Raw genomic sequence first — 57,671 nt, forward strand, 5'->3', positions numbered from 1 at the left:
TTTCAAGGTCGGCCAGGTCAAGAAGTTCAAGATCATCAATTCGCGTGGCATCCCGCTGTCCGCCAAGATCTGGTTCCCGCCGGGCGCGGAGAATTCCGACGCGAAGTTCCCGGTCGCGGTCGGCCTGCCGGGCGCGGCGGAGAAGCAACTGGACATCGGGATGTACGCGGAATCGGCGGTGCGCAACGGGTTCATCGCGATCACGGTCGCCCAGGCCGGCCAGCCGGGCAGCGCGGGCAGCCTGCTCGACATGTACGTGCCGCTGCTCAGCGTCCCGGACTGCTTCGCGCCGACCTCCTGCCGCGACGCACAGGACGCCGTGCGCTGGGTGTTCGGCGAACCGGTCAACCTGGTGGTCGACCTGGCCGACGAGCTGGCCAATCTCGCGGTCGCCCCGCCCCGGCTGATCCGCTACGACCCCGCGTACGCGCCCGCGGGCAAGAACATGGTCAACCCCTGGCTCGACCGGATGGACCTCGAGCACGTGTCGCTGTTCGGTCAGTCGATCGGCGCCGTCGGCGTGTCCAGCTACCTCGACTGGCAGGTCAAGGGGCATGGCATCGATGGGAAACCGCTGCCGCGGGTCGCCTCGGCCTCGGTGATGTCCGGCTTCCAGGCGCTGAACACCGACGTCCCCTTGCAGATGCAGACCGCCGACATCGATATCCCCGGTCTGAGCGGTTACGGCATCACCAACTTTCCGCAGCCGTTCTTCAATGCCACCGACGGCCCCTTCGGCACGATGGACCGCTACCGGAACATCCTCGCGTCCGGCACCACCGCACCCGTGCAGTGGATCAGCTACGAGAGCGGTAGCCACGGCGACTCCATCAACTGGGTCGGGGTGCCGCGCTCGCTCGGCGGACCGGCGCTCTCGGTGGACTACTCGATGGCCTGGTTCAACTGCTACGGCCGAGCCGATCGCGACGACGCCGCGTGCGACAGCCTGAGCAAGCCGCGGGTCGGCCTGTCCCGGGCCTTCGCCAGCGAGTACGCGCCGGCCGGTGCGGCGGGTCCCAACCTCTGCCTGCGGATTCCGGATCGCGCCTCGATCGGCCAGGTGATCCGGCCGGAGTGGTTCATCGACGCGCTCAACGGACGTCCGCGCTACGACTGCCGACCGCAAGCATGAGCCGAACCGAATGCCGTGGCGCACAGGCCACTACACCGACCAGAAAGGCTGGAATGTCACGCATGCAGCGATCGGCTGCCGTCTGCGCCGCGTTCACGCTGCTGCTCGCGGCGGCCGGCTCGATGCCGGGCGCGCTCGCGCAGCCGTCCTCCGGATCCGGTTCCGGATCGGCCGGACCCGACCCGGTTTTCGAGGAATCGGTGCAGTATCCGGTCGGCGGCCTCGGTGCGGGGGTCGGCTCGCAGACCATCGCCGTCGGTGACTTCTTCGGCGACGGAAGGCAATCCGTCGCCGCCACCGGTATCGGCGGCGGGGTCGGCATCCTGCGCGGCGACGGGCAGGGCCATTTGACCCGGACCCAATGGATCGGCACGGAGGTCGGCGCGAACGCCGTGCAGGCCGCCGATCTGCGCGGAATCGGCGTGCTCGATCTGGTGGTGACAAACTATCTGAGCATCACCGTCCTGTTCAACGACGGAAACGGACGGTTCACCGTAGACCGCACGTACGCAACGGATTTCAATCCGGATGTCACCTACCGCACCGGCGGCATCCCGTTCGGCCTCGCGATCGCCGACTTCGATCACAGCGGACGTCCATCCATCGCGATCAACTCCTTCATCCCGGTGCCCGGCGGCGTCGGCCTGATGGACAACGACGGCGCCGGGCATTTCGCGCCGCCACGATGGTTCGGCGCGGGTCTCGGCAAGGCCAGCGCGCTGGCCGGGGACGTGGACAACGACGGCTGGCCGGATCTGGTCTCGCACGACCTGGCCACCTCGGGGGTCTGGGTGCTGGTCAACGACCGGCACGGCGGATTCCTGCCGCCGCGCTGGAATCTCGCGACCCTGCCCAGCGAGGACGTCAAGCTCGCCGATATGGACGGCGACGGCAATCTCGACCTCATCACCGCCAACATCGCGGCGTTCGGCTTCTCCGTGCACTACGGCGACGGGCGGGGCAACTTCTCCGCCCCGGTGCCGACCGTCGGCGGCATCGCGCCGTGCGCCATCGCGATCGGCGATTTCACCGGCAGCGGGCGAATGGATGTGGTTGCCCTGCAATATCTTCCGTCCACCGCCATGCTGTTCCGCAACAACGGCGACCGCAGCTTCGGCTATGTCGAACAGCACACCATCGGCCTCGGACCGCAGGCCGCCGCAACCGCGCAACTGCGCCAAGGGCACCGCCCCGACGTCCTGACCATGAGCACCGTCTCCCAGGACGTCGCGGTGCTGCTCAACCGAATCCCGGAGGACGATGCCCGATGAGGACCCCGCTGATCATTCCGGTGCTGGCGGCCGGAATCGCCGTGGCCGGCGCACCGAGCGCCGACGCCGTCGAGCCGACCCTGTCCTGGGGCACCAGCTTCGGCGGCACCAGCCTCAACCACTTCACCACCGTGCCCAACGGGGCGCTGTTCGACGGCGATATCGCCACGCTGAACCCGATGATCCAGCCGGGCGTGCTCGGCGTACTCGCCGACGCCACCCCGTTCGACCAGGTGTGCGCCACCGCCCAGCTCGTCTTCCTGCCGAAATCCGGTGCACCCGAGACGATTCCGGTCGGCACCAGCTGTGGCGCGCCGATCCCCTACCTGCTGATCGCCACCCGGCCCGCCGGTGACTACGCCGAGGTGTGCGGCGTGGTCACCGTGGCCGAACAGCGCACCGAGACCTGCTTTCGCTTCCCGAACGACTGAGAAACGGCCGATATGAACACGATTCGACTGCTCACCGGACTGATCGGCGCGGCCTCCGCGGCGATGGTCTGCACGGCGCCCGTCACCCACGCGGAAACCGCTCTGCCACCGTTATTACCGCCGTTCAACTTCAACGCCAACATCCTCGGCTTCGATTTCAAGCACACCAACCAGTTCCCCGCGGGGGTCAGTTTCGACGGCGCGGTATGGGCGGTCGATCCGGAGTGGCCCGCGCTCACCATCGGCTGGCTGGCCGATATCGCCCCGTTCTTAGCCAACAACTGCGCGCAGGGCTCACTGGTCTTCGAGACGAAATCCGGTGTGCAGGAGACTCATCCGCTGATCGACCAGTGCGCGGGCGGCTACATCTTCGGCATCCTCACCGACCGGCCGGCCAAGGAGTACCGGATGGTGTGCATGTCCTCGTCCACCGTCGGCGACCGCGGCCAGCGCGCGTGCTTCCGCTTCATCAATTGATCAGGAGAGCAGGGTCCGTGGCACCGAACACACGAGTACTGGGCGCGCTGACAACGGCTTTCGCGCTGTCGATCGGCAGCGTGACGGTCTGCGCCGCCGCACCGGCCGAACTCGGCCGAACCGAACAGGTGGTGGACGACTGGGGCGGTATCGAGGTCCGCCAGGTCACCCTGGACAGCCCGATGCTGCTCAGCGCCGGACCGCAACCACCGCAATGCCAGAAGATCAGTTATCTGCGCTACAAGCTCACCGACGGTCCGGCGGATCCCGAGCAGGCCGACGCCGTGCTCGTGATGCAGCCCGGCGCCACAGGCAGCGCGTCCTCGCTCGATCGCGTCGCGCGAAATACGTTGAACGATCTGAAGAGTCAGGGCAAGCGGGCGGAATGGTGGTCGATCGCCCGGCGCGGCGTCTGCCAGCAGGACGACACGGGTATCGAGGCCGCGGTCGCCGCGCGCGACTATCACGTCGCGGTCGACTACTACTACAACAACAAGGAGATCGACGGCCGGCGGTTCGCCGGATTCCGTGGCCTGTGGGGCGACAAGCAAGGCGCGGATTTCGGCATGGCGCAGACCGTGACCGACATGAACGAGCTGCTCGTGCGTGAGCTGCCCGACCGGGAGTTCCGCAAGTCGAAGACCCTGTGCGGCGGGCACTCTCAGGGCGGGCTCATCACCGGCATCTTCGGCGCCTGGGACTTCACCGGCAGGCCGGAGGACGCCGGATTCAATCAGTGCGCGGGCTTCGTGGCCCTGGACACCGTGGTCACCGCGGATGTGGTCGGGTTGAGGGTGGATCCGCTGATGAACGCGCTGTCCACGGTGCTCACCGGATTGCCTTACGATATCGAGACTTTCGGCCTGAAGCTCGGACTGATCCCCAACGACAACGCACTCGTCCCGGTGTTCAACCCGAAGTCGTTCAACGCGGTCACGATAGCGGGCCTCGCGGCCAGGTTCGCGCCGGACGAGGAGACCGACCTCACCCGGATCCTGCCGCAGGACTGGCAGCTGGCCAGCACCTTCCGGACGACGTCGGCGCCGAATCTGCTCGACGCCGTCACCGGAGCGAACGGGCTCGACAGCTTCCGCTACACCAACGAGGCCTACCTCGGCGCGATCATCGACGACAACGCGATGACCATCGGGCTCGATCAGACCAGCCTCGGCACCCTCGACGGTCCGGTCGCGGAGAAGTCGTTCCCGGTGCCCGGCGAATGGGGCGATCAGCTCACCCAGGTGCCGTTCGTCGGCCCGCTGGCCGGAAATCTCCTGGCCGCCACCATCGGTCACGGCAAGCGCATCGCGCCCACCGATCACAACTGGCTCTACCGGTGGCAGAACTACCGCGACACCCCGACGACCGCGTGGACCAACCCGTCGCGCGAAGTGGTCGATATCAAGGATTTCGCCCGCACCTTGACCGGGCCACTCGGCTTCACCGAGATCTACTTCCCGACAAAGGTCCTGTACGACACCTTCTTCGCCCTCGGCGGCACCCGGTCCGGCGATCTGGCCCCGATCCGGTACGAGGCCCAGGTGCGGGACAAGCCGATGATCACCATCAACGGCGACAAGAGCGTGGTCAACAACATGCTCGAACTGCAAGAGGTCGCGTCGCGGATATTCACCGACGCACCGCATTTCGAGCGCGTCATGCTGCCGGGATACACGCACATCGACACCCTGGCCGGCGCGGAGGTGCAGAACGACGGCCGCCCGGATCCCGCCGGGCTGGCGATCGCCGGATTCGTCGAACGCACCGTCGAATCCGGCCGGTGACCCGGGGCTATCGAAACCCGTTGGCCAGCAATGCCTTCAGTTGATCATGTGGAAGGGCAGGTGAGTGGTGACCGTCCCGGCCGGTCATCGAGGCGTTCACGATGAGGGCGTTCAGCACTGCCTCCTCGACGGCCTCGACCACCGCGGTGTACATCGGATCCATCCGGTTCCACGGCAGGCGGGTGGCGGAGACGAGGTCGGCGGCGGTGGGCTCGCCGCGCGGAAAACCGGTGTCGGAGGGGCGGTCCGCGGCGGTGGAGAAGGCGAGGAACAGGTCGCCGGAGAAGAGGCTGCCGGTGGTGCCGGTGCGGGCCAGGCCGAACGGCACCCGGCGGGCCATCGCCGTGCACTGCAACGGATCGAGCGGGGCATCGGTCGCGACGACGACGATGACCGAGCCGGAACCGCCTGGCGCGGCGGGCATTCGGTCGGGCGCGGAGCCCCAGTCGGTGGATTCCATCGGATTGGCGACCGCCAGCTCTTCGCCCACGCGATGTCCGCGGATCGTGAGTTCGCGCCGGGAGCCGAAGTTCGCTTGCAGGAACACCCCGACGGTGTAGGTCTGCGCGCCGAACTCGACCAGTCGGGACGCGGTGCCGCTGCCGCCTTTGAAGGCGTAGCAGTTCATTCCGGTGCCGCCGCCGACCGAGCCCTCGTCGAGCGGACCGGGCCGGGCCGAATCCAGTGCGGTGACAACGAGTTCCGGCGTGACGTGCGCACCGTTGATGTCGTTGAGGTAACCGTCCCAGGTTTCGGCGCAGACCGGCAGCAGCCACTCCCGGGCGAGCGCCGGATGGGTGTTGTTGATCCACTGGATGGCCCCGGTGTGGCAGGCGCCGATGGCATGGGTGTTGGAGATCGTGACCGGCATCGACAGCTGACCGACCTCGTCTATCCATGCGGTGCCGGTCATTTCACCGTTTCCGTTGAGCGAGTAGCGCCCCGCGGCGCACGGCCGGCCGACCCCCGACCGCCCGCGCGGCAGGATCGCCGTCACGCCGGTCCGCACCGGACCTTCGCCCCGCCGTAAGGGGCCATCCCCCTGGATCAGGGTCTGATACCCGACCTCGAGACCGGCCACATCGGTGACGGCGTTCCACCGACCCGGTGTGCCGCTGGGCGCGAGGCCGAGGGCACGCGCCCGCGGTCGTCCATCAGGAGAAAACGATCGATGCTCATGCCCACCCGTCACCCGGCCACCACCCCTCATCGAATCGCTACGCGATGCTTCATTCATCGTTCATCCTTCGGGTGTGGTGATGTCGGGGCAGTGCGTCGCCGTCCGCGCATAGGAGCAGATCAGTTCGGCGGCACGGGCTTTCGTGATCGACCGGTTGCGGCTGACGATGTGCAGACCGTAGGCGTCCTCCAGCGCAACCAGATTCGCGGCCACATCCAGGACCGGCGCATCGATGGTGAAGTGCCCCTGCGCGACTCCCACCTCCAGCGCGCTCATGTACACCGCGACCTGCTGCTCGAACAGCGCGGTGATCCGGTCGCCGTGCTCGGCGGCGACGCTGCGATAGGCGGCCAGCCGGTACAGCGCGACGACCAGTTCGTCGGCGTCCGAGGCGGGCAGACCCGCCCAGATCAGCGCGCCGATCTTCGCCCGGGCGTCGGTGATGGTCGCGACCATGGCCAGCCGCCCGCCGAAGAACCGGTCGCTGGCGTCGCGGTGGACCTCGCGCAACAGGTTGTCGAGATCGTCGAAGTAGTAGTGCACCGTCGCCGGGGACACTCCCGCGACCTCGGCGACCTCGCGGATCTTGAGCTTGCCCACGCCACGGTCGGACACCGCGGTCAGTGCCGCGTCGAGAATCACCCGCCGCGCCCGCTCCTGATCCTTGTGCCGGGCCATCCGCCCCTCCTGTTGCCTCATGTTGATGACGAATTAATTATTCGTAACCTCGAAAACCGGATCTTCTCAGCCCTTATAGGTCATTCTTTGACTGTACATCAAAGAAAGGACCGGCCATGGCGACCCAGACCACCGGCCAGACTGCCGACGACGACCATCAACACCCCCGCTACCGCCAGCAGCTCTCACGCGCGCTGGGCATGGGGGAAAACATCCTGATCACGCTGTCGTCGGTGACGCCGGCCTCGAGCGTGTTCATCATCATTCCGTCGATCCTGTTAGCGGCGGGCGGTGCGTCGGTCCTGACCCTGGCCATCGCCGCGGTGGCGTCGGTGTTCATCGGCCTCTGCTACGCCGAACTCTCGGCGGCCTATCCGATCACCGGCGGCGAATACACCTGGGCCGCACGGCTACTCGGCCGGCCGATCGGGTTCGCCCTGTTCGCCCTGACGCTGGTGAACGGGGTGCTGATCATCTCGGTCATCGCCCTCGGCACCGGCGACTACCTCGGCGTCGCGATACCCCAGCTCGGCGGCAAATGGGTGGGCATCGGCGTGATCGTGGTGACGACCGGCATCGCGATCCTCAACATCAAGGCCAACGCCTGGGTCACCGGCGTCTTCCTGTTCATCGAGGTCGCGGCGATCGCGGTGCTGGCGTTCCTCGGCTTCACCAATGTCGAACGCGGGCCGTCGGAATGGGTGCACGCGATCACGATGACCGACGCCGGCCCGACCCCGGTGGGCGCGGGCGCGCTGGCCGCGCTCATCCCGGTGGCGCTGTTCGGCTACAACGGCTACGGCGCCGCGGTCTACTACGCCGAGGAGACGAAGAACGCGACGCGCACCATCGGCCGGGTGATCATGGTCTGCCTGGCCGCCACCGTCGCCATCGAAATCATCCCGCTGGCCGCGGTGGTCCTCGGCGCCCCGTCGATGACCGACCTGCTGACCAGCCCCGCACCGATGAACTACTTCCTCACCGAACGCGGCGGATCCGCGGTGAACACCCTGGTGAGCGTCGGCATCGCGATCGCCATCGTCAACGCGGTGATCGCCATCATCCTGCAGATATCCCGCCTGCTGTTCGCCTCGGCGCGCGACCGGAGCTGGCCCGACCCGATCGATCGGGCGCTGGCCAGTGTGCACCCGCGCTGGCACACACCGGCGGTCGCCACCGTCGTGGTCGGGGCGCTGGCCGCCGTCGCGGCGACCGTCTTGCCGCTGACCTGGCTGATCACCGCGACCGGCGCGGGACTGGTCATGGTGTATCTGTTCGTGGCGCTGGCCGCATTCCGCGTGCGCAGCCGCCCGGCCGGCGGCGGCTATCGAATGCCGCTGTGGCCGCTGCCGCCGATCATCGTCGTCGCGACCATGGGCTATGCGGCCTACAGCGTCGTCGACGCGTCCTGGCAGCAGATGGTGGTCGCGGTCGCCGCGATGCTGCTCGGCTGCGCCTACTACCTCCTCTACCTGCGTCCGCGCCCGGAACGCTGGAAGCTGCCCGATCCCATTCAGGAGTCGTGAGCCGAAGCCGAGACCGGTTGCGCGCGTTGCGCGCACCGGTACTCGTGCGGGCTGATGCCGTAGGCGGCGCGGAAGGTCCGGCTGAAATGCGCGGGGTCGGGAAAACCCCAGCGCGCGGCGATGGCGGCGATCGAACGGTCGCGGCGCAGCGGGTCGCGCAGGTCGCGACGGCAGCGTTCCAGCCGCCGCTCCCGGATCCAACCGGCGACGGTGGTCGACTGCTCGTGAAAGAGCTTGTGCAGGTATCGAGTCGAGATGTAGTGCGCGGTGGCGATCCGCTGCGGTGAGAGATCGCCCTCGCCGAGGTGTCCTTCGATGTACGACATGACCTGCGCGGTCAGTGGGCGGCGCACCGCGGTCCGGGTCGAGGCGAGCAGGTCCAGGCGGCCGGCCAGCACGGTGACGAGCAGGTCGACGATGTTGTCGGCCAGACGCGTCTCGGCCGGTCCGGTCACCTCGTCGAGATGGCCGGCCAGTTCGCGCAGCAGCATCGACAGCAGTGCGCCCGCGCCGTGGTCGCCGGGCACCCGGCGCGCGGTGACGGCGGCGATCCGGTCCTCGGGCAGGCACAGCAGCCGGCGCGGCAGCATCAGCACCAACTGCCGGTAGGGTCCGTCGAAGGCCATGGAGTAGGGGCGGCTCGTGTCGTAGATCGTGAAATCGCCCTCGGCCAAACGGGTTTCGCGGTCGTCCTGGGTGAGCAGACAGTGTCCGTGCAACTGCACGCCCAGCTTGTAGCACTCGGGATCGGAGCGCGCGATCAGCGCCGGGGTCCGGTGCACCAGATGCGGGGTGGCCCCGACTTCGGTCACCTGAAGTGCGCCCAGCGCGACGCTGCGTAACCGGCCGTCGAAGGGTTCGGGTCCGACACGTTCCACCTGGAGCGGCACGAAGGTGTGCGAGACGGCGTCGCGGAAGCTGTCGAATCGGTCCACGCGCGAGAACCGCGGCGGAATCGCCACCGGCATGTGCCCTCCTCGATGATGCGGCACTGTCAGGTAACGATCATATACGATTTCGTAGCTGAGATTCTATGCGACAGTGGAACATCTTCGCCCGCACCGCGTTCGGTCCGGGTCAGGCGGCTCCGGTGTTCATGGCGTGCAGCACTGTGTGCGGATCGATCCGTTCCCCCTCCAACGTCGCGCACAAACGCCCGCGATACAGCACCAGCACCCGGTCGCAGAGTGCCGCAAGCTCGTCGAGGTCCGTCGAGCACAGCAGCACCACCGTGGTCGCCGCCGCGGCGCGCAACAGGGCGTGGATCTCGGCCTTGCCGCCGACGTCGACGCCGCGGGTGGGGTCGTCGAGCAGCAGCACGGTCGGCTCGGCCGCCAGCCATTTGGCGAGGACCACCTTCTGCTGGTTTCCGCCCGACAGCAGGCCGCAAGCCAGATCGACATCAGAGGTTCGAATGTGGAACCGAGACACCAGTTCTCGTGCACGGATCCGCAGTCTGCCCGGTGTCAGCAGCGCACCGTCGCGCGCCAGTGCCACCGACCGGATCTGGGCCGTGTTCTCCCACAACGGCTTGTCCAGCATCAGCCCGATCCGCCGCCGATCACCGGATACCAGCGCGACGCCGGCGGCGATCGCCGCACGCAGGCCCGAGGGACCGGATCGGCCGTCCGGCAGGGTGATTCGACCGGCGCTCGGCGCGCACAGCCCGGCCACGACCTCGAGGATGGCGCTGTGCCCGGACCCGACCAGACCGGCGATGCCGACGATTTCGCCTGGTGCGGCGCTGAATTCGATCCCGTGCAACCGGCCGGGCACGTCGACGCCCGCTACCCGCAACGCACCGGAGACCGGCTCAGCCGCCCGCGTCACCGTGACTTCCGCGGCGACGGTGTCCCGCTCGCCGAGCATGGCCGTCACCACCTGGTCCAGATCCAGCTCGGGCCGCGGCATCGCCGAGAGCACCGTCCGCCCGTCGCGCAGCACGGTGATCTCGTCGCACAGCGCCATGGTCTCCTCCAGGATGTGCGACACGAACACCACCGCGACGCGCCGTTCCCGCAGTACCCGAACGATATTCAGCAATCGCCGGGTGCCGGCCTCGTCCAGCGCGGAGGTCGGCTCGTCCAGGATCAGCACACGCGGCTCGGTGATCAGCGCCTTGGCGATCTCCACCAGCTGACGCTGCGCCAGCGACAAGGTGCCGAGCTCGCGCCGCACGTCCACCTCCAGCCCGAGCTGCGCCAGCACCGGCTCGGCCCGGGCGACCATGGCCGCCCGATTCCGGAACGGCCCGCGGGTGGGCTCGCGCATCGGATACAGATTCGCCAGCACATCCAGGTCCGGGAACAGATTCAGTTCCTGCGACACCACCGCCACCCCGTTCCGGGCGGCCTCGGCGGTCGAGCCGAACGACACCGGGCGACCGCCGAGCCGGAGGCTGCCGCGATCGGGCGCTACGGCGCCGGACACCACCTTGATCAGGGTGGACTTTCCGGCGCCGTTCTCCCCCAGCAGCGCGTGCACCGACCCTTCGCGGACGGTCAGCTTGGCATCGTGCAGGGCGGTCACGCCGCCGTAGGCTTTGCCGACGCCGCTGACCTCGAGCATTGGCGCGCCGGTCATTTCGCCTCGGCCAACGGCCGCAGGTAGCTCCCGGGATCGGCGAGCTGACGGGCGGCCGCGTCGGCGAACCACTGCCGCCTGCTCTGGTCGTTCTGCTGACGGGCGATGATGTTGTCGATGTTGGCGGCATTGATGATCAGCCCGCCCGGATTCCACCAGCCCTGGGTCAGCGGCTTGCCGGTGCGCGCGTGCTCGGCGAGCAGCCGAATCGCGATGTAGCCCTTGAGCCAATGCTCCGGTGAGGCGAGCGCGGCGACATAGCCGTCCTTCACCCCGAGCAACGCCTGCGCGTCGGGATCGCAGGACCCGACCAGCATCCGGCGGCCGGTGTTCTTCTGGATCAACGACAGCGACACCGCGTCGGACGCGCCCGCACCGAGGTAGGCGATCGCGTCCGGATGCGCCTTCACCGTGTTGTTCCACTTGTTGTAGTTGTCCGTGGGTTCGGAGCCGGTGTCGAACGGCCCGAGCACGGTCAGCGTCGGACGCTGTTCTTGCAGAACGGCTTTCATGCCGTCCAGCCGCTGGCTCAGCAGATCGAGGCCCGGGATGTCGTTGCCGAGGACCACCTCGCCGGTGGTGCCGACCGGGATCTGCTTGATGATCTCGGTGGCGAGGCTGCGACCGAGTTCGGTGTTGTCGTTGCCGACGTACAGCTCCACCTTCGCGCCGGGCGGCGGCACGGTGTCGACGGTGGCCAGCGGAACGCCCGCGGCGGCGGCTTGCTGGAGCGGGCGCACGAACAGATCCGGGGTGAGCGTTTCCATCGCGACGCCGTCCCGCGCGGTGCGCACCGCGGCCTGGAACTGCGACACCTCCTGCGGGCCGTTGATCGACGGCGGCGCGGTCTCGGTCAGATCCACGTCCCCGGCGTCGGCGGCCCCCGCCGCGGCGCCTAAAGCCATCTCCTGGAACGGATTCTGTGAGGTGGTGGCGTACACGAACGCCATGTGCAGCGTGCCGGTCTTCGGCCCGCCGCCGGTGCCGGTGCCGCTGCTGCCGCACGCGACCAAGACCAGCGCGCAACTCGCGACCGCACCTTGCAGCCATTTACTCGATCGATTCATCACGATCCCTTTTCCTTCGAAAGATGTTCGCTAGAGCCCGAATTCGGACCGTTTGGCGCGTCGGCGGCTGCGCAGCAGGCTGTCGATGGCCACCGCGATCAACACGACGACCCCGCTGGCGAACGCGCTCCAGTTGACCGGGATGTCGAAATACACCAGCCCGCTGGACACCACGCTGAGCAGCACCGCGCCCGCGACCGCGCCGACCACCGTCGCGCTGCCCCCGCGCAGCGGCGTGCCGCCGATCACCGCGGCCGCGATGGCCTGCAACTCATACCCGGTGCCGACATTGGGGTCACCGGAGGTGAAGAACGCCAGGCCGAGCACGCCGGCCAGCCCGCACAGCGCACCGACTCCCATCAGCACCAGCAGCCGCGTGCGGCCCGTCGAGATGCCGGAGAACGTGGCCGCCTCCGGGTTGGATCCGATGGACCGGACCCGATAGCCGAACGGGGTCAGCCGCAGGATCACCGTGAGCGCCGCGGTGACCACGAGCAAAACCCACACGCTGACCGGCAGGCCGAGCCGATCACCGCCGACCACCGTGAAAAACGAGTTCTGCAAAGGCAATCCGTTCACCTGCTGCCCGTTGCTCCACGCCGCCGCCAGCCCGCGGTAGACCTGCATCGTCGCCAAGGTCGCCACGATCGCCGGAATCGCGATGACCTGCACGACGAGCGCGTTGACCAGGCCGAGCAACGCGCCGAACACGATCGCGGCCCCGGCGGCCAGCCACGGATTCACCCCCGACCGCATCAGCACCGCCGCGGTGATCAGCGACAACGCGAACCCGGCCCCCACCGACAGATCGATCTCGCGCATCGCCAGCAGGAACGCCATCCCCGCGGCGAGCAGCCCGACGTACACCGAACTCTGCAAGACATCGCGAATCTGCCCGGCGCTCAAGAAGTCCGGATGCAGCACCCCGATCAGGATCACCAGGGCGATGGTCGCCAGCAGCACACTGTTGGACTCGGTGTGCAGCATCCGCCGCAGCAAGGGGGTGATACCGGCCGGGGCGGTAGCGGGCCGGGCTGCCGGTTCACGCTGTTCGGTGTCATTGGCGGTCACGATCGCGTTCCTGTCGTCGAATGTGCGAACCAGCTTCCGGCACCGCGCCCGAGATCCCTTGTCCCTGCGTGCACAGTCCTTGTCCGCCAGAACACCCGCCGCGGGCAGCCCTCGAATTCGCCGGTTCGCGCCGGATACCGTCGGCGCCACAACAGCGATGCGGAGATCCGGATGGATATGACGAAACGATTGGCGGGACAGGTCGCCCTGATCACCGGCGGCGGCACCGGCATCGGCGCGGCCGCCGCGCGGCGGCTGGTGGCCGAGGGCGCGGCGGTGGTGCTGTGCGGCCGGCGGCGCGAACCACTCGAGGCGGTGGCCGCCGAGCTGGGCGACGCCGCCCTGGTCGCGGCGGGCGATGCCGCGAACACCGCGGACGTCGAGCGCATGGTGAACGCCGCCGTCGAGCGCTACGACCGGCTGGACCTGGTGGTCGCCAACGCGGGCGGGCACGGCCTCGGCACGGCGGGCGATACCACCGACGACGACTGGCAACTCGCCATGCAGACCAATGTGACCACCGCGTTCGTCACCGTGCGCACCGCGTTGCCGCAGCTGCGCGCGCAGGGCGGCTCGGTCGTGGTGGTGTCGTCGCTGGCCGGACTGTTCGCCGGGCCTGCGGTGGCCGGCTACGTCACCGCCAAGCACGCGCTGATCGGGCTGACCAAGTCACTGGCCCGCGACTACGGCCGCGACGGCGTACGGGTGAACGCGCTGTGCCCGGGTTGGGTGCGCACGGACATGGCCGACGAGCAGATGGATGTGCTTGCCGCCCAACGCGGTATCGATCGCGAAGCCGCCTACCGATTGGTCACCCGGGACACCCCTCTGGGCCGCCCGGTGGAACCGGCGGAGATCGCGACCATCATCGCCTTCCTGTTGTCCGCCGATTCCGCGGCGATGACCGGGTCGGTGGTGACCGCCGATGCCGGCGCGTCCGCGGTCGACCTGCCCACAATCGCGTTCGCACCCAACGATTGAGGAGACGACGATGGCCGAAGACAGTACCGCAGTACAGGATTGGAACTCGCCCGCCGACTGGAAGGAGATGGACGACTTCGCCGCCGGAATCGACGGCAACCGGATACCGCCCACCGATCGGCTGAAAGACCAGCGCTGGCAACTGCGCCGGTCCGACGACGTGGTGACCGAACTCCGGTTCGACTCCGCCGATCAGGTGCAGTGGACGCGCGGCTCGGAATCCGGCACCGACTGGTATCAGGCGATCGAGGTCTCCCCCGACGTGTTCTTCCTCGATCAGACCTTCGACGACCGGCCGCACGTCACCGATGTGACGGTGCTGCACCTGCCGACCGCGCGCACCGTGACGATCGAATCGACCATCGCCGAGCAACCGACGCCGGGTGTCCCGCAGGTATCGCAGCGATTCTTCGCCGGCGTGGTCGATCCCGGCGACGGCCGCACCCCGAGCGGCGAAATCCCCGGCCCCACTCGCGATCTGGTGGGTTGGCGGGCCCTGTACCGGTACAGCCCGGACCATCTCTACGAGCATGTCTACCTGAGCTCCGAGCGCTACTGCTGGCAATGCCTGGTCGGCGAACAGCGCGGTCACGGCGACGTGGACCTGACCACCACCTGGAAACTCGCGGACGACTTCTACGTCTTCACCTTCCGCGAGTTCCTCATCCCGGTCGCCGCGACCTGGCTCTACGATCTCGCCGCAATGCGTTCCACCGGAAAGTTTTTCGGCATCGGCCGCGGCGGCGCGGTGCGCAACGCACCCGGCGGCGCGCACATCACCAGCCTGGGCCGAGTGCAGTATCCCCAAGACGGACAACCGATTTGAAGGAGACGAACGTCATGAACCGCGACCTCGAGGTGATCACGGCCCACTACGCGGCCTCCGACCGGGGCGATCTGCCCGGGATGCTGGCCCCGCTGGCCGCCGATGTGGCCTGGACCGAGATGGCCGGGTTCCCTTACGCGGGCACCTATATCGGCCCGGACGCGGTGCGCGACAATGTGTTCGCCCGCATCGCCGCCGAATGGGACGGCTACACGGCCGCGGTCGACGAGATCGCGGGCGGCGGGGAGGGCATCGTCATCGGAATCGGCAACTACTCGGGTACTTTCCGCGCGACCGGGCAGTGGATGACCGCTCGGTTCGTGCATGTGTGGCGGCTGTCCGGCGGAACCGTCACGCGCTTCGAACAATTCACCGACACCGCCTTGGTCCAGGCGGCCATGCGGACCTAGTGTCCGACGGGACTGGTGTCGGCCGACGGGGTGGCGTCGTTTGTGGTTTCGCGCGAACTGATCCCGTTCGCGCGACCGACCACGCGGCCCACCGTGTTGCGTACTGCGAGGCCCGATCGGGTGCTGGGCACCAAGAGTCTGGAGAGCACGCCGACGCGTCGCTGCCGCGGTCGCACTTCGCGGCGGAGCCGCGACTCGTAGGCGGCGAAGGCGCGGGCGTGCGCGCCGTGGTGGGCGGCGAGTTCTTCGGCGAGGGCATACGCTCCGGCCATCGCCATGCTGGACCCGTCACCCAGCAGTGCGGTGGCCGCTGCCGCATCGCCGAGCAGCACGACCCGCCCGCGCGACCACGAGGGCATCCGGACAGTCGTCAGGGGGTCGAAGAACGGGGCCGGGTGGTCGAGATACGCCGCCACGAATTCCGGTGCCCGCCAACGCACGTCGGCGTAGGTGTCGGCCACGATCTGCTTGTGCAGCGCGATGTTCTTGCGGTCGTGCGCAGCCGGTAGTGCGGCCCGGAAGGTGAAGATCGCGAGCGGCGTGCTGCGCGAGGGGTGCACGACCAGCATCCGGTTCGGCACGGTCAGCATCGTCAGCTCGCTCGGGTCGTCGACGGCGGCGGGATCCAGCGGGACGGTCGCGCCGTACAGACCCAGGTCGCGCACGAACTGCCGCTCAGGCCCGAACACCAGACGCCGGACGGTGGAATGCATCCCGTCGGCACCGACCACCAAGTCGAAACGCCGGGGCGCGGACCGTCGGAAGGTGACGGCTACCCCGCCTTCGTCCTGATCGAGCGCGGTGACCGTGTCGTCGAACACGAACTCGGCATCGCCGTCCGCCGACCGGTGCAGCACCTCGGACAGATCGGCCCGGGTCACCTCGACCGTCGGCACACCTTCGGCGGAGGCGGGAACTCGCAGGACTTGCTTGCCGGCCGGGTCGAGCAGGGTCAGCGACCGATTGCGGGTGGCGAGCTCGCGCAGCTGCGGCAGGATGCCCATCCGCTCGGCGACCGGTATCGCGGGCCCCTTCACGACGATCGCGCTGCCACCGGAGCGCAGCTGCCGGGCGTGCTCGACGACGGTCGGCCGGTATCCATTCCGGGCGAGCCAGTACGCGAGCGCGGGGCCTGCGATTCCGGCGCCGACTATCAGTACCTCGGGCTTCTTCATGACAAGACCTCTCGGAGCGACGACCGTATTCCCGGACGTCTAGGTACGATCAATTTCGTACTCGAGTAGAACACGCCCGTAAGGTACGATGCAAGACGTACCTGAAGGAGGAGCCTGTGGCCGGAACGAACCTGGTCGGTCCCGCGGTCGACGCGCTCGAGCTGGGCGTGGTCCTTCGTGCGCTCGCGGACGAGCACCGCCGTTCGGTGATGACGAAGTTGGCCGCCGACCGCACCGACAGCGAGCGCGGCTGCAACTCGTTCGATCTCCCGATCTCGAAGCAGACCCAGACCCACCACTTCCGGGTCCTGCGCGAAGCGGGCCTCATCGACGAGATCGACTACGGCAACCGCAAAGGCATCCGCCTACGCCGCACGGACGTCGAGAGCAGGTTTCCCGGACTGCTCGCCCTCCTGGAAGCCGAACAGCAGGACGGCACCCCTCCGCGCTGAACTATTCGGCCGGAAAGTTGCCGAGACCGTGCAGGATTCGGTATTCGCGGGGGGGCACGCCATAGGTCAGTTTGAACAGCCGGCTGAAGTGTGCCGCGTCGACGAAGCCCCGCCGCGCCGCCACCGCGGCGACAGTGAGTTCATACAACGCGGGATCGGTCAGATCGGCACGGCAGCATTCGAGCCGGCGCTGCCGGATCCATCCGCACACCGTCGCGCCCTCGGCGCGAAACAGCTTGTGCAGGTAGCCGAGTGACAGATGCGCCGCCGCGGCCGCCATCGCCGGGGACAGGTCCGGATCATCCAGATGGTCTTCGAGGAAAGTCTTGACCCGTGGCAGTACTCCGTGGGCGGTTGCCGCCGGATCTTCGCCCGCGTGGGCGGCCAGCACGGTCGTCACCAGATCGATGACGGTATCGGCCAGCCGGAGCAGCTCGACCGTGCCGAATTCGCCTGTCCTGGTACTCATCCCGGCCAGCAGGGTCGGCAGCAGCGCCGTCGCGGGATGCCGCCGGGACAGCGCGGTGGCGGTGATCGCGTCGACTCCGGTCGCCGGCAGGCGCAGCACGCGGCTGGGCAGCACCACGACCCGCAACTGGCAGGCAGTGTCGAAGAGCACCGAGTAGGGCAGCGACATATCCAGCACCGCAACATCATTCGGCGCGAGTCGCACCTGTCGCCCGGCTTGACTCAGCAGGCAGTGCCCGCGAACCGGCACCAGCACTTTGTAATACGACTCGTCGCGCACTGTCCCGACACCACGGTGCGCGATCGCGGACACCTCCGCGAAGACCAACTCCCCCGCGGCGTGCCCACGGACGCGACCGCGAAAGGTCGTCGGGTCGTCGACCACCATGTCCAGCGGCGAGTCCGCCTCGGCATGATCGACGGGGGCGCTGTCGATGCGGGTCAGGATCGTCATCGCCTCATGCTGCCCGGCGCAGGCTTGCACCATCGCGGAATCGGCGTTCGGTGCGGTGCCGGGCAACCCGCTGTTCCCTGTCCGGCAACCGGATTCGCGCTAGAGCGGTGCCATCAGATCGGCGGCTCGTTCGGCGATGACCATGGTGGGCGCATTGGTATTGCCCGTCGTAATGGTCGGCATCACCGACGCGTCGGCCACCCGCAGCCCGGTCACCGCGCGCACCCGCAGCGCGGGATCCACCACCGACTCCGGGCCCACGCCCAGCGCGCACGTCCCGCTCACGTGGTGGTAGCTGAGTACTGTGCGCCGGATGTAGTCACGCAGGTCCGTCCCGGCCCCCACGCTCGGGCCGGGATACCGCTCGACGGCGCCCCAGTCCCGCAGCGCGGGTGCCGCACCGATCTGCCGGCACAGGTTCACCGCGTCGGCCAGTCGATACAGATCCGCCGGTGCCGCAAGCACTTCCGGGTCGATCAGCGTCGGCCCGTCCGCACCGGCCACGGTCAGGTGTCCGACGCTGTCGGGCCGGATCAGCCCGGCCATGAGCGAGAATCCGTTGCCCGGCCCCGACATCCACGGCTCGTACAGCGGGACGCTGAAATGCAGCGGCTGCACATCGGGCACGGCCAACCCGGGCTCGCTGCGCCAGAACAGTTGCGTCTGCGCGTGCGGCAGCCCGGGCGTGTGCACGATCTCGCGCTCGGCACTGAAGATCACCGGCACCAGCCAGTGGTCGCGCAGATTCCTGCCCACCCCCGGCAGATCGGCGACCGGCTCGATGCCGACGGCCCGTAGCTCCCCGGCCGGTCCGATGCCCGAGCGCAGCAGCAACGCCGCGGAATCGATCGCCCCCGCGGTCAGCACCACCTCGGCCTGCGCCGACGCCCGGAACGGGCGGCCGTCGATGCTACCGGCCACGCCGACGGCCCGACCTTGCCGCATCAGGACGCGGTGCACCCGCGCACCGGTCCGCACGCTCAGCCGCGAATTGTCCAGTGCCGGTTTGAGATAGGCATCGGCGGTGGTTCTGCGCCGCCCGTCGCGCAGGGTGAACTGCGCCCGCCCCGCGCCGTCCTGCACCCCGCTGTTGTAGTCCGGATTGGCGGGCACCCCGGCCTGCTCGGCCGCCGCCAGGATGGCCTCCTGGATCGGATCGACCGCGTAATCGCTGAGCACGTCCAGCATCCCGCCGGTGCCTTTGACGCCCGAGTCGTCGCGATCGTAGCGCTCGATCCGCCGGAACAGCGGCTCGATCTCCCGCCACGACCAGCCCGGATCGCCGCACTCGGCCCAGGAGTCGTAGTCGGCCGGGTTTCCCCGCACGTAGATGGTCGCGTTGAGCGCATGCGAACCGCCCAGCACCCGCCCGCGCGGCATATGCAGGCGACGGCCGGCGGCGTGTGGCTGGGCGACGCTGAAATAGTCCCAGTCCTCGGCCGTGTGCCACAGTTCGTGCATCCGCAGCGGGTCGTGAATAGCCGGATTGGTATCGGCCTGGCCCGCTTCGAGCACCAGCACGGTGGCCTCGGTGCGGTCGAGCAGCCTGCGGGCCAGGACCGAACCGGCCGTGCCCGCGCCGACGACGATGTAATCGGCATGCAAGTCGTAGTCCGTCACCCGATGGATCGTCGCCGCCTGACCGCCTCCGGCGCAGGCCCGGCCGTGACAGTGTGCGCGTGAAGTCAACGGATGGACACCGGGTGCGCGATGCGGCGCGGCGAAACGGCCGCAGAATCATGGGCATGGAAGGCACCGTGCCGCAACGCTCCCCCTCGACCGGCCCGGACGGGACCGGATCCAAACACGAGGCCGCCTACGAGCTCATCCGGTCCCGCATCGTCGCGGGCGAGTACGGGCCGGGCTATCGCCTCGTGCTCGAGCAACTGGCCCGTGAATTCGGCGTCAGCGCGGTGCCGGTGCGGGAGGCCGTGCGCCGGTTGGAGGCCGAGGGATACGTCGAGTTCATCCGCAATGTCGGTGCCCGCGTGGCACATCTGGAGACCGGCGAGTACCAGCAGGCCATGCAGACCTTGGCGGTGCTGGAAGGGTACGCGACCGCCGCGGCGGCGACGCGGATGCGCAAGACCGACATCACCCGCGCCCGCACGCTCAACCGGCAGATGTCGCAGGCGTTGACCGCCTTCGACCCGGCCGCGTTCACCGAGCTCAACCACCACTTCCACGACGTGATCCTGCAACGCTGCCCGAACGCGCACATCCGATCGCTGGCCGGGGCCGAGTGGGCCCGGCTGGACCTGGTGCGCCGCACCTCGTTCGCGTTCGTGCCCGGCCGCGCGCAGGGCTCCATCGCCGAACACGAGCACCTGATCGACCTCATCGAGACCGGCGCGGACGTGCGCGAGATCGAATTCGCTGCCCGGGACCACAAACTCGGCACGTTGCGCGCCATCGCCGAACGCACCCGCCGAGCGAAGTCCTGACCTCACCGCGGATGCGCGGACAGCGCGAAACCGGGGTCCCAGAGCTCGTTGCGGGTTCCGGTGAGCAGATCGGCGGCGAGCTCGCCGAACACCGGCGCGAACTTGAACCCGCGCCCGGAGAACGCGGTGAGCAGCAGCATTCCGGTGTCCTCGTCCAGATCGACGAGCGGCAGATCGCCGGGCGCGAAGATGTCGTGGTGCATCGAGTAGCGGACCGGCTCGGGGTTCAGGTCGGGGATGAAATCCGCTGCCCAGCTGCTGATTCGGCGCAGATCCGCGCGACTGAAGACGGGCACGTCGTCGGGTCCGGAGATGGCGGCCCACAGCGGCTCCGTCGCCACCTTCACACTGTAGGAATCGTGGCTGGGCGTGCCGTAGAGGTGCACGCCGTCCGCGTCGCGGATGAACGCCGGAAAGTGTTCCGCGGTAAACCATTCGGGGTGATGCGGCATGAACCAGGTGAGCGAGAGCGGCAGGATCTGGAGGAACCCCTTGAGATCCGGGCGGAGCCGGAGGGTCCATGAACCGGTGGCCACAACGACTTTGGCGCAGGTGACCCGGACGTCGGGGGTCACGATCTCCAGCCGGCCGCCGCGTTCGTCGAAGTCGGTGACCTCGGCGTTGGTAATGATCCGCGCGCCATGGGATCTGGCGGCTTCGACGGCGGCGAGGACGCTCGCCTCGGGATACAGGCTGCCCGCGTGCCGGTCGAATACGGCGACGGTGTCGTCGTCGACGCGGTGCTGCGGATAGCGGGCACGCAACGCCGCCGCGTCGAGTACCTCGTGCGGCAACCCGAATTCTTCGGCCGAGGCAATGGATTTGGCGATGCCGCCCGAGCCGGCCGCGCCGATTTGCAGCGCACCGCATTCGTCGTAGAGGTGCCTGCCGGTCTCCCGCTCCAGCTCCAGCCACAACTCGCGTGCTCGCCGCAGCCGGGGCACATACCGCGGCCCCTCGTGCACCGCGGAGCGGAACAGGCGGGAGTCGCCCGCGTACGACCCGCGGGCGTGGCCGACGCCGAACTGTTCGATGCCGATCACGTCGAGCCCGCGTTTTGCCAACTGCCACAACGCCATCGAGCCCGCGCTGCCCAGGCCGATGACGACCACATCCGCGTCCATTGTTCGAGACCTTTCCGTCGTCATGCCAGAGCGGGTGATTGCCACAGGTTCAGGGTGGTGCCGATGCCGCGCCGGACGGCGTTCCGGTACACCACGGTCCCCCAGGCCACGTCCTCGACCGGCATGCCGCCAACCGAGAGGAGCACGATCTCGTCGTCGGTGCGGCGACCGGTCTGCGCGCCGGCGGCGATCGCGCCGAGATCCACCAGGTCGTCCTTGTCCATCGTCCCGGCATGGATCATGTCCATGAACTTGCAGCCGATGATCGGGATCCGGTGGTGCACGGGATGGCCGACCTCCTCGGCCCACGCCTCGTAGAGGCGGACGTTGTCGACGACCTTGCGGACGTCCGGGCCCTGCATGGATTCGTCGATATCGCACGGGGCGGGCATGCTCAGAAACGCACCGGGCCGCACCCAATCCCGCACGACGGTCGGATAATTCGCCGGATCACCGGGCACGCCGGTGGTGCAGTAGGTGACGATGTCGCTGTCGCGCACTGCCTCCTCGATCGTGTCCACGATGATCGTTTCGAGCTGCGGATACTCCTCGGCGACCCATTTGGTGAACGCGTCGATGCTGCCCTGACCACGGCCCTTGATCTTCACGGTGTCGAGGTCCGGGCACGCCGCGACGAACGCGGCGAGCGAGGTCCGGGCCATCACACCGGGGCCGACGATGCCGGCCACCCGCGAGTCCGGACGAGCCAGCAGGCGCGCACCCACCCCCGGCACCGCACCGGTTCGATAGGCGGACAACAGATTTGCCGACATGAGCGCGAGCGGCGCACCGGTGTCGGTGTCGCTGAGCAGGAACATCAGAATCGACCGTGGTAATCCCTTGTCGCGGTTGGCGATATTCGATCCGTACCACTTCATCCCGCTGGTGCCGAAGCTGCCGCCGAGGTAGGCGGGCATCGCCATGAACCGCCGCTCCGCGGTATTGGCGGGCATATTCGGGAAGGGCGAGTCGTCCGGAAACGTGATCATCGCCCCGTGCGAGTCGCTGTTCGGGCCGGCCATGCGGTAATCGCCCTGGTGCAGTAGCACGAATGTCTCCTGCATGGCGTCCACGCAGGCTGCCATATCGGTGACGCCGGCGGCGATCATGTCGGGTTCGGAGAGATAGAGAAAGTCGATCGAGGGGGAATCCATGCTGCTTCCTTACGGCACCGAGGGATGGACCGGACGTCCGGCGAACCAGGTTTGTACGGACTTGGTGTCGACCAGTTCGGCCGGGTCGATCGCGAACGGATCACGGTCCAGGACAGTGAAATCGGCGGACTTGCCCGGCATGAGCGATCCGGTGAGCGCGCCGAGCCCGGTCGCGCGGGCGACGCCGATCGTGTACGCGCGCATCGCCTCGGCCACGGTCAGCGCCTGCTCCGGCCCCAGCGTCCCCGGGAACGCCCCGGTGGGATCGGCCCGAGTCACCAAACCCTGGATGCCGATCCACGGATTCGGGCTCGGCGTGACCGGCCAGTCCGAACCGCCGGCCAGCAGCACGCCCGAGTCGAGCAGAGTCCGGTTGGGGCACATGCGGATTGCCCGATCGCGCGGGATGCAGTGGCAATGCGCCTCGAAGATGACGCCCGGAAACCACAGCGGCGGCGACAGATCCGCGACCACCTTCAACTCGGCGACGCGCGGCAGATCCGCCTCGGCGATGTACTCACCGTGCGCGAGTTGCACGATCGTGTCCGCGTAACCGGCCGCGCGGACCTCGGCGACAGCGTCGAGAAGCATTCGGACCGAACCGTCTCCGGTGCAATGCACCTTCGCGCCCAACCCGCGCCGGGCCACCTCGACCAGCCAGTCGGTGAGTTCGGCGGGAGTCATCGCGCTCTCCCCCACCCACGTGTCGCCGTGCTCGGCGTCGGGCAGATACGGCTCGAGGAACAGCGCGGTGCGCGAGGTGGGTACGCCGTCGAGGAAGATCTTCACGAAGTCGGGCCGGTGATGGGTGCTCCGATACTGTTCGGCCGCGTCCAGCAGCGGAATACCGATCGGATCGGTGCCGAAGATCCGGTCGTTGATCTGCGCCGAAGTCACCACCCAGGCGTTCAGGTCGCCGCGCCGGTCGAGGTCGGCGAGCGCGCGCAGCATCGGCAACGACGCGGCGGCGTCCTGAAAGTGCGTGATGCCGAAGCCGTGCAGCAGCTCGACGGCCCGGCGGCACCCGGCGGCGTCGAGTGCGGTGCTGTCGCCCAGCGCCGCCGCGTAGGCCCGTTCCACCGGGACGAGCGCCGATTCGATGAGCAGGCCGACCGGCGCACCGGTCTCCCGGTCACGCACGATCTCGCCGTCCGCCGCGTTCGGGGAGGACGCGCTGATGCCCGCGAGTTCCATGGCGCGTGAGCTGACCCACCGATTGTGGCAGCTGTCGTCACGCAGCAGCACCGGCCGTCCCCCGGCGGCCCGGTCGAGCCGGCGCAGGGTAGCCGGACTCGAAACAGCCTCTGCGAGAGTGCTTCCCCACCCGCCGCCGACGATCCACGCGTCGTTCGCCAGACCGGCGGCCCACTTCTCGATGGCCGAGAGCACCGCGTCGAGCGAGGCCGTCGCGTCCAGCGCCAGCTCGAAGAGGTCGGCGCGGCCGGCTACCAAATGGTGCGTGTGGACGTCACCCAGACCGGGCATGACGAACGCGCCGCCGTGATCGACCACGGTCTCGCGTCCGGTCAGGTCGCCGCGCGCGGGATCCAGTGCGACGACGAGGCCGTCGCGGACCAGGAACGACGAGGCATGCGGTACCGCCTCGTCGGCCGTCCATACCACCGCATCGGTGTGCAACGTGTCAGACATAGTGACGTCCCATCTCCGCGTACCGCTGCGGCGAACGCGCTCGAAGTACCAGCGCCGCAACAACTCCGGCCACTGCGGCAACCAACAGCAAGCCCGGCAGCAACCACACCAGAACACCACCGGCACTGATGAGCAGATCGAAGTTCCCGATGGCATACCCGAGGATGGCGACCAGAGCGGCGCCGGCCACCATCGGCGCGATCAGCGTCCGGACGAGGTTCTCGTCCACGTCACGATTCCGGTGAAAGAAGGCGACGACGGCGAACGAGCACGCCGCCATCAGCGCGATGACGCCCAGCGTGCCGAGGTTGGTCAGCCAGGTGAACAGCGCCCGCACCGGATCCTGCCCGGTCAGCGCGAACACCCCGACCACCACCAACGCCAGCACCGACTGCGCTACCGAGCCGACGTGCGGGCTCCGGTGCACGACATGGGTCCGGCCCGCGCGGGCAGGCAGCAGACCCTCCCGCCCGAGCGCGTAGCTGTAGCGAGCCACCGCGTTGTGGAACGCGAGCACGGCAGCGAAGACGCTGGTGCAGAACAGGAACCGCATGATCGTCGAATACCACGGCCCGATATAGGAATTCGAGAGCTCGAACAGGAACGTCGTCGGGTCCACCAGTTTTTCGATGAAGCCCTGGGTGCCGTCGACACCCGCGCCGTTGATCATCAGGAAGGTGACGGCCGTGTAGACGACGCCGATGGTGAGCACGGACAGGAACGTCGCCCGCGGCACCGTCCGCTTCGGGTCCGCGGCCTCCTCGCTGTAGATCGCGGTGGCCTCGAATCCGACGAACGACGCGAAGCAGAACAGCAGCGCGATCGGCAGGGAGCCGCTGGTCAGGGCGCTCGGTGTGAGCGGGGCGGCGCTCAGCGAGGTGGTCCCGAAGTCGCCGCCGCGCACCGCGATCACCACGGCGAGCACGAGCACCACGAGGAACTCGGCGGCCACCAGAACCGACAGCATCTTCACCGACAGATCGATCTGCCGATAGCCGAGCACCGCGACGAACGCGATGCCGATCAGCACATACACCCACCAGTCGAGGTCGATCCCGAACTCGTCGGCGAAGAACCCGCCGGTCGCCGCGCCGAACAGTCCCCAGAGCCCGATCTGCATGGCGTTGTAGCTCAACAGCGCGAGATACGCTGCCGCGCCGCCGAATTGCTGCCGCAGACCACGGGTGATGTAGGAGTAGAACGCGCCGGTGCTGGTGTGATGGCGAGCCATCGCCGTGTAGCCGACGGCGAACACGAGCAGCGTGCCGACGGTCAGGAGGTAGGCGCCCGGCACGCCGGCACCGTTGCCCAGCAGCATCGCCACCGGCGCACCGCCGGCCATGGCGGTCAGCGGCGCGGCCGCGGAGATCACGAAGAACGTCACCCCGAACACGCCGAGCGAACCTCGGCGCAGCTGGTGATCGTGGACGACCGGCTCGTTCGCCGGACTGTCGAGGGTCATGAGAACTCCAGCGGAGGCAGCAGGATCTGGTCGAAGAAGGCGGCTAGTTCGGCGGTCGCGGTGAGCGGAAACACCGCGGCGACATATTGGTCCGGGCGCACGACCACCACCGCGCCGCGGCGATCGATCCCCCGTTCGGCGAAGATGTCGACCTGCGGGTCGGTCGCGTACACCTTCTCGTAGTCGACGACGTGGAACGGCCCGACCGCCGGCCGGAAGATCGTGGGTACCGCGCCGATATCCACGCCGGTGTGCTCCTGCCGATAGATCACTTTTACGTCGAAGACGGTGTCCAGGTCTGCGTCCTTCGGCGTGTACGCGACGACGGGAGATTCGGCCGCCGCGCCGAGCCAGTTCGCCCATCGGTCGAGCACCGAGACGTCGGCCCCGACCAGGGTCGGGTCGGCGGCGAAAGCGTATATCCGCCAACGACCGTCGGCCCGGTGGTGATGGCCGAGGTGGACCGGATTCGCATCGGCGACCCGGACCACCGGGGCCGACTTGAAGCGCTTCCCGATCGGAAATCCGCCGGCGAGCCGCTGATGCGCCGGTGCGCCGATGATCATCGACGGCTGGTACGTGGTCATGAATCCGGCCGGGAATTCCGCGGTTTTGACGTAGAAGTCCTCGAGCGCCGACGGCGATTCGAACTCCTCCGGGCGCTTGGCCATCATGCTCGACCACTCCCGGTCGAAGTCGATGAGATTCTGCGCAATCACTTGCCGCTCTGCCGAATACGTCGCCAGTAAGGTTTCCGGGCTCCGCCCGGCCAGCACGTGACCGAGCTTCCAGCCGAGGTTGAATCCGTCCTGCATCGAGACATTCATGCCCTGGCCGGCCTTCGCGCTGTGCGTGTGGCACGCGTCGCCCGCGATGAACACCCGCGGCGTCCGGGTGCCCACCGCGTCCGCCGGTACGTCGTCGAAGCGGTCGGTCACCCGGTGGCCGACTTCATAGACGCTGTGCCAGGCGACTTCCCGGACGTCGAGGGTGTACGGATGCAGGATCTCGTTGGCCTGCTCGATGATCGCCTCGATGCCGGTCTCACGCACCTTGCCGTTGTCGTCCGCGGCGACCTCGCCCAGATCGACATACATGCGGAACAGGTAGCCGCCCTCCCGCGGAATGTGCAGGATGCTCCCGCCGGTCCCGGACTGGATGGCGCACTTGGTGCGGATGTCGGGGAAGTCCGTGACGGCCAGCGCATCCATCACGCCCCAGGCATGGAACGCTTTGTCTCCCTGCGGCATACAGCCGATGGCGTCGCGTACTCGACTGTGCGCACCGTCCGCGCCGACGACGTACTTCGCGCGCACTGTGCGCGACTGCCCCTCCCGTTCACCCGCGGTGTGCTCCAAGCGCACGCGCACCGGATAGTCCCCGTCGGTGATCTCCAGGTCGCGAAACCGGTATCCGTAGTCGGGCCGCATCCGGGCCGGCGCGTTGGCCATCGCCTCGGCGAAGTAATCGAGCACCCGAGCCTGATTGACCAGCAGATGCGGGAATTCGCTGATACCGGTCGGATCGTCGCGGGTCCGCGCCGCCCGGACGATCTTCGCCGGATCGTTGGGATCCGGCTTCCAGAAGGCCATTTCGGTGATGCGGAACGCCTCGGCGATGATGCGCTCGGCGAACCCGAACGCCTGGAACGTCTCGACGCTGCGCGCCTGGATGCCGTCGGCCTGCCCGATGGCCAGGCGGGCCGGGCGCTGCTCGATGATCCGGGTGCTGACCGTCGGGAACTGGGCCAGCTGGGCGGCCGTGATCATGCCCGCCGGACCGGTGCCGACGATGAGCACGTCGACCGTTTCGGGGAGGTCGTCGGGCCGGTCCAGGCCGACGCCGGCCGCCGGTTGCACGCGCGGATCGGTGGACACGTAACCGTGATGATGGAACTGCACTGTTCAGACCCTCGTCATTCCTCTGATCGGGCTTATCGCCTGTGCCGCTTCGTGATCGGGACCGAGCGGGATCGCGCGCCGGTCGTGCAGGAGCAGCGTCGCCACGAAACTGACGACGACGAATCCGCCGAGATAGACCACGACCGACGTGGTCGTCCCGCTGGCGCGCACGAGCGCGGCGGCGATCGTCGGGGCGAACGCGCCACCGAGGATCGCCCCGATCGCGTAGGAGACCGCGACTCCGGAGAACCGGACGGAGGCCGGGAAGAGCTCGGCGTAGAACGCGGCCTGCGGGCCATAGGTGAATCCGAGGCCGACGGTCAGCAGCGCCAGTCCGCACCAGAGCAGCCACGGGTTCGCGGTGTTCACCAGTGGGAAGAGCGGGATCAGCGCGGCGAGCAGGAGCACCCAGCCGATGAGATAGGTTGCGCGCCTGCCGATCCGGTCGCTGAGCGCGGCGCCGATCCAGGTGAAGAGCAACCAGGTGACGGCAGAGCCCGCGACCGCCCACAGCACCGGGCCGCGGGCAAGGCCGACCGATCCGTGCGGGTCGGTGGCGAAATTCTGGATGTAGCCGCCGGTGGTCATGTATCCCACGGCGCTGTTGCCCGCGAAGACGAGCGCCGCGACCAGCACGAGCAGGCCGTGCCTGCGCAACAGCTCGACGATCGGCGTCGTGGCCTGCTCGCTGCGTTCGGCGAGCTCGACGAAGACCGGACTCTCCTCGACCCGGCGGCGAATGTAATGGCCGATCAGGATGAGCACGATCGACAGCAGAAACGGGACGCGCCAACCCCATTCGAGGAAGGCGTCGCCGGGCGCGAGCACCGTCATCAACGCCAGCACGCCGGAGGCCGCCAGCAAGCCGAGCGGAACGCCCACCTGCGGCGCCGCGCCGAAGACCCCGCGCTTGCCGGGTGGTGCGTGCTCCACCGCCATCAGCACCGCGCCGCCCCATTCACCGCCCGCCGAGATCCCCTGCAGGATGCGCAGCAGGATCAGCAGAATCGGCGCGGCCAGGCCGGCGACCGCGTAGGTCGGCAGCAGGCCGATCAGGGTCGTCGCGCCGCCCATGGCCACCAGCGTGACCATCAGGATGACCCGTCGTCCGTACTTGTCGCCGAAATGACCGGCGAGGAATGCGCCCAAGGGACGGAACAGGAAACTGATCCCCACCGTGAGGAAGGACAGGATGGTGGCGATTCCCTCCCCGGCGGGCTGGAAGAAGAGCTTGCCGAACACCAGCCCGGCGGCGCCCGCGTAGACGAAGTAGTCGTACCACTCGACGGTCGTCCCGACCACGGTGGCGAAAACGACCCGGCGGCGGTCGGTTTCGCTGACCGTCGGTGGCCCAGATCGGGGTGGCGCGCTCATCTGGGACTCCTTCGGATCGTGCCGGTCGTCGGCGATGCCGGGGTAGGTGGCGTCGGAGAACACGACGACTTCGAAATGCGATCTGCGTCACTTGCGGCTCGCTTCACCGATGATATACGATTTGAGATACGATGCAATAGCGGTTTGAGGAGGTTCATGAAGATCGACATCGGCGCAGGTGATAGCCGGTTTTCCGCGCTGCCGACCAGGCCGGGCAAGATCATCGCGGTCCATCTCAGCTATGCCTCGCGGGCAGACCAGCGGGGCCGTCGCCCGGCGCACCCGTCCTACTTCCTGAAGCCGAGCAGTTCGGTCGCGGCCACCGGCGGGGTCATCGAAAGGCCCGGCGGCACTGAGCTGCTGGCGTTCGAAGGCGAGATCGCGCTGATCATCGGGAGTGCGGCTCGCCGGGTGCCGATCGAATCCGCGTGGCAGCATGTCGCCGCGATCACCGCGGGCAACGACTTCGGCCTGTACGACCTGCGGGCCAACGACAAGGGATCCAATATCCGATCCAAAGGCGGTGACGGGTTCACACCGTTGGGGCCCGAACTGATCGATGCGCGGACCGTCGAACCCGCGGCGCTGCGGGTGCGCACCTGGGTCAATGGTGTTCTCGCCCAGGAGGACTCGGCGTCGGGGATGATTTTCCCACTCCCCCAGCTGGTTTCGGATCTTTCGCAGCACTGCACGCTCGAACCCGGCGATGTGATCCTCACCGGAACCCCGGCCGGTTCCTCGGTCGTCGTGCCGGGCGATGTGGTCGAGGTCGAGGTCGACGCACTAGACACGGCAGAGGCACCCAGCTCCGGACGTCTCGTCACTACGGTTGTGCAAGGAACCCACGAGTTCGACGCCACGGTCGGATCCCTCCCGTCGGTCGATGACACCCAGCGCATCGAGGCATGGGGATCTCGTTCCGCCGCAGGACTTCCCGCGACGGCGATCTCCGACGCGTTGCGCGCCAAGCTGTCCCGGGTGCCGGTCGCGGCGCTGTCGCAGCAGCTGCGCAAGCGCGGCCTGAACAACGTGTCCATCGAGGGCGTGCGCCCGGCGAAACCCGGAACCAGGCTCGTCGGCACCGCCCGGACCCTGCGGTTCGTGCCGAATCGGGAAGACCTGTTCACCGCGCACGGCGGCGGCTACAACGCGCAGAAGCGGGTGTTCGACACCGTGGCGCCGGGCGAGGTCATCGTCATCGAGGCGCGCGGCGAGACCGGATCGGGCACGCTCGGCGACATCCTCGCCCTGCGGGCCAAGGTGCGCGGAGCCGCCGGCGTGGTGACCGACGGCGGAGTGCGCGACCACGACGCCGTCGCCGAGAGCGGTCTCGCGGTTTTCACCGCCGGTCCGCATCCGGCGGTACTCGGTCGCAAGCATGTGCCCTGGGATTGCGACCTCACCATTTCCTGTGGTGGCGCCACCGTCCAGCCCGGCGACGTCATCGTCGGCGACGGAGATGGTGTGATCGTCCTACCCTCGAACATCGCCGAAGCAGTGGTCGACGATGCGCTCGAGCAGGAGATCCAAGACGGCTGGATCGCCGAGCAGGTCGGCGCCGGTCATCCGGTGGCCGGGCTGTTTCCCCCCGACGCGGAATGGAAGGCGAGGTACCGACAGTGGCGCCAGAATCAGTGAAATCCAGTGGTACGCAGAGCAAGTCACAGGTCGCGTATCACTGGCTCAAGGACCGGATCGCGCGGCAGGAGTACACGCCGGGCTACCGGCTGGTGCTCAGCGCCATCGCCAAGGACCTCGACATGAGCGTCGTTCCGGTGCGCGAGGCGATCCGGCAGCTGGAGGCCGAGGGCCTGATCACCTTCGAACGCAATGTGGGCGCACAGGTTTCGATGGTGGACGACTCGCAGTACCGGCACAGCATGCAGGCGCTCAGCGTGCTCGAAGGCGCGGCGACGGCCCTGGCCGCCGGTCGATTATCCGAGGACGACCTGCGCCGGGCGCGGGCGGTCAACGAGCGGATGATCGAGTCCCTGGACGATTTCGACCCGAGCGCGTTCACCGCGCTCAACCACGAGTTCCACGCGATCCTGTTCACCAGGTGCGTGAATCCGCGCATCGTCACCCTGGTCGAGGCGGAATGGTCGCGCCTGGGGCACCTGCGCTCGTCCACCTTCTCCTTCGTGCCCGGACGCGCCCACGAATCCGTGCGCGAACACGAGAACATCGTGCGCCTCATCGAGATCGGCGCACCGCTCACCGAGATCGAGCAGGTCGCCCGCCGCCACCGCGCGGCCACCCTCGACGCCTACCTGGCCCACGAGCACCCCGACGAACCCCTCGGCCCAACAGCCCTCTGAACCCCGAACCCTGGAGTCGCTAATGACCAACGCGGTGCGCACCCTAGCCACCCCGCACACGCCCTCGGACCTACCGGCGCGTATCCAGCACTACATCGACGGCGCGTTCGTCGATTCGGTCGATGGTGCCACGTTCGGTGTGCTGGACCCGGTCACGAACGAGGTGTATGTCCAGGCTGCGGCGGGGAAACAGGCCGACATCGATCTCGCGGTGGTCGCCGCGACCAAGGCGTTCACCGCGGGGCCGTGGCCGCGGATGCTGCCGCGTGAGCGGTCGCGTGTGCTGCATCGGATCGCGGACATCGTGGAGTCCCGGGACGCGCGGCTGGCCGAGCTCGAATCGTTCGACTCGGGGTTGCCGATCACGCAGGCGCTGGGCCAGGCCCGGCGCGCGGCGGAGAACTTCCGGTTCTTCGCCGATCTCGTGGTCGCCCAGGTGGATGACGCCTACAAGGTGCCCGGGCAGCAGCTCAACTACGTCAATCGCAAGCCGATCGGCGTCGCCGGGTTGATCACGCCGTGGAACACCCCGTTCATGCTGGAGTCGTGGAAGCTGGCGCCCGCGCTGGCCACCGGAAACACGGTGGTGCTCAAGCCCGCCGAGTTCACGCCGCTGTCGGCGTCGCTGTGGGCCGGGATCTTCGAAGAGGCCGGGCTGCCGCACGGGGTGTTCAATCTGGTCAACGGACTGGGCGAGGAGGCCGGTGACGCGCTGGTGAAACATCCTGGCGTGCCGCTGATCTCGTTCACCGGCGAGAGCCGCACCGGCCAGATCATCTTCGGCAACGCCGCCGCGTCGCTGAAGGGGTTGTCGATGGAGCTGGGCGGCAAGAGCCCCGCCGTGGTCTTCGCCGACGCCGACCTGGACGCCGCGATCGACGCGACTATCTTCGGCGTGTTCTCGCTCAACGGCGAGCGGTGCACCGCGGGCAGCCGGATCCTGGTCGAGCGGCCGATCTACGACGAGTTCGTCGAACGCTATGCCGCACAGGCGAAACGGGTAGTCGTCGGCTATCCGCACGACCCTGGCACCGAGGTCGGCGCGCTGGTGCATCCGGAGCACTTCGAGAAGGTGATGAGCTATGTGGAGCTCGGCAAGTCCGAGGGCCGCTTGGTCGCCGGCGGTGGCCGTCCCGACGGCTTCGATACCGGAAACTTCGTCGCGCCAACGGTATTCGCCGACGTCGAGCCGACGGCCCGGATCTTCCAGGAGGAGATCTTCGGCCCGGTCGTCGCGATCACTCCGTTCGATACCGACGCGGAGGCGCTCGCCCTCGCCAACGGCGTCCGCTACGGCCTGGCCGCCTACGTCTGGACCAACGATCTGAAGCGCGCGCACACCTTCGCGCAGGCGGTCGAGGCGGGCATGGTGTGGCTCAACTCCAACAACGTCCGCGATCTGCGGACCCCGTTCGGCGGTGTGAAGGCCTCCGGGCTGGGCCATGAGGGCGGCTACCGCTCCATCGACTTCTACACCGATCAGCAGGCCGTGCACATCACCCTGGGCGCGGCGCACAATCCGACCTTCGGCAAGCAGGAACAATCGTGATCGTCTCCCCCGACTCCCCCGAACCCGTTATGACCGTTGCGGATCCGATCCGTGCGAGCAACCCGCTGCGCACGCCGGAGGCCACGCCGCCGGATGTGGTCCGTTGTGCGTACATGGAGCTCGTCGTCACGGACCTGGCGCGATCGCGGCACTTCTATGTCGACATCCTCGGTCTCGTGGTGACCGAGGAGGACGAGAACACCGTCTACCTCAGGTCTTTCGAGGAATTCATCCACCACAACCTGGTGCTCCGGCAAGGTCCGGTCGCCGCCGTCGCGGCGTTCGCCTACCGGGTGCGCAGCGCCGCGGAACTGGACCGGGCCGTCGAGTTCTACACCGAGCTCGGCTGCCGGGTCGAGCGGCGCGCGACGGGTTTCACCAAGGGCATCGGTGATTCGGTGCGGGTGGAGGATCCGCTCGGCTTTCCGTACGAATTCTTCTACGACGTCGAACATGTCGAGCGCCTCGCCTGGCACTACGAGCTGTACGGACCGGGCGCGCTGGTCCGGCTCGACCACTTCAATCAGGTCACGCCCGATGTTCCGCGCGCGGTGAAGTACATGGAGGACTTGGGCTTTCGCGTCACCGAGGACATCCAGGACGCGGGCGGCACGGTGTACGCGGCCTGGCTGCGACGCAAGTCCACGGTGCACGACACCGCGATGACCGGCGGCGACGGACCCCGAATGCATCACGTGGCCTTCGCAACCCACGAGAAGCACAACATCATCGCCATCTGCGACAAGCTGGGCGCGCTGCGGATGTCCGACCTGATCGAACGCGGCCCCGGCCGGCACGGCGTCTCGAACGCCTTCTATCTGTACCTGCGCGACCCCGACGGGCACCGCATCGAGATCTACACCCAGGACTACTACACCGGCGATCCGGACAACCCCGTGGTCACCTGGGACGTACACGACAACCAGCGCCGCGACTGGTGGGGCAGCCCGGTGGTGCCCAGCTGGTACACCGACGCGTCGCCGGTGCTGGATCTCGACGGTAACCCGCAGCCGCTCGCCATGCGCACCGACGACTCGGAGATGGCCGTGACCATCGGCGCCGACGGGTTCTCCTACACCCGCAAGCCCGACACCGAATCGACGCAGGGCGAATACAAGCTCGGCGCGCAACTCTGAGAGGAGAACCGATGCTGCCCACCGAGGCGATCGCGGCGATCGCCGACGAGTTGGCCGCGGCCGAGCGGGACCGCCGCACCATCCCGCTGCTGACCGCCCGCTACCCCGGCATGACCGTGGCGGATTCCTATGCGGTGCAGAACGAATGGCGTCGCCGCGGTGTCGCGAGCGGACGCAAGCCCGTCGGCCGGAAGATCGGGCTCACCAGCAAGGTGATGCAGGCGGCGACCGGCATCACCGAGCCGGACTACGGGGCCATCTTCGCCGACATGGTCTACGACAACGGGTCCGTCATCGAGCACGGGCGATTCGCCAATGTGCGGATCGAGGTCGAACTCGCCTTCGTGCTCTGCGCACCCGTCGACGGTCCCGGCGCGACCATCTTCGATGTGCTGCGGGCCACCGAGTACGTGGTCCCGGCGCTGGAGATCCTGAGCTCGCGGATCGACCTGCCCGGGCGGACCATCGTCGACACGATCAGCGACAACGCGGCGATGGGCGGGATGGTCTACGGCGGAAATCCGGTGCGGCCCAGCGACATCGACCTGCGCTGGGTCTGCGCGCTGCTGTACCGCAACGAGACGATCGAGGAATCGGGGGTCGCCGCCGCGGTGCTCAACCATCCCGCGACCGGGGTGGCCTGGCTGGCGAACAAGCTCGGCGAGCACGGCGATCGGCTCGACGCGGGCGAGATCGTGCTCGCCGGGTCGTTCACCCGCCCGCTGTGGGTCGAGCAGGGCGACACCATCCTCGCCGACTACGGACCGATGGGAACGATCTCATGCCGATTCGCCTGAATCGGACGCTGCGCGACGCGCTCGCCGACAGCGGTCGACCGCTGTACGGCGGGTGGATCACCACCGGATCACCGGTGGCGGCCGAGATCATGGCCGGGTCCGGGCTCGACTGGGTGCTCATCGACATGGAGCACGCGCCGAACGGGTTGGAATCGGTTCTGGTGCAACTGTATGCGGTGTCGGGCTATGCGGTGACGCCGGTCGTGCGGGTGCCGGTCGGCGACACCGTCGTCATCAAACAGGTCTTGGATCTGGGTGCCCAGAACATCCTGGTGCCGATGATCTCCACTGCGGAACAGGCGCGGGATGTCGCTGCGGCCGCGCAGTATCCGCCGATCGGGCGGCGCGGAGTCGGTAGTGCGTTGGCGCGCTCCGCGCGATGGAATCGCATCGATGACTATCTTCCCCATGCGGCCGAACATGTCTCGGTGTTCGTGCAGATAGAGACTCTCGATGGTGTCGAGAACGCCCGGGCGATCGCCGAAACGCCGGGTATCGACGGCGTTTTCGTCGGACCGAGCGACCTCGCGGCCGCGATGGGGTTGCTCGGGCAGCAGACCCACCCGGACGTCACCGCACAGGTGCGCAAAGCCTTCGCCGAGGTCATCGACGCCGGAAAACCGGTAGGCGTCAACGCTTTCGACCCCGCGCAGGCGACGGCGTACGCCGGCCACGGGGCCACGTTCCTGCTCGTCGGCGCGGACGCCGCCCTGCTCGCCCGCGGATCCGAAGCCCTCGCCCACCGATTCATCGGCGCACCGCCCGACGAAACCGCCCGCGGCAGCTACTGATCGACCACACAGAAGGACTTGGCAATGACGTCAACGACGGTCAGCTACGACACCCTCCTCGCGACCATCACCGACCCCGACGGGCGCGCCATCCCGGACCCCGCGACCGGAGAGGTGGTGGGACGAGTCCGTTTTCGGCCCGTCGAGGAACTCGACGCGGCGATCGCGCGCGCCCGCACCGCGCAAATCGCCTGGGCGGCACGCACCGACGAGGACCGCGTAGACCTTCTGCTGCGTGCGGCCGACGCCGTCGAGGCCGCGACCGAGCCACTCGCCGAATTGCTTTCGCGGGAACAGGGCAAGCCGCTCAACGGCCCCAACGCCCGTTTCGAGGTCGGCGCCTGCGTCTCGTGGCTGCGGGCCACCGCGGCAACGACATTGCCCGGTGAGACAGTGGTCGACGACGAAACCACCCATGCGGAACTGCGTTATCGCCCACTCGGTGTGGTCGGCGCCATCGGCCCGTGGAACTGGCCGATGATGATCACCATCTGGCAGATCGCCCCTGCCTTGCGGATGGGCAACACCACCGTGGTCAAGCCCTCGGAGTACACGCCGCTGAGTGTGCTCGCGCTGGTCGAGGTGCTCAACAGCGTTCTCCCCCAAGATGTTTTGCAAGCAGTGGCGGGTGCGGGCGAACTCGGTGCCCGCCTGGCCGGTCATCCCGATATCGCCAAGGTCATGTTCACCGGGTCCACCCGAACCGGCCAGGCCGTCATCAAGAGCTCGGCCGAGACCGTGAAACGATTGACCCTCGAGCTCGGCGGCAACGACGCCGGCATCGTCCTGCCCGACGTGGACCCGCAGGCGATCGCCGACGACCTGTTCTGGGGCGCGTTCATCAACACCGGCCAGACCTGTGCGGCCATGAAACGCCTCTACGTCCACGCCGACGTCTACGACGCTGTCTGCGCGGCCCTCGTCGAGATCGCCGCCAACACCCCGATGGGCCGCGGCCTGCACGAAGCCAATGTGCTTGGCCCGCTACAGAACCGCCAGCAGTTCGACATCGTCTCCCGACTGGTCGAAGCGGCCCGCGCGTCCGGCGCCACGCTGCTCACCGGTGGTGATCCCGATCGCACCGCTCCCGGCAATTTCTATCCGCTCACCTTGGTCGCCGACATCGACAACGACAACCCCCTGGTCGCGGAGGAACAGTTCGGCCCGGCCCTCCCGATCATCCGCTACCGCGACGTCGAGGACGCCATCACCATGGCCAACGCCCTCGACGTCGGCCTCGGCGCATCGGTCTGGAGCGCCGACAAGGCCGCCGCCCGCACCATCGCCGCCCGCCTCGAGGCCGGCACCGTCTGGATCAACTCACACGGCGGCGTGCACCCGATGATCCCGTTCGGCGGCGTCAAGCAGTCCGGCTACGGCCTCGAATTCGGCGTCGAAGGCCTCAAATCCGTCTCCGCACCCCAGGTCGTCAACGGCTGACCGGCACCGGCGAGTTAGCGGTGGATTCGCCGAAGGGGCGGTCACCGAAGTAATCTTCGTACGGTGTCCATTCATCGCCCACTATGGACCCTTCCGCCGGATGAGCGTGTAACCCCGCCGGACCAGTCCGCGTCAACCAGCTACCGCGCGGACCTGGATGGGCTCCGCGGGCTGGCGATCGCGCTGGTCGTAGTGTTCCACGTGTGGTTCGGGCGGGTGTCCGGGGGCGTGGACGTCTTCCTGGTGCTGTCCGGTTTCTTCTTCACCGGATTGCTGGTGCGCCGGGCCGAATCGACCGGATCGGTGGGCATAGGTCACACGCTGCGGCGTACGGCACGCCGGCTGATTCCGGCGACGGCGGTGGTGCTGGCCGCGATCGTGGCCGCGACGGTCATCCTGCGGCCCTACACGCAATGGTCGGACGTGGCCGCCCAGACGTTGGCCTCGATGTTCTACTACCAGAACTGGCAACTCGCGCTGACCTGGTCGGACTATCTGGCCGCGGATCCGTCGGTGAGTCCGCTGCAGCACCTGTGGTCGATGTCGGTCCAGGGCCAGTTCTATCTCGCCGCGCTCGCGCTGGTCGCCGGGACCGCCTGGGCCCTCCGACGCAGCGAACGGACAGCTCGGCTGCGCCCGGTGCTGGGCACGGTGATCGCCGTGGCCGCCGTCGCGTCGTTCTGGCTCGCCGCGACGGGAACGGCCACGCATCAGGGCTGGAACTACTACGACAGCTTCGCCAGAGCATGGGAGTTGCTGGTCGGCGCGGGCCTGGCCATCGCGGCCCCGTATCTGCGCCTGCCGCACAAACTTCGAGTTGGGTTGGCCGGTCTCGGACTGGCCGGTGTCGTGTTGTGCGGGTGGTTGATCCTCGACGGTGCCAACCGATTCCCCGGCCCGTACGCCCTGTTGCCGGTCGGTGCCGCCGCGGCGCTGATCGTCTCGGGCAACAACCTCGCCGCCGATCAGCGGCCGCTGTTCAATCGGCTCTTGTCGACCCCGGGGATCCGCTGGCTCGGGGACATCGCTTATCCCCTATACCTGTGGCATTGGCCGATCCTCATTTTCTACCTCGCCGAACTCGGCCACCCCAGCGCGGGACTGCTCGACGGTCTGGGCATCATCGCGGTCTCGGTGGTCTTGGCCTGGGTCACCCACCGCGTGGTCGAGGAACCGCTGCGCGTGCGCTCGCGGGGCGGCGCCGACCATTCGATGCGGGCTCGGCGCACCGCCACCTGGGTGGTCACGGCGGCGGCCGTGCCGATGGTCGCGGTCACCGTGCTCTGGCAGATCGCGGTGGGAGTCAGTCCGCCACGACCGGTCGGCGCCCTGAATCCGACGCTGTATCCCGGGGCGGAAGCCCTGGTCTCCGGTCGGCCCACGCCGCACGCGCGCATGCGGCCGACGGTTTTCGAAGCGCCCGCCGACGCGCCCGCACCCACCTCGGACGGCTGCATCGCCGATTGGGACAACGCGGAACTCATCACCTGCACCTACGGCGATCCGGACGCCGAGCACACGCTGGCCGTGGTCGGCAGCTCGCACGCCGAGCACTGGCTGCCGGCGCTGGAGGTCCTGGCCGAGCGGCATCCGTTCCGCATCCAGGTCTATCTGAAGATGGGCTGCCCGCTCACCCTGGCCGAGGACGCGACCTACAAGGGCGAGCTGATCCCCGATTGCCGCGACTGGTCCCAGCAGGTGATCGAGCGGCTCGGCGCCGACCGGCCGGACTGGGTGTTCACCACCGGTACCCGGCCGCGCGACGACACCGGCGACGAAACCCCGCGCGAGTACCTCGACGTCTGGTCGGCGCTCGGCGAACGCGGCCTCAACGTCATCGCGATCCGCGACACGCCGTGGCTGCGCAGCAATGGGGTTCGCTACAAGGCCATCGACTGCCTGGCCAAGGGCGGCGATCGGATCAGCTGCGGGATGAAGCGCACGGACGCGCTCGACCCGATCAACCCCGAGCTCGCGCCGACCTGGTCGTTCCCCAACGTGTACCCGATCGACCTCACCGACGCGGTCTGCGAAGGCACGGTGTGCCCGGTCTCCATCGGCAACATCCTGGTCTACCACGACGAACATCACCTGACCGCAAGCTATTCGCGCTCGCTGGCCGACGAACTGGGCCGTCGGCTACAGCCGTTGCTCGGCTGGTGGTAGGCCCTGCGACCGCTCTCGTGAAATCCCGGTGCGCGCAATAGTGTCCGATTTCGCGGGATCGAGTACGTTGGCAACGATGTCGTCGGTGTTGCGGGAGTATTGAGAATCGTGGTCAGCGGAACCATTCGCCGAGCCTGGAAACCGGTCTTGGCGACGCTACTCGCCGTCGCCGCCGTGATCGCCGGAAATACGGTCACCGAACCGGTTTTCACCGCCGCGGTAACCCTCGAGACCACGCCTGCCATTCCGGGCATTCCGCTGCGCATCGCGTACGGCACCTCTCCGGACATGTTCGGTGATCTATATCTCCCCACCACCGGATCCGCGCCGTATCCCGTGGTCGTGCTGATCCATGGCGGCGGCTGGTCGCAGAATCGCACGCTCGACCATGTCGGGCCGCTGGCCGCGTCGCTGGCCGAAGCCGGCGTCGCGGTGTGGAACATCGAGTATCGGCGGGTCAACGGCGTCGGCGGCTGGCCTATGACGCTCACCGACGTCGATGACGCCGTGCGGTCCCTCGCGACCGTGGTGAATCTGCGTTCCGGCAATCGCCTGGATCTGCAACGGGTCCATCTGGCCGGTCATTCGGCGGGCGGGCAACTGGCGGCGTGGGTGGCCGGACGGCAGAGCACCGAGACACCGCCCAACGCGGTTCGCATTCGCAGCGTCACCCTGATGGCCGGCGTGCTGGATCTCGTGTTCGCGGTGAACAACGGACGCGACGGGTACGTCCGCAAGCTGCTCGGCGGGCGGCCCGACGACGTCCCGGATCGCTATCGGATGGCGTCCCCGATCGCACACCTGCCCGTCGGCGTCCGGATCAGCGCCCTGCACGGCGACCGGGACACCGTGGTCGCCCCCGCGCAGAGCCGACGCTATGTCGCCGCCGCGCAACGGGCGGGCCTGAGCGCGGATCTGCAAATCCTCGACGGGACCGGGCACGGCGAGTTCGCCGACGCCAATTCACCCGCGTGGGCCGCCGCCCGCAAAACCATCCTCGCCAACGTCACCGAACTCCGATAGCCCTTACGGCGCAAGCCCTTTGACTCCGCCTCGATTCAGCCGATCGGCTGGCCAGTTCAGCTCGTCAGGGGGCTGTGCCCGAATCCTCGCGGCCGATAGCGTTCGGTTCTCGTTATCGCTCTATAGGAGGCTAGGTGCTCGACATTCAGGAGATCTCCGACCGGTTGGAGATTCAGGAATTGCAGGTGGCGTATTCGACCGCGATCGATAGCCGGGATTTCGACGCCCTGGACGACGTGTTCGCGCCCGAGGCCGACATCGATCTGACCCCGTTCGGCGCTATCGCGGGCAAACTCCCCGAAATGAAGAAATGGCTCGCCGAGAGCATGGCGTACCTGCCCGCCTCCCAGCATCTGCTGGGCAACCCGGAAATCCGGGTCGACGGCGACCGGGCGACCGGCCGGGTGATGTGCTACAACGCGATCGCGTTCCCGGTCGAGGACGACGAGCCGACGATCGCGCTGCTCGGCATGTGGTACCTCGACGACTATGTCCGCACCCCGCAGGGCTGGCGGATCGCCCGGCGCAGCCAGCAGCGCAGCTGGGCGCAGGGTCTGCCCACCGCGCCCGCGAGCTGACCTTCGATCACGCGTGCCCGCCGCCCAGTCCCGGCTTGTTCAGTCGTGGCTGGGTGCCGAAGGTCGGGCGGTCGGTGGTTTCCACCGGTTCCGGCACGTCGGCTATCGCGCCACGGGTGTCGGCGCGCGCGGCGACCTGGCGTTGGGCGAACGCGATATCGCGCGCGGTGCGCACGGACAACCGGCCCAGCGAGGTGGCGGCGAAGAAGAGGATGAGCGCGCCGAGGCCGTAGAAGAAGGTCAGTTGCAGGACAGCGCGTTTCAGGTCGGAAGTCGCGACCGGATCGCCGTGCGAGCCGATGCTCAGCGCGTCCGCGAGGAACGGCCCGATGATGAACCACAGGCCGGCCGCTGCGGCCAGCCAGCCGCCGAAGCCGGCGACCAGGCGATTACGGCTGGCCAGCATCAGCCAGCCACCGACAACCGCGGTGGCGCCGGGTAGGACTTCGAGCCAGCCACGCGCCGATGTCCACACCCAGGAGTCGTCGGGCGTGTAGGCGAAATTGAAGTACGGCCCGATGAACGGAATCAGGGCACCCCAGATCCCGAGCAATAACACCGCAAACCCACCGAGGGCGCCGCGGCTGCGCGGAATCCGCAATCTGGGGCCGCGGTCCGCGGAAACGTTGTCGTCGACGTTCATCAGAGCCTCCATTCGTCGAAGTAGCTGCGATTACCGCGTACCCTCGACGGACGGACATATGCACGAGATGCATAAATGACTCAGCGCGGTGGCCGCCATTCGATACGACCGCCCTGGAAGTCCTGGGCCCGGCCGCCGTTGTAGTCGTATTCGTCGCTGATCGGGTAGCCGTAGCGGCCGTTCTCCCAGTTCTGGCCGGCCCAGATGTCGCGGATAGCGCCGACGATCACCCGCGCGCCGGTATCGGCCGACCAATAGATCGAGCCGCCCTCGAAATGCTGTCCGGCACCGTTGTTCTTGGCGCGGAACTCGTCGGTGGCGGGGAAGCCGAGCCGGCCGTCCTCCCAGGAGAGGGTGGCCCACTTGTCCCGGATCGCGCCCCAGGTGTTGTGCGCGCCGGTCGCTCGCGACCAGTGGATGGTGCCACCCTCGAAGTGGTTGAAGCGCCCCGGCTTTCGAGTCGCCAGCTCCCTGGTGGTCGGATAGCGCAATGCGCCGTCCTCCGCGCCGAGGTCGTCCCACTTGGCGCGGATGGCGCCGCCGATCTGATTGGCGTGGCCGTCGGAGACCAGCGGATGCCAATAGATCGAGCTGTCCTTCTCGAACTCCTGGTGGCGGCCGCCGCGGGAGGCGTCGGACTCGGGGTTCACCGCCAGGCCGAAGAAGCCTGCACCGCCGGCCTCGTCGTATTCGACCCGGATCGCCCCGTAGATCGGATACGGCTGCGCGGAGGCCTGGGTGGTGCTCAAGCAGAGAGTGGTGAGCGCCGCGAGGACCGTGGCGGCGCGGACAATTCGGGCCGCTCGACGTCGACCATTTTTCGGATACCGCGGATCGGGTGACATGACCCCTCCTTGCGCCCCATGTATCCGACCCAGTTTACTTGCGCCCGAGCGCTTTAGACAGGGCCGCAGCGCCACTTGACAACCGGGTATCGCGGGCAGCGCTACCGGTAGTAGACCTCGAGTTCCGCGATCGAGGTGAAATACGAACTGCCGCCGGGCTTTCCGACGATCCGCACGCCGTCACCGGCCAGTGTGGCGAAGTTGAACGTGTAGCTCTTGAATTCGCCGGCCGCGGACGTATATGGATACCGGGGCTCGACTTTCGTGTTCTGCGCGTCGATCCACTGGAAATTCTGCCGCACCTGAACGCGCAACCCCGCCGCGAACCAGCCTCCGTCGTCGAACATTTCGCCGGTCGTATAGACGACCTGGTTCAGCAGATACGGCTTCGACCAGGTGAATCCCCAGTAGTCCAGGTCCTTGTTCTCCTGATCGAAGCTGTTCTCGCTCTTGGTGAAATCGCCGTCGTTGTAGTACTCGGTGTGGCCGTAATGTGCGGACTTCTCGATGGGCGTGACGGACGCGCCGCTGTAGGCGAGGTTGTCGCGCGGGTCCGGCTGGTTCGTCGGCGACTGCGCGCTGAACGGTTGCAACGCCAGTTTTCGCAGGTTGAAGCTGTACGCGGTGTCGCCGCCCGCGCTGCCCACCCACCAGTTCGACTGCACCCACATCGAGGTGCCGTCGGGTGAGATGAACTTGGACGGGATGGTGGTGGCGTAGCCGCCGTTCTTCGGACCGGGACAGCCGGGCCCGCGACCGAACCACGGATAGCCGCCGAAATCCTTGGTGAGGAACAGTTTCCAGGGTCCCCACGGCGAAGGCGCCTCGTAGAACTCGAACGTGTACTCCGTCCATGACGTGTACAGGTACCGGTTCAGCGCCTTGACGTAGACGACGCCGCCCTGCGCGAGCACCGACAGGTTGTGCGGGTTCTCGCGATAGTTGCGCAGCGTCGTGTACTGCCGCCGGGTGTCGCGCAGCACCGCGCGGCGTTCCTCCAGCTGCTTGCTCCACCGCGGCTTGTCGCCGTCGAGCCCGGCGAAGAACTCCCACCGATTACGTTTCTCGACAGCGTCTTTCGGGGCCCGCGCGAGATACAGGTCGAACGGGTCGGCCACCGTCGCGGTGAAGGAACCGCGCCAATTGCCGTCCAGGCCATAGGCATAGACGTAGCGCGCGGCATCCGCGCCCAGCGCCGCCGCGGCATCGCCGGAGTCGCGGCCGAAGTCGATGAAGAAGATCGTGGTGAAGACGCCGCCGGTGAACATCGGCTGCTGCGTCTTGTGCCAGGTCTGCCCGTGATCGTCCGACCACGAAACGCTGGCGGCGGGCGCGTCATTGAACGCGATGTCCTCGTGACCGGCCCGCAGGTCCTGGATCGCCAGATAGAGCCGGCCGTCTACGCAGACGATCCCGGTCGGCTTGCGGTTGTACCGCTCGGGGTCGCCCCACACGGCCCCGACCGCGTCGGAAACCGCCAGCACCTCCCCGGTGAACCCGTTTTTCGGATCCCCGCTGATCCGATTCACCGCGATGTCGTGCCGCGGTCCGTCGCCGAATCCGCTGCCGTCGCCGTTGACCGAGTACAGGTTGTCGTCGTCCGCCCAGCAGGTCACCCACAGGTCGCCGTCGCTCTCGCTGTCGACCTCGAGCGCGTTTCCTACCGCCGCGGTCGCGAAGAACGTGCTCAGCTCGGCGGCGGGAGCATCACGCGCACTGGGTTTTTCACCGCTGCCGTGCTCGGTCTCCAGCACCGGCGAGCGCGACTGCGCCGACCCGGCTCCCCCGAATCCGACGGCCAGCACCCCCGCGGCCCCCGACACCCCGGCGATGAACCGCCGCCGGCCCATCCCACTCACCGACGCCCCCTCGGCACCGAACCCATAACGCCGTTCACGCACACCATCTTTCGAGCAAGACCATTTCCGGCACCGACAGTAGCCGCTACCGCTGGCGAACTCTTTCCGAGGACGGTGCGCGCCCGCGAAAGGCCGGCAACTCTACGATTCATCTACCGAGACCAGAGAGTGAGCACGCATGGAGATCGAGGAAGGTCGGACGAGTGCGCCCACGCGGTGGGCGGTGGCGATGTGGGGTGTGATCATCGCGGTGCTGGGCGCGCCGGTCGCGGCGGCCCTGGTCGGGATCTTTTACCGGTTCCCGATCCCGTTCGGTGACGACGCGCGCGGCGTCGCGGAGGTCGGCAATGCGGCACTGGCGTCGGTGTTCTACCTGATCAAGGGCGAGGGATTCGTACTGGCGGCCCTCGGTGGCGGCGTCGGCTACTTCCTCGCCAGAGCCCTCGGACCCGGTCTGATCCGCCCGCTGGCACTGTCCGTCCTGGCCGCGTTCGGCCTGGCGCTGCTCGGCGCGATCAGCCTCGCCTCGATGTAGGACGAAGGTCACCGAAGCAGGGTCACAGGCCCCTGGCCGGGAGGTTCGTCGGCATGATGCGATCAATCCTCTAGGGAGGAGCTCGCGATGAACCGTCCGGAAGAACAGGTAGTGCGAGAGCGGCAGCAAATTGGTCACGCGCACCATCCACTCCGTCGTCTTGTTCGAAGCCGACCTGGTGACGGCCGAGAAACGGGAGGCATGGAGCGTAGTGGCCCGCGGGCGGGCTCAGCATTTGCGGACGGCCGCCGATATCCACTACGCCGATGGGCTCGCCATTCGCCCTTGGGTGGAGACGCCCAAATATGAGTACGTGCGGATCGCCGTCCAGTCCATCACCGGCCGCCTGTTCCGGTTGAGCGACAACGTTTCGGCTTGAGGCCGATCGCTACGGCAAAGGCGCTCGCCAGCGCAGCACGGTCCCCGTACCCTCGCGGCGCTCGACGCTGAAGCTGCCGCCATGCCGCTCGGCTCGTGCCGCGAGGTTCGCCAGGCCGCTACGCCGGGAAACGTCGTCCGGGACGCCGATGCCGTCGTCGGTCACCTCGATGGTGACCTCGTCCCGGATCCGGAGTTCCACGGCGACCGTGGTCGCGCGGGCGTGGCGCACGACGTTGCTGACCGCCTCGCGTAGTACCGCTTCGACGTCATCGGACAGTGGCGGCGCCAGCACGGTGACCGGTCCGGCCAGCCGCACGGTGGTCCGCAGTCCGCTGTCGGCGGTCATGTCGGTGACGATGCCGTGCAACCGCTTCCGATACCTGGACGAGTCGGCAGCGGTATCGCTTTGCAAGTCGAAGATCGAATGGCGGATGTCCTGGACGATGGCCTGGATGTCCTCCAGGGTCTCGGTGAGCCGGGAGGTGATGTCCGGCGCGGCGGAGCGTTTGACCGTGCCCTGCAACGACAGTCCGACCGAGAACAGTCGCTGGATGACGTGATCGTGCAGATCACGGGCGATGCGGTCGCGGTCGGACAGGACGTCGACCTCGCGCATCCGTCGCTGGTTGTCGGCCAAGCGCAGCGCCAGGGCGGCCTGGTCGGCGATGGCGGCCATCATCGCCTGCGCCGCGGCGTCCAGCGGCGGCGCGCCCGCGGGACGCACGGTGCCGAGAACACCCAGCACGGAAGACCCGGCGCGTAACGGAAGGATCAGCGCCACACCGTATTTCGCCGCCGAATCCGCGAGTGGCACACCGGTCAGCTTGTCGGCCGACACCGCATGCCCCGCGCGGAAAGCAACCCCGCACGGGGAGTCGACGAGTGATATCCGCTGCCCGGTGAACGCCGCCGCATCGCTCCCGGCCGCGGCGACCACCACCAACTCGGTGATCTCGGCGGCCGGGATATCCCGGTCCGCGGGCAGCGCCAGGTAGGTGCGCGCGGACCCGGTGAGGGTCAGCGCACGTTCGGCGACGAGCTCGAGCACCTCGTCCCGTTCCCCACCCGCGAGTAGCTCGGTGGCCACGTCCCTGGTCGCCTCGAGCCAGCGCTGCCGGACCCGGGACTCCTCATAGAGCCGCGAATTCTCGATGGCGATACCCGCGGCCGCGGCGAGCGCCTGCACGACGATCTCGTCTTCCTCGGTGAATTCCTGCCCGCCCGCCTTCTCGGTCAGATACAGGTTGCCGAACACCTCGCCCCGAACCTGAACGGGCACACCGAGAAACGAGTGCATCGGCGGATGGTTCGCGGGAAAGCCGACCGAGGACGGGTGGCCGGACAGATCGGCGAGCCGGATCGGTGTCGGCTGTTCGATCAACAGGCCGAGGACGCCGTGACCGTGCGGCAGGTCACCGATCTCGCCACGGGTGCGGTCATCGATGCCCTCGTACACGAATTCGGCGAGCCGAGTGCTCGTCCGATCGGACTCCCGCACCCCCAGCGCGCCGTATCGAGCGTCGACGAGTTCGATCGCGGTGTGCACGATGGTGCGCAGCGTGTCGTCGAGATCGAGACCGGCGGTGACCACCAGCATCGCCTCCATGAGCCGATCCCGCGGCAGGGTCACCGGCGTTCGGCCGTCGGTCACGCCGGTCGGTCTCCCACCTCGAGCCGCGAGGCGAGCACGGCGGCCTGCGTGCGGCGCTCGACGCCGAGCTTGGCGAACAGCCGGGAGACGTAGTTCTTCACCGTCTTCTCGGCCAGGAACATCCGCGCCGCGATCTGCCGATTGGTCAGGCCCTCGCCGAGCAGGCCGAGCAGGGACAGTTCCTGCTCGGTCAGGCCGGCCAGCGGGCCGGTGTCGGCCTCGGCGTCCGCGCGGACCTTGGCCATCAGCACCGCCGCGGCGCGGTTGTCCAGCAGCGAGTTGCCCGCGCCGACCTCGCGGATGGCGCTGATCAGCTCGAGGCTGGTCACGTCCTTGACCACGTAGCCGTTCGCACCGGCCAGGATCGCGTCGAGCATGGCCTGCTCGTCGGTGAACGAGGTCAGGATCAGGCAGCGCAGGCCGGGATGCGCGGACAGCAGCTCGCGGCACAGCTCGATGCCGTTGCCGTCGGGCAGGCGCACATCGAGCACGGCGATGTCCGGGCGCAACGCGGGCAGCCGGGCCATAGCCTGGGCGTAGCTGCCCGCCTCGCCGATGACCTCCATGTCCGGCTCCGAGCCGATCAGCTCGCCCACGCCGTGCCGCACGATCTCGTGGTCGTCGACCAGAAAGACCTTGATCATGGGTTCAGCCTACGGAGCCGCAGGCCGCGCGGAACCGGGGTTCGGCCCAGCATTCAGGGACCAAGGTCCCTTGACCGTTCGACTATCTAGTGCTGCTGGCTCAGTTCGCGGGCCAGCAGGCGGTCGCGGCTTTCCTCGAACTTGGGAATCTTCACTCGCTCCAGAGTGTCGAGGAAGCCGGCCAGTCGCTCGCGTACTCGTTCGCCGCGGGCGGTGAAATCGTTGCGCTCGAAGATCTTCCATTGCCGGATCACCGGCCGGATCACTTCGTGCAGATGCTGGGGCAGGTCGTAGACGCCGTGTTTGGCCATCAGCACACCGTTGCGCCGGAAGTCGGGCATGCCCGCGCCCGGCATCTGGAAGTTCTCCACGATGTTGGCTATCGCCTCGATCGCCTGGTCGGGGACCAGATCCAGGGCCGCGCCGCACACCGTGCGGTAGAAGAGCATGTGCAGGTTCTCGTCGGCCGCGATGCGCTGCAACATCCGGTCGGCGATCGGGTCGGCGCAGACCCGGCCGGTGTTGCGGTGGGTGACCCGGGTGGCCAGTTCCTGGAAGCTCACGTAGGCGACCGAGTGCAGGAACCCGGCCGCGCCCTCGAGGTCGACCTTCGTCGGTGCGAAGCCGTTGGTCATATGGACCATACGCGCGGTCTCGAGCGCTACCGGATCGACGCCTCTGGTCACCACGAGGTAGTCGCGGATCACCGTGCTGTGCCGCATTTCCTCCGCGGTCCAGCGACCGACCCAGGTGCCCCACGCGCCGTCGCGGGAGAAGTTCTCGGAGATCTCCCGATGGTAGGAGGGCAGGTTGTCCTCGGTGAGCAGGTTGGTGATCATGGCCGCCTTGGCCACCTCGGTCAGCTTCGATTGTGCCGGCTCCCAAGCGATTCCGCCGAGGTCGGCGAAGTTGCGGCCCTGTTCCCACGGCACGTACTCGTGCGGCTGCCAGTCCTCGGTCCTGGACAGGTGCCGGTTCAGGCAGGTCGCCGCGACGTCTTCGAGTTCGGTGAGGACCTCGCGTTGGGTCAGATCACGCGTCACAGAGGTGTTCGCCTTTCTTGTCGATGAGTCTGATTCCGGTGACCTCGGCCGGGCCGATGAGGGTCAGATCGCCGTCGTAGCGGCGGAGCAGCAGTCGCCCGCGGTTGTCGGCCGGATGGGTGAAGAACAAGTGCGGCAGGCCGTATCGGCACAGGCGGGCGGCGGCCTCGTCGTCGGTCAGCACCAACGCTGGATGCGGATGCACGGTCAACGGCGTAGTCGGGACGGGTGGGCGGACTGTGTACTGGCGGGCCAGCCGCACCCCGAACGGACCGGCCCGGTAGATCACCGCGTCCTCCCCCGTCTCCGCGCAGGTGAAAAGGTTTGCGTCGTAATCCATCTCGTCCAGTACGCGCTGGGCTTCCCGAGGGTCACCGGTCAGTAGGGTGTACGACTTTCGCCGGGTGATCGGACGTCGCTCGGACACGTACGCCAACGGCGGCCGCGCCGGATCCGGCCAGGCCCGCGGCATCGCCCCGGCGGTGCAGCGGATGATCTGCCGCTCCAAGCGGTCGGCGACCAACACAGACACGAACCGGCCGGGTCCGGTGACCTGAACCCGCACCATGGCCAACCGGCACCGAACATTGATCTGCGCCAACACCTCCGACCCGCTGACCTCCGGATGCACCGACAAGCGCACCCGGGCCGACTCGTGAATCCGATGACTGTGCAGCACGTCGCCGACCTCGCGCCGCACCGCGGCCACGTCCTGCGGGTCAACCACCCCGTGCACCGCCACCCCGATGTCCGAATAGCACCCGACCGGCCACAACTCCGTGGAAGTCATGCGACATCACCCTCTTCCAGCTGATTCGTCTCCTCGGTCAACCAAGGAACAGACCACCACCCACCCACTACCGCCGGACAGAGCCGAACGTCCCGTCCCCGAGGGACGTTTCGACCTTTGCGAGCGGACCGCAGGGGCAGCGACATACGTTTCCCCGCAGAGGTTTTCGCCCGAGCCCGCATCGGAATCCAGGAAGTCGGTCCACCGCCCGGACGAGGCCGTTGATTCACTTCGAGGGCACGTGGCAGAAGAGTTGAGTCACGGCGCGAAGCGGAGTGTATACACGATTCCAGGTCCTCATGAGACGTCGGATTGTGGTCCATAATCGCTCGCTGTATGCCGAAACCACCAGGTGAGGAGTAGCGGGATGGGGTTTGTGCTCGGCTTCGGTGAGATCGATCGGACGCAGGTGGCGATCGTGGGTGGTAAGGGGGCGAATCTCGGGGAGTTGTCGCGGGTCGACGGGGTCGAGGTGCCGGCGGGGTTCTGTGTGACGACGGAGGCGTTCGCGCGGGTTGTGGGGGCGGCGATCGAGGATCGGTTGGCGGAGTTGTCGCGGTTGGAGCCCGACGATCGGGCGGCGATCGGCGCGCTGAGTGCGCAGATCCGGCAAGCGGTCGAAGGGCTCGCCATGCCTGACGAGGTCGCGGGCGAGATCATCGACGCGCACGCTCGGCTGGGCGTGGAGGGTGCGTATGCGGTTCGATCGAGTGCGACCGCGGAGGATCTGCCTACCGCGTCCTTCGCGGGCCAGCAGGACACCTATCTGAACATCGTGGGATCGGCGGCGATCCTCGAACACGTCAGCCGGTGCTGGGGTTCGCTGTTCACCGAGCGGGCCGTTACCTACCGTCTGCGAAACGGATTCGACCACAAGGCGATTCAGATGGCGGTGGTCGTGCAGCGGATGGTGTTCCCGCGCGCCGCGGGCATTCTGGTCACCGCCGACCCGGTCACCTCCGACCGGACGGTCGTGTCCATCGACGCCGGCTTCGGCCTCGGCGAGGCCCTGGTTTCCGGCCTGGTGAACGCCGACGTCTACCAGGTGCGCGACGGCAGCATCACCGGCAAGACGATCGCCACCAAGAAACTCGCCATCGAGCCGACCCCGACCGGCGGAACCGAGGTGCGGGAAATCGCCCCGGAACGCCGCAACGAACCGGTCCTCACCGATGCCGAAGTGCTGCGCCTCGCCCAACTCGGCCGTCACATCGAAGCCCATTTCGGCAGCCCGCAGGACATCGAATGGTGCCTCGACGGCGACGCGATCCGTATCGTGCAGAGCAGGCCGATCACCACGCTGTTCCCGATTCCCGTTGCCGCGGACGAGGAGAACCACGTCTACGTGTCGGTCGGCCATCAGCAGATGATGACCGACGCGATGAAGCCGCTGGGAATCTCGCTGTGGCAGATGACGAGTCGCGCGCCCATGCGGGACGCGGGCGGCCGGTTGTTCGTGGATGTCACCAAGGCGCTGTCGTCGCCGAAAACCAGCGCGGGCGTGGCCGCGGCGCTCGGCAAGTCCGATCCCCTCATGGGGGACGCGCTACAGACCGTGATCGATCGCGGCTTCGTTCATCAAGTGCCGGAACCGGTTTCCGCAGCCACGCCTCCGCCTGCGCCCGCACCGATCGAGACAGATCCCGGCATCGTCACCGAGTTGATCGAGGCAAGCGAGGCCTCCTACGCCGCCTTGACTCGCGATATCGAGGCCGTATCCGGACCCGATCTGATCGATTTCATCAAGGCCGACATCCCGGAGTTGCAGCGAGTACTGTTCACCCCGTTGGGTTTACAGGTGATCAATGCTGGGATGGACGCCTCGTTCTGGCTCAACGATCAGCTACAGGAATGGCTGGGCGAGAAGAACGCCGCCGACGCGCTCACCCAGTCGGTCCCCGGGAACGTGACCTCGGAGATGGGCCTGGCCCTGCTGGACGTCGCCGACGTGATCCGCCCGCATCCGGAGGTGGTGGCCTTCCTGCAACAGGTCGAGCAGGCGGGGAACGACGACTTCTTGAACGAGCTGGCGGAATACCAAGGCGGCCAAGAGGTCCGGGCCGCGATCGTGGACTTCCTGGACAAGTACGGCATGCGCTGCGCCGGCGAGATCGATATCACCAGGCCACGCTGGACCGAAAGCCCCGCCACCCTCGTGCCGACAATCCTCGGCAATATCAAGAACTTCGGACCCGGCGCGGGCAGGCAGCGCTTCGAAGACGGTCTGCGCGACGCCGAGCAGACGACACGCACACTCCTGCAACGCTTGCGCGCCCTGCCGGACGGCGAGCAAAAGGCCGAGGAGACCGAGCGGATGATCGACCGCGTCCGCACGTTCTCCGGATATCGGGAGTACCCGAAGTACCGGATGGTCAGCCGCTACTTCGTCTACAAGCAGGCACTGCTGCGCGAGGCCGAAAGCCTGGTGGCGGCAGGCGTTCTGCGCGAACCCGAAGACATCTTCTACCTGAAGTTCGACGAACTCAGCGAGGTGGTCCGAACACGCAGCGCCAGTGCGGAACTCATCGACGAACGCAAGGAAGCGTTCCGCACGTACCAAACGCTCACCGCACCGCGCGTGCTCACCTCCGACGGCGAGACCCTCACCGGTGCGTACCGCCGCGAAGACCTGCCCGCGGGCGCGCTGCCCGGAATGGCGGTGTCCGCCGGGACGATCGAGGGCCGCGCCCGCGTCGTATCCGACATCGCGGAGGCCGATCTCGAAGCGGGCGACATCCTCGTCACCGCCTACACCGATCCGAGCTGGACCCCGCTGTTCGTCGCGATCGCGGGCCTGGTGACCGAGGTCGGCGGCCTGATGACGCACGGCGCGGTGATCGCCCGCGAGTACGGGCTGCCCGCCGTCGTCGGCGTCGAGCACGCCACCGAGCTGATCCGCGACGGGCAGCGCATCCGGGTGAACGGCACGGACGGATACGTCGAGATCCTGTCGGAGTGAAAGATCAGGACAGGTCGGCGTATTCGTCGGCGCCGAAGCTGAGCCGGATGTCGTGATCGACCTGGTTGCCGGTGATGGTCACCTGGCCCGTCACCAGCGGGTACCCGCGAGCGACGACGGTGTACTCGCCCTCGGGCAGGTCGGCGACGGTGTAGCGGCCGTCCGCGTCGGTGTGGGTGGTGCCGACGGGCGCGCCGGACCAGTCGACCACGGTGATCCGGGCGTTGTGCACCGGCCGGCCGTCGGCGCGCACCGTGCCCCACAGCATCGCCATCGGCGCCAGCTCGACGTCGAACCGGAAGCGACCGCCGTCCGGAACGGTCAATGTCGTTGCGGTAGGCCGCATTCGGGCAGCCACCGCGACCAAGGTATAGGTCCCGGCCAGCACGCCCTTGCAGGCGTACGCGCCGTCCGACGACGTCACCGCGGCCCCGACCACCGCACCGCGCAGGTCGGTGACGGTGACCGAGGCACCGGCCACCGGCTCGCGGGCCGCGGTGCGCACCACCCCCGACAACTCGCCGGAGCCGTCCAGCGTGATGTCGACGTGCTGCGCGCCGTCGACGGCGAGGACCTGTACCGCGGCCGGTTGATGCCCGCTCGCCGAGACGATCAGGACGTAGTTTCCCGACGCGGGCGGCTCGATGACGTAACTGCCGCCGCTGTCCCCGGTCGCACGCGAAACCTGGTGTCCGCGTTGGTCGATCAGAGTCAGTACCGCGTCGGGCACCGGCTGCCCGCTGTCCCGGCGGATGCTGCCGCCGATCGTCCGGCCACTCGCCACCGCGGCCGGCACATCCTGTTGCACCCCATTGCCGTTCAGGTGGGCGAGGATCGGTTCCGGTTCGGCGACAACCGGTTCGGGCTGCCGCAGCTCACGCAGCTTCGCGCCCTCGACATCGATGTCCGGCAGAATCCGGTCGAGCCACTTCGGCATCCACCATGCCCCCTTGCCCATGATCACCAGCAGCGCCGGGACCAGCACCATGCGCACCACGAAGGCGTCGATGGCGACACCGCAGGCCAGTGCGAAACCCATGGACTTGGCGGTGACGTCCTGTTCGAGCAGGAAGGAGCCGAACACCGAGATCATGATGATCGCCGCCGAGGTGACCACCCGCGCGCCATGGTGATAGCCGGAGATCATCGCGTCGGTCGGCGACTTGCCGTGCACGTATTCCTCGCGCATGCGGGTCACCAGGAACACCTGGTAGTCCATGGCGAGCCCGAATACCAAGCCGATCAACATGATCGGTAGGAAGCTGACGATGGGCTGCGGATCGGCGATCAGGCCGAAGGTGCCCTCCTGGAAGATCAGCACGGTCGCGCCGAACGTCGCCGCCATGGAGAGCAGGAAGCCGAGCGCCGCGGTGAACGGGACCAGGATGGACCGGAACACCAGGATCAGCAGGACGAACGCCGCGCCGGCCACGATCGCCAGGTACGGGACGATCTTGCCGAGCAGGACGTGGTCCATGTCGGCGTAGATGGCGGTGGTGCCGGTGATGCCGTATTCGATCCCGTATCGCTCGGTCAGTTCCGCCTCGGCGGCACGGGCGTCGCGCACGAGATCCTTGGTGGCCTGGTTGTTCGGCCCCGATCTCGGGACGCCGTTGAGCATGACGCCGAGCTTGTTCGAGCTGAATTGCGGTGTGGTGACGTAATCCATCTCCGGGAACGCGGCCAGCCGATCGCGCAGCGCGGTGACCGCGGCCTCGCGTTCGCCTTCCGGCACGCGCTCCAGATCGGCGGCGACGGTAAGGATGCCGTTGCGGCCTTCACCGAAGCCCGCGGTCCGGATGTCGTAGGCCTGCCGGACCGTGGATTCGGTCGGAAAGCTGTCCTCGCCAGGCAGACCCAGTTGCAGGTTCAGCGCCGGCGTCGCCAGCACGGCCAGCGCCGCCACGGCCATGACCAGCGCGATCCACGGTCGCTTGCCGATCAGCCGGGCCACCCGCATGCCGTTGGTGACGGAGGTGTCGTCCTCCGGGTCGTGCCGGGCGACCAGCGGCAGCTTCGGCTTGAACAGGAAACGGCCGAACGCGCCGAGCAGCGCAGGCATCAGGGTGATCGCGGTGATCACCGCGAACATCGCCGCGACCGCGCCGCCCAGGCCCATGAACGTCAGGAAGTTCACGCCGACGATGCTCAACGCACTCAGGGCGACGATGACGGTGAGGCCCGCGAACACCACCGCGGATCCGGCGGTGCCGACCGAAATACCCGCGGCCTCTTCGGGACTCGCCGCTACCCGCAGTTCGTGTTTGTATCGGGAGACGATGAACAACGCGTAGTCGATGGACAACGCGATGCCGATCATCGACGCCAGGAACGTCGTGAAGCTCGGCACCTCGATGATCGAGGTGCTCAGCGAGATCACCATCATCGCGGCGCCCAGCCCGACGATGGCAGTGATGATCGGCACGAAGGCGGCGACGATGGCGCCGAAGGCGATCACCATGACCACCAATGCCACGCTCATGCCGATCATTTCGGCGTGCCCGCTCGGCTGTTCCTGCTTCTGCTCGATCGCGCCGCCGACCTCTACGGTCAGTCCTTGGGCGCGGGCCGGCGCGGCCACGTCGTAGGCGGCGCGGCGCTCTTCGTCGGTGATGTCCATCGCCGAGGCGATGTCGAACGGCACCGAGAGCACGGCGACGGTCGCCGGGGCGTCCTTGCTCAGCACATTGAGCGGCGCGCCAGAGCATTTCGACGGGTCCGCGTCGGTCAGGCAGCCCATCGTCTTGGTCAGTTCGACCGGGTTCTTCAGTGCCGCGGCTTCTTTTTCGGAGACGAGCTTGCGCTTGCCGTCCTCGACCGTGAGCGTCTTCAGGTCGGCGATCAGCGCGTCGACGGCGTCGCTGTTGCGTTTGTCGGTCAGCTTCGTGCCGTCGGGTGCCTTGATCACGTAGGCGCCGCTGACGGCATCGATACCGAACTGATCGGACATGCCCGGGAACTGCTTGTCCAGGATCTGGGTGGCACGTTCCGACGGCAGCGACGGCATGCTGAACTCGTCGCTCATCGGCTTGCTCAGCAGGCCGCCCGCGGTGCCGAGTACACCGAGGAAGACAAGCCACAGCGGCAGCACGATCCACTTGCGGCGGAACGCGAATTTGCCCCAGCGATAGAGGAATACGGACACGACTAGGTTCTCCTGGAGGTAACCGGATAGTGCTGAGTTCAGGGCCCGTACAGCACCTTCGCGGCCCACCTTGCCTGCGAACACTCCCCCGGACGGCCGTTATCTACCTACCGCACGGTAGGGATCGAAACGCAAGATAAGGCCGTAAACGGAGGATCAACCTCTAGTTTCGAGACACTACCGCACGCCGAATCGGCACCACGCCCGGGCCGAAGATATTGCGTATGCCGTTGCGGGACACGGTGCATAGGATCGCCGCATGGGGACACGGCTCGTTCAAGTCAATATCAAGGCCCGCGACGACGCGGCGCTCGGCCGATTCTGGGCGGACGCGCTCGGCTGGGGCCTGTCCAGCGAGGGACCCGGCGTGACCAACGTCGAACCCCCGGGTCGCACCTGGCCGGACCCCACCGCGCTCTACATCGACGTCGTCACCGTCCCGGACCCTGAAACCGTGAAGTACCGGGTGCATCTCGATCTCGCCACCACCTCCGCGGCGCATCAGGCGGAATTGGTCGCGCACCTGCAAGAGCTCGGTGCGACGCCGGCCGACGTGGGCCAGGGCGACGTCCCGTGGACGGTGCTGGCCGACCCCGAGGGCAACGTCTTCTGCGTCCTGGAACCCCGCCCGGTCTACCTCGACACCGGACCGATCGCCGCCGTAGTGGTCGACTGCGCGGATCCCCGCGCCATGGCCCGATTCTGGGGTTCGGCGACAGACTGGACCGTGCACGAGGTCGACGACGATCACGCAACATTACGTTCGGCCAAGGGCGTCGGCCCCTACCTCGAGTTCCTCCGCACACCCGACCTGAGATCGATCCGCACCCGCGTCCACCTCGACCTCCTTCCCTACGCCGGCGATGACGCCGCGGCCGAGGTAGCTCGACTGAAGACGCTGGGCGCCAAAGAAACCGACATCGGCCAGGGCGACGTGCCATGGACGGTCCTGTCCGACCCGGAAGGCAACGAGTTCTGCGTCCTCGCGCCTGGACGCTGAGCGAGGCGACCGGCCGCAGCCAGGTTTGCCCCGACTTGGCACACGCATCCAGTAGCCGGGTGCGCCCACACCCGCTCCGGTCTATCGAGTATCGCAGACCTCAAGCAAGTGAATGATCATTCTTTTGCCGAAGGACTCCTACCTGCATGTTCGCGTCAAAATGCGCGCGGAGTCCGGGCGACGTGATTAACTCGACCGGCGTTAGGAAAAGGGGAGTTTCATATGGAGCCTACGGTTGCGCAGCGGGCAGCGCTGAGCATGATCTGCGATACGTTCGTTCCCGGCGATGGGGCGTCGTTGCCGGCGGCGAGTGAGCTCGGCGCGGTCGATACCGTGTTCCGGTTGCTGGCCCGCAGTCCGCGGGAGGCGGATCGTAAGCAGTTGGCAATGCTGTTGGGGTGGTGGGATTCTCGACTGACGGGAGTGCTGCTCGGGGTGGGGGCGCGACGGTTTTCCATGCTGTCGCAGCAGGAGCGTGAGCGGGCATTGCTGCGGCTCGGCGATTCACGGTTGGCGCCGGTGCGCGCGATCTTCCAAGCGCTCAAACAGGCAGCGTTGTTGGCCTACAACGTGACTCCGGGGCCGACTGGCACCAATCCGTTGTGGAAGGAGATCGGTTACCCCGGACCGGCCGGGCCGCTCGGTACCGCCGCACAGCCGGTGCTGACGCCGATCCGGTGTACCGAGAACACCACGCTCACTTGCGATGTCGTGATCGTCGGATCGGGTGCGGGTGGCGGCACCGCGGCGGCCGTGCTGGCCGAGGCCGGCCTCGATGTGATCGTGCTCGAGCGTGGAAACTATTACGACGACCGGGATTTCGGCGCGGGTGAACTCACCGCGCTGGAACAGCTCTACGCTCCCGGCGCCAGCTCCTCCGAGGGGCAGATCACCCTCGTCGCCGGCACCTGCCTCGGCGGCGGCACCGTCGTCAACTGGAGCACCTCCCTGCTCACCCCCGATTCCGTTCGCGCGGAATGGGCCGAACTCGGTGCCGCACAATTCGCCGAGGCCGAGTTCGGCGACGCGCTGGAGGCGGTGCGCCGCCGACTCGCGATCACCGACACCCGCTCCCCGCTCTCGGCCCGCGACGCTGTCCTGGAACGCGGAGCTCGGGCACTCGGCTGGGATGTGAGTGACTTGCCGCGCAACGTAACCGAGGCCTGTGACGCCGGAATCGAATGCGGCTCCTGCGGTTACGGCTGCCGAGTCGGCGCCAAACAGTCCGTCACCAAGACCTGGCTCGCCGATGCCGCCGCGGCCGGTGCCCGGCTTGTCGTCGACGCGAACGTCCGCAGCATAA

The 57,671-nt window shown here is 67.9% G+C and carries 49 protein-coding genes and 1 pseudogene (2 of these 50 cut by a window edge); 26 read left to right on the forward strand and 24 right to left on the reverse strand.

Annotated elements, in window-relative coordinates; all coding sequences use genetic code 11:
- From F3087_RS36915 to F3087_RS36935, 5 genes are all read left to right on the forward strand, one after another.
- Positions 1–1,132 carry the 3' portion of a hypothetical protein gene (locus F3087_RS36915; RefSeq protein ID WP_150406774.1) on the forward strand. It extends 614 nt beyond the left edge of the window, so 1,132 of the gene's 1,746 nt are visible here — the last part of the coding sequence; its start codon lies beyond the left edge, outside the window; the stop codon is at positions 1,130–1,132.
- Between the two features lie 62 nt (positions 1,133–1,194).
- Positions 1,195–2,403 carry an FG-GAP repeat domain-containing protein gene (locus F3087_RS36920; protein WP_191094330.1) on the forward strand — a complete coding sequence of 403 codons (1,209 nt, stop codon included), beginning with the start codon at positions 1,195–1,197 and terminating at the stop codon, positions 2,401–2,403.
- Positions 2,400–2,834, forward strand: coding sequence for a hypothetical protein (locus F3087_RS36925; protein WP_150406776.1), 435 nt, complete (start codon positions 2,400–2,402; stop codon positions 2,832–2,834). The genes F3087_RS36920 and F3087_RS36925 overlap by 4 nt, the downstream gene beginning before the upstream one ends.
- 12 nt (positions 2,835–2,846) lie before the next feature.
- Positions 2,847–3,311: a hypothetical protein gene (locus F3087_RS36930; protein ID WP_150406777.1), complete on the forward strand. Its 465-nt coding sequence runs from the start codon at positions 2,847–2,849 to the stop codon at positions 3,309–3,311.
- A gap of 17 nt (positions 3,312–3,328) precedes the next feature.
- The gene (locus F3087_RS36935) at positions 3,329–5,095 is read left to right on the forward strand and encodes a hypothetical protein (RefSeq protein ID WP_150406778.1); all 1,767 of its coding nucleotides are present in this window, start codon (positions 3,329–3,331) and stop codon (positions 5,093–5,095) included.
- A 7-nt stretch (positions 5,096–5,102) separates the two neighbouring features.
- On the opposite strand, the gene F3087_RS36940 is transcribed toward F3087_RS36935, so the two are convergent.
- Both F3087_RS36940 and F3087_RS36945 read right to left on the reverse strand, forming a co-directional pair.
- The gene (locus F3087_RS36940) at positions 5,103–6,332 is read right to left on the reverse strand and encodes a DmpA family aminopeptidase (RefSeq protein WP_317983953.1); all 1,230 of its coding nucleotides are present in this window, start codon (positions 6,330–6,332) and stop codon (positions 5,103–5,105) included.
- A gap of 3 nt (positions 6,333–6,335) precedes the next feature.
- Positions 6,336–6,953: a TetR/AcrR family transcriptional regulator gene (locus F3087_RS36945; RefSeq protein WP_150406779.1), complete on the reverse strand. Its 618-nt coding sequence runs from the start codon at positions 6,951–6,953 to the stop codon at positions 6,336–6,338.
- A 116-nt stretch (positions 6,954–7,069) separates the two neighbouring features.
- On the opposite strand from F3087_RS36945, the gene F3087_RS36950 reads away from it, so the two are divergent.
- Positions 7,070–8,479: an APC family permease gene (locus F3087_RS36950; protein ID WP_150406780.1), complete on the forward strand. Its 1,410-nt coding sequence runs from the start codon at positions 7,070–7,072 to the stop codon at positions 8,477–8,479.
- Here the strand turns inward: F3087_RS36950 and F3087_RS36955 are convergent.
- The 4 genes from F3087_RS36955 to F3087_RS36970 form a co-directional block, all read right to left on the reverse strand.
- Positions 8,467–9,447, reverse strand: coding sequence for an AraC-like ligand-binding domain-containing protein (locus F3087_RS36955; protein WP_223885630.1), 981 nt, complete (start codon positions 9,445–9,447; stop codon positions 8,467–8,469). The two genes, F3087_RS36950 and F3087_RS36955, sit on opposite strands and share 13 nt — an antisense overlap.
- 109 nt (positions 9,448–9,556) lie before the next feature.
- Positions 9,557–11,062: a sugar ABC transporter ATP-binding protein gene (locus F3087_RS36960; RefSeq protein WP_223885631.1), complete on the reverse strand. Its 1,506-nt coding sequence runs from the start codon at positions 11,060–11,062 to the stop codon at positions 9,557–9,559.
- Entirely contained in the window at positions 11,059–12,129 is a 1,071-nt protein-coding gene (locus F3087_RS36965; protein ID WP_150406781.1) for a sugar ABC transporter substrate-binding protein, read from the reverse strand. The genes F3087_RS36960 and F3087_RS36965 overlap by 4 nt, the downstream gene beginning before the upstream one ends.
- A 30-nt stretch (positions 12,130–12,159) precedes the next feature.
- Complete coding sequence (locus F3087_RS36970) at positions 12,160–13,200, reverse strand: ABC transporter permease (RefSeq protein WP_223885632.1); 1,041 nt, start codon at positions 13,198–13,200, stop codon at positions 12,160–12,162.
- Positions 13,201–13,371: 171 nt separating this feature from the next.
- On the opposite strand from F3087_RS36970, the gene F3087_RS36975 reads away from it, so the two are divergent.
- From F3087_RS36975 to F3087_RS36985, 3 genes are read left to right on the forward strand one after another with little or no spacing between them, the layout of a single operon-like run.
- Positions 13,372–14,181, forward strand: coding sequence for an SDR family NAD(P)-dependent oxidoreductase (locus F3087_RS36975; RefSeq protein WP_150406782.1), 810 nt, complete (start codon positions 13,372–13,374; stop codon positions 14,179–14,181).
- Between the two features lie 10 nt (positions 14,182–14,191).
- The gene (locus F3087_RS36980) at positions 14,192–15,007 is read left to right on the forward strand and encodes a molybdenum cofactor biosynthesis F family protein (protein ID WP_150406783.1); all 816 of its coding nucleotides are present in this window, start codon (positions 14,192–14,194) and stop codon (positions 15,005–15,007) included.
- Positions 15,008–15,021: 14 nt separating this feature from the next.
- The gene (locus F3087_RS36985; protein ID WP_150406784.1) at positions 15,022–15,417 is read left to right on the forward strand and encodes a nuclear transport factor 2 family protein; all 396 of its coding nucleotides are present in this window, start codon (positions 15,022–15,024) and stop codon (positions 15,415–15,417) included.
- On the opposite strand, the gene F3087_RS36990 is transcribed toward F3087_RS36985, so the two are convergent.
- Positions 15,414–16,592 (reverse strand): FAD-dependent monooxygenase, encoded by a 1,179-nt coding sequence (locus F3087_RS36990; protein WP_150406785.1) that lies wholly within the window; start codon positions 16,590–16,592, stop codon positions 15,414–15,416. The two genes, F3087_RS36985 and F3087_RS36990, sit on opposite strands and share 4 nt — an antisense overlap.
- Positions 16,593–16,708: 116 nt before the next feature.
- Here F3087_RS36990 and F3087_RS36995 point away from each other — a divergent pair, with 116 nt between their 5' ends.
- Positions 16,709–17,044 (forward strand): ArsR/SmtB family transcription factor, encoded by a 336-nt coding sequence (locus F3087_RS36995; RefSeq protein ID WP_150406786.1) that lies wholly within the window; start codon positions 16,709–16,711, stop codon positions 17,042–17,044.
- Position 17,045: 1 nt separating this feature from the next.
- Here the strand turns inward: F3087_RS36995 and F3087_RS37000 are convergent, their stop codons facing one another.
- Together F3087_RS37000 and F3087_RS37005 are read right to left on the reverse strand one after the other, a co-directional pair.
- Positions 17,046–17,966, reverse strand: coding sequence for an AraC-like ligand-binding domain-containing protein (locus F3087_RS37000; RefSeq protein ID WP_191094331.1), 921 nt, complete (start codon positions 17,964–17,966; stop codon positions 17,046–17,048).
- Between the two features lie 99 nt (positions 17,967–18,065).
- A complete protein-coding gene (locus F3087_RS37005) occupies positions 18,066–19,586 on the reverse strand; it encodes a GMC family oxidoreductase (RefSeq protein ID WP_150406788.1) in 1,521 nt (506 codons plus the stop codon).
- Between the two features lie 59 nt (positions 19,587–19,645).
- Between F3087_RS37005 and F3087_RS37010 the strand changes: the two genes are divergently transcribed.
- The gene (locus F3087_RS37010) at positions 19,646–20,410 is read left to right on the forward strand and encodes a GntR family transcriptional regulator (protein ID WP_223885633.1); all 765 of its coding nucleotides are present in this window, start codon (positions 19,646–19,648) and stop codon (positions 20,408–20,410) included.
- Between the two features lie 2 nt (positions 20,411–20,412).
- Here the strand turns inward: F3087_RS37010 and solA are convergent, their stop codons facing one another.
- Genes solA through F3087_RS37040 form a run of 6 tightly spaced genes read right to left on the reverse strand, consistent with a single transcriptional unit; the run spans position 20,413 to position 29,075 of the window.
- On the reverse strand, positions 20,413–21,534 hold the full coding sequence (gene solA / locus F3087_RS37015) for an N-methyl-L-tryptophan oxidase (RefSeq protein WP_150406789.1): 1,122 nt from the start codon (positions 21,532–21,534) through the stop codon (positions 20,413–20,415).
- Positions 21,535–21,554: 20 nt separating this feature from the next.
- On the reverse strand, positions 21,555–22,688 hold the full coding sequence (locus F3087_RS37020; RefSeq protein ID WP_150406790.1) for a tyramine oxidase subunit B: 1,134 nt from the start codon (positions 22,686–22,688) through the stop codon (positions 21,555–21,557).
- A 9-nt stretch (positions 22,689–22,697) separates the two neighbouring features.
- Complete coding sequence (locus tag F3087_RS37025; protein ID WP_150406791.1) at positions 22,698–24,338, reverse strand: amidohydrolase; 1,641 nt, start codon at positions 24,336–24,338, stop codon at positions 22,698–22,700.
- Entirely contained in the window at positions 24,331–25,800 is a 1,470-nt protein-coding gene (locus F3087_RS37030; protein ID WP_150406792.1) for an APC family permease, read from the reverse strand. The genes F3087_RS37025 and F3087_RS37030 overlap by 8 nt, the downstream gene beginning before the upstream one ends.
- On the reverse strand, positions 25,797–27,701 hold the full coding sequence (locus F3087_RS37035) for an FAD-binding monooxygenase (RefSeq protein ID WP_150406793.1): 1,905 nt from the start codon (positions 27,699–27,701) through the stop codon (positions 25,797–25,799). Before F3087_RS37035 ends, F3087_RS37030 begins: the two co-directional genes overlap by 4 nt.
- Before the next feature lie 3 nt (positions 27,702–27,704).
- Positions 27,705–29,075: an MFS transporter gene (locus F3087_RS37040; protein ID WP_150406848.1), complete on the reverse strand. Its 1,371-nt coding sequence runs from the start codon at positions 29,073–29,075 to the stop codon at positions 27,705–27,707.
- Positions 29,076–29,231: 156 nt separating this feature from the next.
- Between F3087_RS37040 and F3087_RS37045 the strand changes: the two genes are divergently transcribed.
- From F3087_RS37045 to F3087_RS37090, 10 genes are all read left to right on the forward strand, one after another.
- The gene (locus tag F3087_RS37045; RefSeq protein ID WP_150406794.1) at positions 29,232–30,713 is read left to right on the forward strand and encodes a fumarylacetoacetate hydrolase family protein; all 1,482 of its coding nucleotides are present in this window, start codon (positions 29,232–29,234) and stop codon (positions 30,711–30,713) included.
- Positions 30,695–31,393 carry a GntR family transcriptional regulator gene (locus tag F3087_RS37050; RefSeq protein ID WP_263407269.1) on the forward strand — a complete coding sequence of 233 codons (699 nt, stop codon included), beginning with the start codon at positions 30,695–30,697 and terminating at the stop codon, positions 31,391–31,393. The genes F3087_RS37045 and F3087_RS37050 overlap by 19 nt, the downstream gene beginning before the upstream one ends.
- A 22-nt stretch (positions 31,394–31,415) precedes the next feature.
- Positions 31,416–32,942 carry a 5-carboxymethyl-2-hydroxymuconate semialdehyde dehydrogenase gene (gene hpaE, locus F3087_RS37055; protein WP_150406796.1) on the forward strand — a complete coding sequence of 509 codons (1,527 nt, stop codon included), beginning with the start codon at positions 31,416–31,418 and terminating at the stop codon, positions 32,940–32,942.
- A 29-nt stretch (positions 32,943–32,971) separates the two neighbouring features.
- Entirely contained in the window at positions 32,972–34,078 is a 1,107-nt protein-coding gene (gene hpaD, locus F3087_RS37060; protein ID WP_150406849.1) for a 3,4-dihydroxyphenylacetate 2,3-dioxygenase, read from the forward strand.
- 11 nt (positions 34,079–34,089) lie between these two features.
- Positions 34,090–34,875: a 2-oxo-hept-4-ene-1,7-dioate hydratase gene (gene hpaH / locus F3087_RS37065; protein ID WP_150406797.1), complete on the forward strand. Its 786-nt coding sequence runs from the start codon at positions 34,090–34,092 to the stop codon at positions 34,873–34,875.
- Positions 34,860–35,666, forward strand: coding sequence for an HpcH/HpaI aldolase family protein (locus F3087_RS37070; protein ID WP_150406798.1), 807 nt, complete (start codon positions 34,860–34,862; stop codon positions 35,664–35,666). The genes hpaH and F3087_RS37070 overlap by 16 nt, the downstream gene beginning before the upstream one ends.
- A gap of 24 nt (positions 35,667–35,690) precedes the next feature.
- Positions 35,691–37,106 (forward strand): aldehyde dehydrogenase family protein, encoded by a 1,416-nt coding sequence (locus F3087_RS37075; protein ID WP_150406799.1) that lies wholly within the window; start codon positions 35,691–35,693, stop codon positions 37,104–37,106.
- A 63-nt stretch (positions 37,107–37,169) separates the two neighbouring features.
- Positions 37,170–39,272 (forward strand): acyltransferase family protein, encoded by a 2,103-nt coding sequence (locus F3087_RS37080; protein ID WP_223885635.1) that lies wholly within the window; start codon positions 37,170–37,172, stop codon positions 39,270–39,272.
- Positions 39,273–39,380: 108 nt separating this feature from the next.
- Positions 39,381–40,295: an alpha/beta hydrolase family protein gene (locus F3087_RS37085; RefSeq protein WP_223885636.1), complete on the forward strand. Its 915-nt coding sequence runs from the start codon at positions 39,381–39,383 to the stop codon at positions 40,293–40,295.
- Positions 40,296–40,429: 134 nt separating this feature from the next.
- Entirely contained in the window at positions 40,430–40,873 is a 444-nt protein-coding gene (locus F3087_RS37090) for a nuclear transport factor 2 family protein (RefSeq protein WP_150406800.1), read from the forward strand.
- A 7-nt stretch (positions 40,874–40,880) separates the two neighbouring features.
- On the opposite strand, the gene F3087_RS37095 is transcribed toward F3087_RS37090, so the two are convergent.
- The 3 genes from F3087_RS37095 to F3087_RS37105 form a co-directional block, all read right to left on the reverse strand.
- Positions 40,881–41,516, reverse strand: coding sequence for a hypothetical protein (locus F3087_RS37095; protein WP_223885637.1), 636 nt, complete (start codon positions 41,514–41,516; stop codon positions 40,881–40,883).
- 80 nt (positions 41,517–41,596) lie between these two features.
- A complete protein-coding gene (locus F3087_RS37100) occupies positions 41,597–42,361 on the reverse strand; it encodes an LGFP repeat-containing protein (RefSeq protein ID WP_150406802.1) in 765 nt (254 codons plus the stop codon).
- Between the two features lie 101 nt (positions 42,362–42,462).
- Positions 42,463–44,220: a DUF4185 domain-containing protein gene (locus F3087_RS37105; protein WP_223885638.1), complete on the reverse strand. Its 1,758-nt coding sequence runs from the start codon at positions 44,218–44,220 to the stop codon at positions 42,463–42,465.
- Positions 44,221–44,398: 178 nt separating this feature from the next.
- On the opposite strand from F3087_RS37105, the gene F3087_RS37110 reads away from it, so the two are divergent.
- Together F3087_RS37110 and F3087_RS37115 are read left to right on the forward strand one after the other, a co-directional pair.
- A complete protein-coding gene (locus F3087_RS37110) occupies positions 44,399–44,755 on the forward strand; it encodes a hypothetical protein (protein WP_150406803.1) in 357 nt (118 codons plus the stop codon).
- 130 nt (positions 44,756–44,885) lie between these two features.
- Positions 44,886–45,134 (forward strand): pyridoxamine 5'-phosphate oxidase family protein, encoded by a 249-nt coding sequence (locus F3087_RS37115; protein WP_150406804.1) that lies wholly within the window; start codon positions 44,886–44,888, stop codon positions 45,132–45,134.
- A gap of 9 nt (positions 45,135–45,143) precedes the next feature.
- Here F3087_RS37115 and F3087_RS37120 read toward each other — a convergent pair whose 3' ends face one another.
- From F3087_RS37120 to F3087_RS37135, 4 genes are all read right to left on the reverse strand, one after another.
- A complete protein-coding gene (locus tag F3087_RS37120) occupies positions 45,144–46,742 on the reverse strand; it encodes a GAF domain-containing sensor histidine kinase (RefSeq protein ID WP_150406853.1) in 1,599 nt (532 codons plus the stop codon).
- Positions 46,743–46,783: 41 nt separating this feature from the next.
- Positions 46,784–47,431 (reverse strand): response regulator transcription factor, encoded by a 648-nt coding sequence (locus F3087_RS37125; RefSeq protein ID WP_150406805.1) that lies wholly within the window; start codon positions 47,429–47,431, stop codon positions 46,784–46,786.
- Positions 47,432–47,517: 86 nt separating this feature from the next.
- On the reverse strand, positions 47,518–48,474 hold the full coding sequence (locus F3087_RS37130) for an acyl-ACP desaturase (protein WP_150406806.1): 957 nt from the start codon (positions 48,472–48,474) through the stop codon (positions 47,518–47,520).
- Entirely contained in the window at positions 48,464–49,264 is an 801-nt protein-coding gene (locus F3087_RS37135) for a sigma 54 modulation/S30EA ribosomal C-terminal domain-containing protein (protein WP_223885639.1), read from the reverse strand. Before F3087_RS37135 ends, F3087_RS37130 begins: the two co-directional genes overlap by 11 nt.
- 367 nt (positions 49,265–49,631) lie before the next feature.
- Between F3087_RS37135 and rph the strand changes: the two genes are divergently transcribed.
- Positions 49,632–52,223 (forward strand): rifamycin-inactivating phosphotransferase, encoded by a 2,592-nt coding sequence (rph, locus tag F3087_RS37140; protein ID WP_150406807.1) that lies wholly within the window; start codon positions 49,632–49,634, stop codon positions 52,221–52,223.
- A gap of 4 nt (positions 52,224–52,227) precedes the next feature.
- On the opposite strand, the gene F3087_RS47555 is transcribed toward rph, so the two are convergent.
- Together F3087_RS47555 and F3087_RS37145 are read right to left on the reverse strand one after the other, a co-directional pair.
- A complete protein-coding gene (locus F3087_RS47555; protein ID WP_223885641.1) occupies positions 52,228–53,031 on the reverse strand; it encodes an MSCRAMM family protein in 804 nt (267 codons plus the stop codon).
- Positions 53,032–53,055: 24 nt separating this feature from the next.
- Positions 53,056–55,368 (reverse strand): annotated as a pseudogene (locus tag F3087_RS37145) (MMPL family transporter); the annotation flags it as partial.
- A 259-nt stretch (positions 55,369–55,627) separates the two neighbouring features.
- On the opposite strand from F3087_RS37145, the gene F3087_RS37150 reads away from it, so the two are divergent.
- Together F3087_RS37150 and F3087_RS37155 are read left to right on the forward strand one after the other, a co-directional pair.
- Positions 55,628–56,368, forward strand: a complete 741-nt coding sequence (locus tag F3087_RS37150; RefSeq protein WP_150406809.1) for a VOC family protein — start codon at positions 55,628–55,630, stop codon at positions 56,366–56,368.
- 222 nt (positions 56,369–56,590) lie between these two features.
- A protein-coding gene (locus F3087_RS37155) for an FAD-dependent oxidoreductase (protein WP_150406810.1) crosses the window boundary here: on the forward strand, positions 56,591–57,671 show its 5' portion. 872 nt of this gene lie beyond the right edge of the window; 1,081 of the gene's 1,953 nt are visible here — the first part of the coding sequence; its start codon is at positions 56,591–56,593; the stop codon falls past the right edge of the window.

The organism is Nocardia colli (assembly GCF_008704205.1).
In the GTDB taxonomy this organism is placed as follows: domain Bacteria; phylum Actinomycetota; class Actinomycetes; order Mycobacteriales; family Mycobacteriaceae; genus Nocardia; species Nocardia colli.

Excerpts from the sequence above, each read along its gene's own strand:
- F3087_RS37135 (WP_223885639.1), bottom strand. The coding sequence starts at position 49,264 with ATGACTTCCACGGAGTTGTGGCCGGTCGGGTGCTATTCGGACATCGGG.
- hpaH (WP_150406797.1), top strand. The coding sequence starts at position 34,090 with ATGCTGCCCACCGAGGCGATCGCGGCGATCGCCGACGAGTTGGCCGCG.
- F3087_RS37000 (WP_191094331.1), bottom strand. The coding sequence starts at position 17,966 with ATGACGATCCTGACCCGCATCGACAGCGCCCCCGTCGATCATGCCGAG.
- rph (WP_150406807.1), top strand. The coding sequence starts at position 49,632 with ATGGGGTTTGTGCTCGGCTTCGGTGAGATCGATCGGACGCAGGTGGCG.
- F3087_RS37045 (WP_150406794.1), top strand. The coding sequence starts at position 29,232 with ATGAAGATCGACATCGGCGCAGGTGATAGCCGGTTTTCCGCGCTGCCG.
- hpaD (WP_150406849.1), top strand. The coding sequence starts at position 32,972 with ATGACCGTTGCGGATCCGATCCGTGCGAGCAACCCGCTGCGCACGCCG.
- F3087_RS36985 (WP_150406784.1), top strand. The coding sequence starts at position 15,022 with ATGAACCGCGACCTCGAGGTGATCACGGCCCACTACGCGGCCTCCGAC.
- F3087_RS37125 (WP_150406805.1), bottom strand. The coding sequence starts at position 47,431 with ATGATCAAGGTCTTTCTGGTCGACGACCACGAGATCGTGCGGCACGGC.
- F3087_RS36930 (WP_150406777.1), top strand. The coding sequence starts at position 2,847 with ATGAACACGATTCGACTGCTCACCGGACTGATCGGCGCGGCCTCCGCG.
- F3087_RS36975 (WP_150406782.1), top strand. The coding sequence starts at position 13,372 with ATGGATATGACGAAACGATTGGCGGGACAGGTCGCCCTGATCACCGGC.
- F3087_RS37110 (WP_150406803.1), top strand. The coding sequence starts at position 44,399 with ATGGAGATCGAGGAAGGTCGGACGAGTGCGCCCACGCGGTGGGCGGTG.
- F3087_RS36980 (WP_150406783.1), top strand. The coding sequence starts at position 14,192 with ATGGCCGAAGACAGTACCGCAGTACAGGATTGGAACTCGCCCGCCGAC.
- solA (WP_150406789.1), bottom strand. The coding sequence starts at position 21,534 with ATGGACGCGGATGTGGTCGTCATCGGCCTGGGCAGCGCGGGCTCGATG.
- F3087_RS37095 (WP_223885637.1), bottom strand. The coding sequence starts at position 41,516 with ATGAACGTCGACGACAACGTTTCCGCGGACCGCGGCCCCAGATTGCGG.
- F3087_RS37120 (WP_150406853.1), bottom strand. The coding sequence starts at position 46,742 with ATGGAGGCGATGCTGGTGGTCACCGCCGGTCTCGATCTCGACGACACG.
- F3087_RS37030 (WP_150406792.1), bottom strand. The coding sequence starts at position 25,800 with ATGACCCTCGACAGTCCGGCGAACGAGCCGGTCGTCCACGATCACCAG.
- F3087_RS36940 (WP_317983953.1), bottom strand. The coding sequence starts at position 6,332 with ATGAATGAAGCATCGCGTAGCGATTCGATGAGGGGTGGTGGCCGGGTG.
- F3087_RS36925 (WP_150406776.1), top strand. The coding sequence starts at position 2,400 with ATGAGGACCCCGCTGATCATTCCGGTGCTGGCGGCCGGAATCGCCGTG.
- F3087_RS36950 (WP_150406780.1), top strand. The coding sequence starts at position 7,070 with ATGGCGACCCAGACCACCGGCCAGACTGCCGACGACGACCATCAACAC.
- F3087_RS37150 (WP_150406809.1), top strand. The coding sequence starts at position 55,628 with ATGGGGACACGGCTCGTTCAAGTCAATATCAAGGCCCGCGACGACGCG.
- F3087_RS36960 (WP_223885631.1), bottom strand. The coding sequence starts at position 11,062 with ATGACCGGCGCGCCAATGCTCGAGGTCAGCGGCGTCGGCAAAGCCTAC.
- F3087_RS36955 (WP_223885630.1), bottom strand. The coding sequence starts at position 9,447 with ATGCCGGTGGCGATTCCGCCGCGGTTCTCGCGCGTGGACCGATTCGAC.
- F3087_RS37100 (WP_150406802.1), bottom strand. The coding sequence starts at position 42,361 with ATGTCACCCGATCCGCGGTATCCGAAAAATGGTCGACGTCGAGCGGCC.
- F3087_RS37070 (WP_150406798.1), top strand. The coding sequence starts at position 34,860 with ATGCCGATTCGCCTGAATCGGACGCTGCGCGACGCGCTCGCCGACAGC.
- hpaE (WP_150406796.1), top strand. The coding sequence starts at position 31,416 with ATGACCAACGCGGTGCGCACCCTAGCCACCCCGCACACGCCCTCGGAC.
- F3087_RS36990 (WP_150406785.1), bottom strand. The coding sequence starts at position 16,592 with ATGAAGAAGCCCGAGGTACTGATAGTCGGCGCCGGAATCGCAGGCCCC.
- F3087_RS36965 (WP_150406781.1), bottom strand. The coding sequence starts at position 12,129 with ATGAATCGATCGAGTAAATGGCTGCAAGGTGCGGTCGCGAGTTGCGCG.
- F3087_RS37025 (WP_150406791.1), bottom strand. The coding sequence starts at position 24,338 with ATGTCTGACACGTTGCACACCGATGCGGTGGTATGGACGGCCGACGAG.
- F3087_RS37040 (WP_150406848.1), bottom strand. The coding sequence starts at position 29,075 with ATGAGCGCGCCACCCCGATCTGGGCCACCGACGGTCAGCGAAACCGAC.
- F3087_RS37020 (WP_150406790.1), bottom strand. The coding sequence starts at position 22,688 with ATGGATTCCCCCTCGATCGACTTTCTCTATCTCTCCGAACCCGACATG.
- F3087_RS36920 (WP_191094330.1), top strand. The coding sequence starts at position 1,195 with ATGCAGCGATCGGCTGCCGTCTGCGCCGCGTTCACGCTGCTGCTCGCG.
- F3087_RS36945 (WP_150406779.1), bottom strand. The coding sequence starts at position 6,953 with ATGGCCCGGCACAAGGATCAGGAGCGGGCGCGGCGGGTGATTCTCGAC.
- F3087_RS37075 (WP_150406799.1), top strand. The coding sequence starts at position 35,691 with ATGACGTCAACGACGGTCAGCTACGACACCCTCCTCGCGACCATCACC.